54 protein-coding genes, 1 tRNA gene and 1 pseudogene (1 of these 56 cut by a window edge) are annotated in these 56,940 nt (G+C 61.1%); 39 read left to right on the forward strand and 17 right to left on the reverse strand.

The features are described from left to right. The 15 genes from ABIB45_RS06500 to ABIB45_RS06570 form a co-directional block, all read left to right on the forward strand. Positions 1-1,006 carry the 3' portion of an adenosine deaminase gene (locus tag ABIB45_RS06500; protein WP_354215096.1) on the forward strand. The gene continues 152 nt to the left of window position 1, outside the view, so 1,006 of the gene's 1,158 nt are visible here — the last part of the coding sequence; its start codon lies off the left edge, out of view; it ends in the stop codon at positions 1,004-1,006. A 115-nt stretch (positions 1,007-1,121) separates the two neighbouring features. Then, on the forward strand, positions 1,122-1,715 hold the full coding sequence (locus ABIB45_RS06505; protein WP_354215345.1) for a MazG nucleotide pyrophosphohydrolase domain-containing protein: 594 nt from the start codon (positions 1,122-1,124) through the stop codon (positions 1,713-1,715). A gap of 133 nt (positions 1,716-1,848) precedes the next feature. Further along, complete coding sequence (eno, locus tag ABIB45_RS06510) at positions 1,849-3,129, forward strand: phosphopyruvate hydratase (protein WP_354215097.1); 1,281 nt, start codon at positions 1,849-1,851, stop codon at positions 3,127-3,129. Positions 3,130-3,268: 139 nt separating this feature from the next. After that, complete coding sequence (locus tag ABIB45_RS06515; RefSeq protein ID WP_354215098.1) at positions 3,269-3,979, forward strand: FtsB family cell division protein; 711 nt, start codon at positions 3,269-3,271, stop codon at positions 3,977-3,979. A gap of 15 nt (positions 3,980-3,994) precedes the next feature. Next, a complete protein-coding gene (locus ABIB45_RS06520; protein ID WP_502914520.1) occupies positions 3,995-4,678 on the forward strand; it encodes a DUF501 domain-containing protein in 684 nt (227 codons plus the stop codon). Further along, a complete protein-coding gene (locus ABIB45_RS06525; protein WP_354215100.1) occupies positions 4,675-5,622 on the forward strand; it encodes a Ppx/GppA phosphatase family protein in 948 nt (315 codons plus the stop codon). Before ABIB45_RS06520 ends, ABIB45_RS06525 begins: the two co-directional genes overlap by 4 nt. Before the next feature lie 35 nt (positions 5,623-5,657). Continuing rightward, a complete protein-coding gene (locus tag ABIB45_RS06530; RefSeq protein ID WP_354215101.1) occupies positions 5,658-7,034 on the forward strand; it encodes a S8 family serine peptidase in 1,377 nt (458 codons plus the stop codon). Positions 7,035-7,068: 34 nt separating this feature from the next. Beyond that, positions 7,069-8,559, forward strand: a complete 1,491-nt coding sequence (locus tag ABIB45_RS06535; RefSeq protein WP_354215102.1) for an NAD(P)/FAD-dependent oxidoreductase — start codon at positions 7,069-7,071, stop codon at positions 8,557-8,559. A gap of 109 nt (positions 8,560-8,668) precedes the next feature. Beyond that, positions 8,669-9,610 (forward strand): N-acetyltransferase, encoded by a 942-nt coding sequence (locus ABIB45_RS06540; protein ID WP_354215103.1) that lies wholly within the window; start codon positions 8,669-8,671, stop codon positions 9,608-9,610. Positions 9,611-9,931: 321 nt separating this feature from the next. Beyond that, on the forward strand, positions 9,932-10,372 hold the full coding sequence (locus ABIB45_RS06545; protein ID WP_354215104.1) for a hypothetical protein: 441 nt from the start codon (positions 9,932-9,934) through the stop codon (positions 10,370-10,372). A gap of 3 nt (positions 10,373-10,375) precedes the next feature. Continuing rightward, positions 10,376-10,780, forward strand: a complete 405-nt coding sequence (locus ABIB45_RS06550; RefSeq protein ID WP_354215105.1) for a hypothetical protein — start codon at positions 10,376-10,378, stop codon at positions 10,778-10,780. Between the two features lie 251 nt (positions 10,781-11,031). Continuing rightward, a complete protein-coding gene (locus ABIB45_RS06555; RefSeq protein WP_354215106.1) occupies positions 11,032-11,166 on the forward strand; it encodes a hypothetical protein in 135 nt (44 codons plus the stop codon). A gap of 25 nt (positions 11,167-11,191) precedes the next feature. Further along, positions 11,192-11,476 (forward strand): hypothetical protein, encoded by a 285-nt coding sequence (locus tag ABIB45_RS06560; RefSeq protein WP_354215107.1) that lies wholly within the window; start codon positions 11,192-11,194, stop codon positions 11,474-11,476. Between the two features lie 221 nt (positions 11,477-11,697). After that, the gene (locus ABIB45_RS06565; protein ID WP_354215108.1) at positions 11,698-12,762 is read left to right on the forward strand and encodes a hypothetical protein; all 1,065 of its coding nucleotides are present in this window, start codon (positions 11,698-11,700) and stop codon (positions 12,760-12,762) included. A 57-nt stretch (positions 12,763-12,819) separates the two neighbouring features. Then, on the forward strand, positions 12,820-13,440 hold the full coding sequence (locus ABIB45_RS06570; RefSeq protein ID WP_354215109.1) for a hypothetical protein: 621 nt from the start codon (positions 12,820-12,822) through the stop codon (positions 13,438-13,440). Between the two features lie 25 nt (positions 13,441-13,465). Here ABIB45_RS06570 and ABIB45_RS06575 read toward each other — a convergent pair whose 3' ends face one another. Beyond that, complete coding sequence (locus ABIB45_RS06575; RefSeq protein ID WP_354215110.1) at positions 13,466-13,873, reverse strand: hypothetical protein; 408 nt, start codon at positions 13,871-13,873, stop codon at positions 13,466-13,468. A gap of 52 nt (positions 13,874-13,925) precedes the next feature. On the opposite strand from ABIB45_RS06575, the gene ABIB45_RS06580 reads away from it, so the two are divergent. Then, positions 13,926-14,306 carry a hypothetical protein gene (locus tag ABIB45_RS06580; RefSeq protein ID WP_354215111.1) on the forward strand — a complete coding sequence of 127 codons (381 nt, stop codon included), beginning with the start codon at positions 13,926-13,928 and terminating at the stop codon, positions 14,304-14,306. Positions 14,307-14,548: 242 nt separating this feature from the next. Here ABIB45_RS06580 and ABIB45_RS06585 read toward each other — a convergent pair whose 3' ends face one another. After that, the gene (locus tag ABIB45_RS06585; RefSeq protein WP_354215112.1) at positions 14,549-14,956 is read right to left on the reverse strand and encodes a hypothetical protein; all 408 of its coding nucleotides are present in this window, start codon (positions 14,954-14,956) and stop codon (positions 14,549-14,551) included. A gap of 316 nt (positions 14,957-15,272) precedes the next feature. On the opposite strand from ABIB45_RS06585, the gene ABIB45_RS06590 reads away from it, so the two are divergent. The 5 genes from ABIB45_RS06590 (at position 15,273) to ABIB45_RS06610 (ending at position 24,875) form a co-directional block, all read left to right on the forward strand. Continuing rightward, complete coding sequence (locus tag ABIB45_RS06590; protein WP_354215113.1) at positions 15,273-17,228, forward strand: type I restriction-modification system subunit M; 1,956 nt, start codon at positions 15,273-15,275, stop codon at positions 17,226-17,228. Next, positions 17,225-18,568, forward strand: a complete 1,344-nt coding sequence (locus tag ABIB45_RS06595; RefSeq protein ID WP_354215114.1) for a restriction endonuclease subunit S — start codon at positions 17,225-17,227, stop codon at positions 18,566-18,568. Before ABIB45_RS06590 ends, ABIB45_RS06595 begins: the two co-directional genes overlap by 4 nt. 2 nt (positions 18,569-18,570) lie before the next feature. Then, complete coding sequence (locus ABIB45_RS06600) at positions 18,571-21,675, forward strand: type I restriction endonuclease subunit R (RefSeq protein ID WP_354215115.1); 3,105 nt, start codon at positions 18,571-18,573, stop codon at positions 21,673-21,675. A gap of 149 nt (positions 21,676-21,824) precedes the next feature. Next, complete coding sequence (locus tag ABIB45_RS06605; RefSeq protein ID WP_354215116.1) at positions 21,825-22,976, forward strand: hypothetical protein; 1,152 nt, start codon at positions 21,825-21,827, stop codon at positions 22,974-22,976. Positions 22,977-23,546: 570 nt separating this feature from the next. Next, a complete protein-coding gene (locus ABIB45_RS06610) occupies positions 23,547-24,875 on the forward strand; it encodes a DUF2510 domain-containing protein (protein WP_354215117.1) in 1,329 nt (442 codons plus the stop codon). Between the two features lie 947 nt (positions 24,876-25,822). On the opposite strand, the gene ABIB45_RS06615 is transcribed toward ABIB45_RS06610, so the two are convergent. The 11 genes from ABIB45_RS06615 to ABIB45_RS06665 all read right to left on the reverse strand — a co-directional run bounded on the left by ABIB45_RS06615 (position 25,823) and on the right by ABIB45_RS06665 (position 33,742). Further along, on the reverse strand, positions 25,823-26,203 hold the full coding sequence (locus tag ABIB45_RS06615) for a hypothetical protein (protein WP_354215118.1): 381 nt from the start codon (positions 26,201-26,203) through the stop codon (positions 25,823-25,825). Between the two features lie 811 nt (positions 26,204-27,014). After that, on the reverse strand, positions 27,015-27,236 hold the full coding sequence (locus ABIB45_RS06620) for a hypothetical protein (protein WP_354215119.1): 222 nt from the start codon (positions 27,234-27,236) through the stop codon (positions 27,015-27,017). After that, positions 27,236-27,448 (reverse strand): hypothetical protein, encoded by a 213-nt coding sequence (locus tag ABIB45_RS06625; RefSeq protein ID WP_354215120.1) that lies wholly within the window; start codon positions 27,446-27,448, stop codon positions 27,236-27,238. Before ABIB45_RS06625 ends, ABIB45_RS06620 begins: the two co-directional genes overlap by 1 nt. Beyond that, a complete protein-coding gene (locus ABIB45_RS06630) occupies positions 27,445-28,011 on the reverse strand; it encodes a hypothetical protein (protein ID WP_354215121.1) in 567 nt (188 codons plus the stop codon). The genes ABIB45_RS06625 and ABIB45_RS06630 overlap by 4 nt, the downstream gene beginning before the upstream one ends. Beyond that, the gene (locus tag ABIB45_RS06635; protein ID WP_354215122.1) at positions 28,008-28,304 is read right to left on the reverse strand and encodes an ArsR/SmtB family transcription factor; all 297 of its coding nucleotides are present in this window, start codon (positions 28,302-28,304) and stop codon (positions 28,008-28,010) included. Before ABIB45_RS06635 ends, ABIB45_RS06630 begins: the two co-directional genes overlap by 4 nt. Positions 28,305-28,685: 381 nt before the next feature. Further along, on the reverse strand, positions 28,686-29,093 hold the full coding sequence (locus tag ABIB45_RS06640) for a hypothetical protein (RefSeq protein WP_354215123.1): 408 nt from the start codon (positions 29,091-29,093) through the stop codon (positions 28,686-28,688). A gap of 843 nt (positions 29,094-29,936) precedes the next feature. Further along, a complete protein-coding gene (locus ABIB45_RS06645) occupies positions 29,937-30,377 on the reverse strand; it encodes a hypothetical protein (protein ID WP_354215124.1) in 441 nt (146 codons plus the stop codon). Positions 30,378-30,481: 104 nt separating this feature from the next. After that, positions 30,482-31,855 (reverse strand): hypothetical protein, encoded by a 1,374-nt coding sequence (locus tag ABIB45_RS06650; RefSeq protein ID WP_354215125.1) that lies wholly within the window; start codon positions 31,853-31,855, stop codon positions 30,482-30,484. A gap of 292 nt (positions 31,856-32,147) precedes the next feature. Then, positions 32,148-32,669, reverse strand: a complete 522-nt coding sequence (locus tag ABIB45_RS06655) for a hypothetical protein (protein WP_354215126.1) — start codon at positions 32,667-32,669, stop codon at positions 32,148-32,150. A gap of 124 nt (positions 32,670-32,793) precedes the next feature. Further along, positions 32,794-33,216 (reverse strand): hypothetical protein, encoded by a 423-nt coding sequence (locus tag ABIB45_RS06660; protein WP_354215127.1) that lies wholly within the window; start codon positions 33,214-33,216, stop codon positions 32,794-32,796. 310 nt (positions 33,217-33,526) lie between these two features. Continuing rightward, complete coding sequence (locus tag ABIB45_RS06665) at positions 33,527-33,742, reverse strand: hypothetical protein (protein WP_354215128.1); 216 nt, start codon at positions 33,740-33,742, stop codon at positions 33,527-33,529. A gap of 153 nt (positions 33,743-33,895) precedes the next feature. Between ABIB45_RS06665 and ABIB45_RS06670 the strand changes: the two genes are divergently transcribed. The 8 genes from ABIB45_RS06670 to ABIB45_RS06705 all read left to right on the forward strand — a co-directional run bounded on the left by ABIB45_RS06670 (position 33,896) and on the right by ABIB45_RS06705 (position 41,805). Then, positions 33,896-35,041 carry a site-specific integrase gene (locus ABIB45_RS06670; RefSeq protein ID WP_354215129.1) on the forward strand — a complete coding sequence of 382 codons (1,146 nt, stop codon included), beginning with the start codon at positions 33,896-33,898 and terminating at the stop codon, positions 35,039-35,041. Positions 35,042-35,138: 97 nt separating this feature from the next. Continuing rightward, positions 35,139-35,212: transfer RNA gene (locus ABIB45_RS06675), tRNA-Leu, on the forward strand. 338 nt (positions 35,213-35,550) lie between these two features. After that, positions 35,551-36,783: a branched-chain amino acid ABC transporter substrate-binding protein gene (locus ABIB45_RS06680; protein ID WP_354215130.1), complete on the forward strand. Its 1,233-nt coding sequence runs from the start codon at positions 35,551-35,553 to the stop codon at positions 36,781-36,783. An 87-nt stretch (positions 36,784-36,870) separates the two neighbouring features. After that, positions 36,871-37,878, forward strand: a complete 1,008-nt coding sequence (locus ABIB45_RS06685) for a branched-chain amino acid ABC transporter permease (protein ID WP_354215131.1) — start codon at positions 36,871-36,873, stop codon at positions 37,876-37,878. Further along, on the forward strand, positions 37,875-39,131 hold the full coding sequence (locus ABIB45_RS06690) for a branched-chain amino acid ABC transporter permease (RefSeq protein ID WP_354215132.1): 1,257 nt from the start codon (positions 37,875-37,877) through the stop codon (positions 39,129-39,131). The genes ABIB45_RS06685 and ABIB45_RS06690 overlap by 4 nt, the downstream gene beginning before the upstream one ends. Then, the gene (locus tag ABIB45_RS06695) at positions 39,128-40,063 is read left to right on the forward strand and encodes an ABC transporter ATP-binding protein (RefSeq protein WP_502914521.1); all 936 of its coding nucleotides are present in this window, start codon (positions 39,128-39,130) and stop codon (positions 40,061-40,063) included. Before ABIB45_RS06690 ends, ABIB45_RS06695 begins: the two co-directional genes overlap by 4 nt. Further along, positions 40,050-40,763 carry an ABC transporter ATP-binding protein gene (locus ABIB45_RS06700; RefSeq protein WP_502914522.1) on the forward strand — a complete coding sequence of 238 codons (714 nt, stop codon included), beginning with the start codon at positions 40,050-40,052 and terminating at the stop codon, positions 40,761-40,763. Before ABIB45_RS06695 ends, ABIB45_RS06700 begins: the two co-directional genes overlap by 14 nt. Positions 40,764-40,893: 130 nt before the next feature. Then, positions 40,894-41,805 (forward strand): Bax inhibitor-1/YccA family protein, encoded by a 912-nt coding sequence (locus ABIB45_RS06705; protein ID WP_354215133.1) that lies wholly within the window; start codon positions 40,894-40,896, stop codon positions 41,803-41,805. Between the two features lie 182 nt (positions 41,806-41,987). Here the strand turns inward: ABIB45_RS06705 and ABIB45_RS06710 are convergent. Further along, positions 41,988-42,252 (reverse strand): annotated as a pseudogene (locus ABIB45_RS06710) (galactose-1-phosphate uridylyltransferase); the annotation flags it as partial. 90 nt (positions 42,253-42,342) lie between these two features. On the opposite strand from ABIB45_RS06710, the gene ABIB45_RS06715 reads away from it, so the two are divergent. Genes ABIB45_RS06715 through ABIB45_RS06730 form a run of 4 tightly spaced genes read left to right on the forward strand, consistent with a single transcriptional unit; the run spans position 42,343 to position 46,563 of the window. Beyond that, entirely contained in the window at positions 42,343-43,302 is a 960-nt protein-coding gene (locus ABIB45_RS06715) for an aldose 1-epimerase family protein (RefSeq protein ID WP_354215134.1), read from the forward strand. 40 nt (positions 43,303-43,342) lie between these two features. After that, entirely contained in the window at positions 43,343-44,656 is a 1,314-nt protein-coding gene (locus tag ABIB45_RS06720; protein ID WP_354215135.1) for an AI-2E family transporter, read from the forward strand. A gap of 48 nt (positions 44,657-44,704) precedes the next feature. After that, complete coding sequence (gene ilvA, locus ABIB45_RS06725; protein ID WP_354215136.1) at positions 44,705-45,943, forward strand: threonine ammonia-lyase; 1,239 nt, start codon at positions 44,705-44,707, stop codon at positions 45,941-45,943. An 8-nt stretch (positions 45,944-45,951) separates the two neighbouring features. Beyond that, positions 45,952-46,563: a rhomboid family intramembrane serine protease gene (locus tag ABIB45_RS06730; RefSeq protein ID WP_354215137.1), complete on the forward strand. Its 612-nt coding sequence runs from the start codon at positions 45,952-45,954 to the stop codon at positions 46,561-46,563. A 208-nt stretch (positions 46,564-46,771) separates the two neighbouring features. Here the strand turns inward: ABIB45_RS06730 and greA are convergent, their stop codons facing one another. Then, positions 46,772-47,266 carry a transcription elongation factor GreA gene (greA, locus tag ABIB45_RS06735; protein WP_354215138.1) on the reverse strand — a complete coding sequence of 165 codons (495 nt, stop codon included), beginning with the start codon at positions 47,264-47,266 and terminating at the stop codon, positions 46,772-46,774. Between the two features lie 152 nt (positions 47,267-47,418). Then, entirely contained in the window at positions 47,419-47,877 is a 459-nt protein-coding gene (locus ABIB45_RS06740; RefSeq protein WP_354215139.1) for a DUF4307 domain-containing protein, read from the reverse strand. A 198-nt stretch (positions 47,878-48,075) separates the two neighbouring features. On the opposite strand from ABIB45_RS06740, the gene mca reads away from it, so the two are divergent. The 4 genes from mca to ABIB45_RS06760 all read left to right on the forward strand — a co-directional run bounded on the left by mca (position 48,076) and on the right by ABIB45_RS06760 (position 53,465). Then, positions 48,076-48,981, forward strand: coding sequence for a mycothiol conjugate amidase Mca (mca, locus tag ABIB45_RS06745; RefSeq protein ID WP_354215140.1), 906 nt, complete (start codon positions 48,076-48,078; stop codon positions 48,979-48,981). 113 nt (positions 48,982-49,094) lie between these two features. Beyond that, positions 49,095-49,409 (forward strand): hypothetical protein, encoded by a 315-nt coding sequence (locus tag ABIB45_RS06750; protein WP_354215141.1) that lies wholly within the window; start codon positions 49,095-49,097, stop codon positions 49,407-49,409. 560 nt (positions 49,410-49,969) lie between these two features. Beyond that, positions 49,970-50,884 carry a bifunctional lysylphosphatidylglycerol flippase/synthetase MprF gene (locus ABIB45_RS06755; RefSeq protein WP_354215348.1) on the forward strand — a complete coding sequence of 305 codons (915 nt, stop codon included), beginning with the start codon at positions 49,970-49,972 and terminating at the stop codon, positions 50,882-50,884. Between the two features lie 337 nt (positions 50,885-51,221). After that, entirely contained in the window at positions 51,222-53,465 is a 2,244-nt protein-coding gene (locus ABIB45_RS06760; RefSeq protein WP_354215142.1) for a thioredoxin domain-containing protein, read from the forward strand. Here the strand turns inward: ABIB45_RS06760 and trhA are convergent. Beyond that, positions 53,458-54,180 carry a PAQR family membrane homeostasis protein TrhA gene (gene trhA, locus ABIB45_RS06765; protein ID WP_502909124.1) on the reverse strand — a complete coding sequence of 241 codons (723 nt, stop codon included), beginning with the start codon at positions 54,178-54,180 and terminating at the stop codon, positions 53,458-53,460. The two genes, ABIB45_RS06760 and trhA, sit on opposite strands and share 8 nt — an antisense overlap. Positions 54,181-54,333: 153 nt before the next feature. On the opposite strand from trhA, the gene ABIB45_RS06770 reads away from it, so the two are divergent. Next, the gene (locus tag ABIB45_RS06770) at positions 54,334-55,095 is read left to right on the forward strand and encodes an isoprenyl transferase (protein WP_354215350.1); all 762 of its coding nucleotides are present in this window, start codon (positions 54,334-54,336) and stop codon (positions 55,093-55,095) included. Between the two features lie 303 nt (positions 55,096-55,398). Beyond that, positions 55,399-56,823, forward strand: a complete 1,425-nt coding sequence (gene phoH2 / locus ABIB45_RS06775; RefSeq protein ID WP_354215143.1) for an RNA 5'-3' helicase PhoH2 — start codon at positions 55,399-55,401, stop codon at positions 56,821-56,823. The last annotated feature ends 117 nt before the right edge of the window (positions 56,824-56,940 follow it).

A 56,940-nucleotide genomic window follows, 5' to 3' on the forward strand; every position in this document is an offset into this window, starting at 1 on the left:
CGATCCTGTGGCCCTGGGCCAATGGTTCCGCGAATCGGCCGACTCCGGGTCGCTGGTCCGCTACCTGGAGACCTTCGACCACACCGTTGCCGTCATGCAGACCAAGGAAGGCCTGTTCCGGGTCGCCAAGGAATTCGTGGAGGACCTCGCGGACGACGGCGTGGTGTACGGCGAAGTGCGCTGGGCACCGGAGCAGCACCTGCAGAAGGGCCTCTCCCTTGACGAAGCCGTCGAGGCCGTGCAGGAAGGCCTCGACGCCGGCGTCGAGGCCGTGGCCGAAGGCGGCCGCGAAATTCAGGTAGGCCAGCTGATCACCGCCATGCGCCACGCCGACCGCGGCCAGGAGATTGCCGAGTTGGCCGTCCGCCACCGCAACAAGGGCGCTGTGGGCTTTGACATCGCCGGCGCCGAAGACGGCTTCCTGCCGTCCCGCTTCAAGGACGCCTTCACCTATCTGGCCCAGCACAACTTCCCGGCAACCGTGCATGCCGGTGAAGCCGCCGGCCTGGAAAGCATCCAGTCCGCCCTGGTGGATGGCCGGGCGCTGCGCCTGGGCCACGGCGTCCGGATCGCTGAGGACATCCTGGTGGAGTTCGACGATGACGACGACAACAGCGAAGGCACCGAAGACGGGGACGACAGCATCGGCCTGGTCACCCTGGGCGATCTCTCCAGCTGGATCCGCGACCGCGGCATCGCGTTGGAGATCTGCCCCTCGTCCAACCTCCAGACCGGCGCGATCGCCGGGTTCGGCGAGGGCATCCAAAGCCACCCGCTGGACATGCTCTACCAGCTGGGCTTCAACGTCACCATCAACACGGACAACCGGCTGATGAGCGGTGTGACCCTGACGGACGAGTTCGAGCTGCTGGTCGAAACGTTCGACTACGACCTTGATGACCTGCTGGAGCTCACGCTGAATGCAGCGGAGGCATCATTCCTGCCGTTGGAGGAGAAGGAAGCGCTGGTGGAGTACATCAACGACACCTACGCTAACCTTGGCTGACCAAACCCCCAATGAGCGGCTCGATGGGCCTACGGCAGCAGGGGTCCCCGGGCGAGCTGGCGAGCTGGCCGAGCTGCTTGGGATAATTGCCCGGCTGCGGGAACATTGCCCCTGGATGGCTGCCCTGACGCATGCCTCGCTGGTGGAGTATCTCCTGGAGGAAGCCTACGAGGTCGCCGAAACCATCGAGACCGGTGCCGACGACGCCGAACTCCGGGGCGAGCTGGGCGATGTGCTCCTCCAAGTGGTGCTGCACGCCCGGCTCGCCGACGAGCGGGGCTCGTTTACGTTCGACGACGTAGCGCGCGGGCTGAGTGCCAAGATGGTCCGCCGCAACCCGCACGTGTTCAGGCCTGACGGCACTCTGCAGGACAGTTTCCCGGCCACGGTGGAGGAGATTGTCCGGAAATGGGATGCGGTCAAGAGTGCCGAGCGGCCGGAACGGCGGGGTCCGTTTGACGGGATCCCTGATTCCCTGCCCGCACTGGCCAAGGCGCAAAAATTCCTCGACCGTGCCGAACGCGCACGCCGGGTGGTTGAGCCTCTCGAAACCCAGCCCCCGGTGGTTGAGCTTGTCCGAACCCTCACTTCCGAAGCCGAGCTCGGGGACCTGCTGCTCGCCGCCGTTGGCTCGGCACAGTCCCAGGGGTTCGACGCCGAACGGGCCCTGCGCGGAGCTATTCGCCGGCGGTTCGAGGCACCATCATGACGTCCGGGTGACGGATAGGGTTCCGTAACGTCCGCCACTCTCGACTACGCTGGTTCCTGACGATGACGTCCCGAAGTTTCCGCTATTTTTCAGCTGTCAGATCCACCAAAAATCGCCCACAAGGAGCACATCCATGGCGCTTATCGATGCCATTCACGCCCGCGAGATCCTCGATTCCCGCGGCAACCCGACCGTAGAAGTTGAAGTCCTGCTCTCCGACGGCCAGATCGGCCGCGCAGCTGTTCCGTCCGGTGCCTCCACCGGCGAGCACGAAGCCGTTGAGCTCCGTGACGGGGACAAGGGCCGTTACCTCGGCAAGGGTGTCCAGAAGGCAGTGGACGCGGTCATCGACCAGATCGCCCCGGTCCTGATCGGCTTCGACGCCACGGACCAGCGCAGCATCGACCAGGCCATGATTGACCTGGACGGCACCCCCAACAAGGGCAAGCTCGGCGCCAACGCCATCCTGGGTGTTTCCCTCGCCGTGGCCAACGCTGCCGCCGCTTCCGCCGACCTGCCGCTGTACAAGTACCTCGGCGGCCCCAACGCCCACGTCCTTCCCGTGCCGCTGATGAACATCCTCAACGGTGGCTCCCACGCCGACTCCGACGTCGACATCCAGGAGTTCATGATCGTTCCGATCGGGGCGGAGACCTTCTCCGAGGGCCTGCGTTGGGGCGTTGAGGTTTACCACAACCTCAAGTCCGTCCTGCAGGCCAAGGGCCTGTCCACCGGCCTGGGTGACGAGGGCGGCTTCGCGCCGAACCTGCCCTCCAACCGCGCCGCGCTGGACCTGATCCAGGAGGCCATCAAGAACGCCGGCTACACCCCGGGCAAGGACATCGCCCTGGCCTTGGACGTCGCATCCTCCGAGTTCTTCAAGGACGGCGCTTACCAGTTCGAGGGCAAGGCACTGTCTGCCACCGAGATGAGCGCCTACTACGCCGAGCTCGTGGCCGACTACCCGCTGGTCTCCATTGAAGACCCGCTGGACGAGAATGACTGGGACGGTTGGAAGACCCTCACCGACACCATCGGCGACAAGGTCCAGTTGGTTGGCGATGACCTGTTCGTCACCAACCCCTCAATCCTGCAGCGCGGCATTGACACCCAGACCGCGAACTCCCTGCTGGTCAAGGTGAACCAGATCGGCTCGCTGACCGAGACGCTCGACGCCGTTTCCCTGGCCCAGCGCGCCGGTTACACCACCATCACCTCGCACCGCTCCGGCGAAACTGAGGACACCACCATTGCTGACATCTCGGTTGCCACCAACGCCGGACAGATCAAGACCGGTGCCCCGGCCCGCTCCGAGCGCGTTGCCAAGTACAACCAGCTGCTGCGCATCGAAGAGGAACTCGACGACGCCGCACGCTACGCCGGCCGCAGCGCGTTCCCGCGTTTCAAGGGCTAGCAGCCGCATAAACCACTGACCGGTGGCTATGGTTGAAAGACCATAGCCACCGGTTTTTTCGGCCTGCTGCCTGACCGGCAGGGCATCTGTTTAAGCGCAAAGTTGCGGCCCGAGGCAGGCCGCACGTTTCAGGAGTGTCATGGCTACCCGCCGTCCCAAAGTTCCCAAGGCCGCTTCCACGCGCCAGGCCACAACGGACCACCCCAAGGAAGCTGCCGACACCGCCGGCGTCATTCGCGCCGACTTTGGCGGTGCAAAAGAAGGCAGCGCAAGAGACGGCAGCGCGCAACGCAAAGCCACCCCGCATCAGGGCACGTTAGCGAAAAGGGCCCCTGCGAAGGGCGCTGGCGCCACCATGGGCAGCCCAGCGAAAGCTTCGCCTGCCTCGAAAGTGCGGGCGGGCGGTCGGTCAGCTGCGGGCGGAACCCGGAAGGGCGACGACGCGCAGGACGGCGCCCAGCCGGTACCTGCCAAGGCCTTCTCCGGCCGGATGCTGGCACTCGCCGTGGTGATGATTGCCATCACCATCATGCTCGCGCCCACCGTCAAGATTTTCTTTGACAAACGTGCCGAGCTCACGGCCCTGAGCGACGATATCGCCGCACGCCAGGCCGAGGGGGACAGGCTGCGGCAGCAGATCTCGCGATGGCAGGATCCCAACTACGTGAAGCAGCAGGCCCGCGACCGCATTAACATGGTTATGCCGGGCGAAACCGGCTACTGGGTCTTCGGCAGCGACTTGCCGGCCGGAACGAGCAGTAGCCAGAACGCCGCAGCAGCGCACGACCCCGCCGATCTGCCGTGGGTGGATTCCCTGTGGGAGTCCGTCAGGCGCTCGGCCACAGACTGAACCACCAGAGGAAGGATGGCCGCGCCAGTGGAATCACACACGGCAACTGAGCCGGAGAAATCCCGCCAGCCATCAGCACATGATCTTGAAGTACTCAGCAGGCAACTGGGACGGCCGGTGCGCGACGTCGTCGAAATTCCGGCACGTTGTGTGTGCGGCAACCCACTGGTGGCCGCCACGGCGCCACGCCTGGGCAACGGCACACCTTTCCCCACCACGTTTTATCTGACGCACCCTGTCGTCACTTCTGCCATATCGCGGCTCGAAGCTGCCGGGCTGATGAACGAGATGAATGAGCGCCTCACCGCGGATGAGCCCCTGGCGGCTGCCTACCGTGCGGCCCACGAGGACTATCTCGCTGCCCGGGCCGGCATCGGCGAGCGGGCGGCCATCGGCGCCGTTCCGGAGATTGACGGCATCTCGGCAGGCGGTATGCCCACCCGCGTGAAGTGCCTGCATGTGCTGGTGGGGCACTCTTTGGCTGCCGGGCCCGGCGTGAATCCGCTGGGGGATGAGGCCCTCGCCGGCATCAGCGAATGGTGGACGGCGGACCGTTGCTACTGCGCCGGCGCCTGGGACACCGCAGGTGAAGCCCCGTCACGGGACCTGAGCCGCCATGGACCCCAGGGCCTGCCGGAGATTGTGGGCCGGCCAGCTCCGGTCCGCAAGACCGCCGGTGCGCCGGAGGCAGGTCCATGACCCGCGTGGCCGCGATCGATTGCGGCACCAACTCCATCCGTTTGCTGATCGCGGACGTAGACCGCAGTAACGGTACGGCCAAGCTGACGGACGTGGTCCGGGAAATGCGCGTGGTCCGCCTGGGCCAGGGCGTGGATGCCACCGGGGAACTTGCCCCGGACGCGCTGGCCCGCACCTTCGCCGCCACCGCGGATTATGCGGCAATGATCCGAGAACACGGGGCGGTGGCGGTTCGTTTTGTGGCCACTTCAGCCAGCCGGGATGCCCGCAACCGCGACGTTTTTGTCGACGGGGTCCGGGACCTGCTCGGAGTTGAGCCGGAGGTCATCTCAGGCGAGGAAGAGGCCGCCCTGTCTTTCGCCGGGGCCAGCAGCGTCCTGCCCATCCTCGTCGGTGACGAGGTACTGGTGGTTGACCTCGGCGGCGGCAGCACTGAATTCGTGCTCGGCACCGCCAACGGTGTTACGGCCGCCAAATCCGTGGACATCGGCTGCGTCCGGCTGACCGAACGGCACCTTCGGGACGATCCTCCCACGGCGGAACAGATCGCCGCCGCGGAAGCTGACGTTGACGCAGCCATCACCCGGGCGGGACTGGATGTGCCCTTGGAACGCGCCACCGCCGTCGTCGGCGTTGCCGGTTCAATCACCACCATCACAGCCCACGCCTTGCGCCTGCCGGAATACTCCCCTGCGGCGATCCATGGCGTGGAACTTCCCGTCACCACCATCACGGAAGCTGCCGCCGACCTCCTGGCGATGACCAGGGCCAGACGTGCGGAACTGCCCTACATGCACCCGGGCCGGGTGGACGTGATGGGTGCCGGCGGGCTGGTGTGGCGCCGGATCCTGGAGCGTATGCATGAGCTCAGTGCGGGACGCATCGTCACAGCCACTGCCAGCGAACACGATATTCTTGATGGAATTGCCCTGAGCCTCAACTGACGCCAGGCATCAGAGCACCAAGCAGGGGACCCCAGATGACCAGAGCAACAGCCCGGCTCCGCCGGACCGCCTCCGCGCTCCTGGCGATGACCCTCGCAGGCGTCAGCTTGGCCGCCGGACTGGCGGTGGCACCCGCGGCACAGGCCGACGAGGTGCGGGACAAGGAGCATTGGCTGGCCGAGTCCGGGATCACCAAGGCCTGGGAGGTCTCCAAAGGTGCCGGTGTGAAGGTCGCGGTAATCGACAGTGGTGTGGACGCCGGACACCCAGACCTCAAGGGTGCCGTTACCGGCGGCTACGACGCCTCGGGCGCCGGCACCGCCAACGGACAGAAGATCCTCGGGATCAAACCCGAGCACGGCACTTTGGTTGCCACCATGCTGGCAGGCCGAGGCCACCAGCCAGCGTCGCCGTCGCCGTCGCCCAGCCCGTCCCCGGCCACTGCCGGCCCGGACGGCATGGTTGGCGTGGCGCCTGAGGCGGAAATCCTCTCGGTCTCCACTTGGCTGGGTTCTGCGAACCCCGCAGGCAAGAGCGATCAGGACCAGATTCCCGCGGCCGTCCGCTGGGCCGTGGACAATGGCGCCAGCGTGATTAACATTTCGCTGGGCAGCACCACTCCACAGTGGCCCCAAAGCTGGGACGCCGCCTTTCTCTATGCTGAGCAAAAGGACGTGGTGATCGTTGCCGCGGCCGGAAACCGGGTGGGCGGCAACCTTCAGGTGGGGGCGCCCGCCACCATTCCCGGCGTCCTGACCGTTGCCGGGCTGGACCGCAAGGGCGTGGCGAGCGTCGACTCGTCCTCCCAGGGGATCAGTATCGGCGTGGCAGCGCCGGCGGAGAACCTCCTCGGCGGACTGCCAGGAGGCGGCTATGCCGAATGGGCCGGGACCTCAGGGGCGGCCCCCATCGTGGCTGGCGTCGCGGCACTCATCCGCTCCAAGTGGCCGGAGATGAGCGCCAAGCAGGTTATCAACCGGATCGTCAGCACGGCCAAGGACGCCGGACCCGCCGGAAAAGACCCGCTGTATGGCTTTGGTGTGCTCAACGCCGAGGCCGCTTTGAAGGATTCCGTCGCGGAAGCAGCAGTCAACCCCCTGGGCTCGATCTCGGACTGGATCCGGGTACACCGCCGCGGCAACCTGGCCACGCCTGCTCCTGTGCCCACTGCTGACGTGGCCACCGCCATTCCCACGCTGCCGGATCCTACGGTGCCCGCGGCGAAGGCTCCGTCGCAGCGTGACAGTGCCATTGGCGGCGCCGTCGTTATCGGTTCTGCTGGGCTGTTTGTGGTGATCATCGCCGCGGCCGCCTTCCAGTTGCGCAGGGCCGCCCGGAACCCCGGTTTGGCGCACGACGACCCTGATACGGGCGTCTTGGATACCGTAGATTCCGGCGGTAAACGTAGTTAGTGAAGATTTTCACAAACTACGGTACCCTTGTCTCATGGCAACCACCCCAGAGCTCCAGGACCGTCCCCGGGTACTCGTCGTCGGCGGCGGGTACGTCGGCCTGTACGTAGCACTCAAACTGCAGAAGAAGATCGCGAATGCCGGTGGCATCGTCACCCTCGTGGATCCCCTGCCCTACATGACCTACCAGCCGTTCCTGCCCGAAGTTGCCGGTGGCAACATCGAGGCCCGCCACGCAGTGGTCTCGCACCGCCAGCACCTCAAGCAGACCGAACTCATCCAGGGCACCGTCACCGCTATCGACCACGCCAACCGCACCGCCGTTGTGGCACCCGCGGACGGCGGAGCGCACATCGAGATTCCCTACTTTGACATCGTGGTCGCCGCAGGCGCCATTACCCGCACCTTCCCCATCAAGGGGCTCGCGGACAAGGGCATCGGCCTGAAGACCATCGAAGAGGCCGTGGCCCTGCGCAACAAGGTGCTGGAGCGGATTGAAGCTGCGTCCACCATCAGCGACCCCGCTGCCCGTGCCAAGGCCTTGACCTTCGTAGTGGTCGGTGGCGGCTTCGCCGGCATCGAGTGCATCGCCGAAATGGAAGACCTGGCCCGCGCCGCGGTCAGGAACAACCCGCGGATCAAGCAGGAGGAAGTCCGCTTCGTCCTGGTTGAGGCCATGGGCCGCATCATGCCGGAGGTCACCGCACCCCAGGCTGAGTGGGTTGTGGAGCACCTCCGCAGCCGCGGCATCGAGGTCCTGCTGAACACCTCGCTGGACAGCGCCGAAGGTTCACTCAAGCTCATCAACCTTCCGGCCAAGACCCCCGCCCAGGAATTCGAAGCAGACACGCTCGTCTGGACTGCCGGTGTGCAGGCCAACCCGATGATCCGTTCGTCCGACTTCCCGCTGGAGCCGCGCGGCCGCGTCCGCGTCCTGCCGGACCTTCGCATCGCCGGTGACGAAGGCATCATCGACAACGCCTGGGCAGCCGGCGACATCGCCGCAGTACCGGACCTCACGGGCAGCGGTCTGCCGGATGGGACCTGCGTGCCCAACGCGCAGCACGCCCTGCGCCAGGCCAAGCGCCTCGCCAAGAACCTGTGGGCCTCCCGCTGGGACAAGCCGCTGAAGGACTACAAGCACAAGAACCTCGGTGCTGTGGCCGGCTTCGGTGAGTGGAAGGGTGTTGCCAACATCAACCTCATCGGCCGCATCGGCCTCAAGGGCCCGCTGGCCTGGCTGGCACACCGTGGCTACCACGGCATGGCCATGCCCACGGTGGAGCGCAAGATCCGGGTCATCATGGGTTGGATCCTGGCATTCTTTATGGGCCGCGACACCACCCAGCTGATCGACCTCGACAACCCGCGCGGTGCTTTCGTGGCAGCTGCCACCCCTGCACCCAAGCCGGCCTCAGCCCCCGCTCCGGCGGCAACCGACGCGCCGGCCGCCGCGGCCCAGCTAGGCTCCGCTGCTGCCACCAGCATGAACCCCAAGCAGTCAGTGACTGCAGACGCCAAGTAGCGCTGGCTCCTGACCCGGCATTTGCAGTAACGCCCGACGGCGGCTGTCCCCTTCAGGGGGAGGGCCGCCGTTTGCGTCTCCCGGCGGTTGTGCCTTCTAGACTGGCACCATGACTGGACAACTGAACCTCCAGGCCCTGTTGGCAACCCTGAATCCGGTGCTCCGGGACGGCGAATACGTCTACGTCCTGTGGCCGCACGGCAGGCCGCTGGCGCCTGGGATCGAAGCTGCCGTGCGCGAGGCGGAGGGCCTTACTGTGGTCCTGCCGCGGGAAACGGCGGACAGCCTGGACCTGCCCTACGATTTTGTGGCGGCCTGGATCACCCTGCAGGTGCACTCCGAACCGGAGGCGGTTGGCCTGACCGCCGCCGTCGGCAAGGTCCTGTCCGATGCCAGGATCAGCTGCAACGTGCTGGCGGGCTTCCACCACGACCATCTGCTGGTCCCCGCGGCAGACGCGCCGCGCGCCCTCGAAATCCTCGCTGAGCTGTCCGCCGCGAGCCGGAACCAGCCGCGGCCAGAGCTCGTACTCCGGAACGAGACAGCCGCAGACAGGGACAAGATTCTCGCGCTGACAGCCGAAGCGTTCGCCGTCAGCCCCGTCTCCGGCGAGCCGGTGGACGGGGAGCCCCTTGAAGTTGAGGTCCTCCGCCAACTCTTTGAGTGCGAGGAATACCTGCCCGGGTTCAGCGTCGTGGCAGTGCTCGGAGACGAAGTGGTAGGTCATGTGATCAGCACCCGGGGCTGGGTGGGTGACTACGGGTTGCTGGGGCTTGGGCCCATTGGTGTCACGCCCAGGCTGCAAAGGCACGGGATCGGAACGGCATTGATGAATGACACGATCGCCAGGGCCAACGTGGCGGGGGAGGGTGGCATTGCCCTGCTGGGCAGTCCGGAGTATTACCCCCGGTTCGGCTTCGTTCCGGCGGCGTCGTTCGGAGTCCTGCCGCCCGACGAAGCTTGGGGAGACCACTTTCAACTGCTGCCGCTGGCGGTCTGGCCTGGCGGGGTCCATGGCACGTTCCGGTATGCCGGACCGCTGGCAGGCTGATGACGGTATACCATTGACCGGGCGCCCCAGTAGCCCAATTGGCAGAGGCAGCGGACTTAAAATCCGCTGGGATTCAACTTGCGTTCACCCCGGAATATCGCGCATAATCGTTAGTTTTCGGCGGTCCAAGCCCCTCGAAAAACGCTTATTTTGTACCTTATCGACTTATCCACAGGCAAAGTGGAGGCTCCGAGAACCAGAAAAGCACCCATCCTGAAGTTGCGAACAGGATGGGTGCTTTTTTGTGCTGCCATCGGGTCGGATAGCTTTGACATCATAATTAATGACGCGTTTTACCCTGACACGGGCACCGGAAACTTCATGGACGCCGCCAACGCCAAGTGGGAACAGTTGCTTGCCGTCGTCGAAGTCGGAGGTGGGACGGCTTTCACCGTGAACGTTGCCACTTCGACTTCACCAGCGAACGTCTACAAAGGGCAACTGGAACGAGTCGCACCGAACCAACAAGGCACCCTCGAAGCAGAGGGCAGCGAGTCACCACCCGAGGAACATTCCGGCGGCTGGCTTTGGGTTAACGATGACGAGGACTACCACTGGGCTGAGATTCTTAGACTCACAAAGGAAGGTCTACTGCCACCGTTCTTCTTCGAGCACCTATCCGACGCGAGCATCGCCAATGACGTGTCCACGGATATCACCAACATCACTGAGCTGCGGGCAATCGCCAACCGCAAGCAGCTTGAGCGTGATGCCGTCGAAGCGCACGGCGTGTCGCCTGCCATCGTAGACGGCTTTCTCTAACCCATGAACGGATACGACGCCGCGACCTTCGAGACCCGAGCCGTTGCCGGTGACTGGCACGCGGCTGTGTCGGTGCTCAGTCGCGCATCCGTCGACCCTGATGTTCTGGCAGCGCTAATGACCGATGACGCCCACATCGAGGTCCGGCTGGCTCTGGCTATGCGCAGCGACGTGACCGCTGAACAGTTGGCATGGTGCGCTCAGTGTGAGTCCGCATTCATGCTGAATCGTCTCGTTGCGCATCCCACGACTCCATTAACCACGGTGAAAGACATCAGGGACCGCTCCGCCGACCGGGAAGGCGAGGTCTGGACGATGGCTCCACGAGTACGCCTCAAGGACGGCAGAGCGCCGCGTGAGGGAGCAGGGCGGGCTTCACAGCGGGCATTGACGAAGCAGTTAGATTGACCCTATGAGCAACACGGGGGAAATCTATTCGGCACACCAGTCATTTGGGGGCGCATCGTGGCTATCGCCGTCATTTTCGTTGTCTGGAACAGATCATCAGTTGCAACGCCGCCGAGGACGCCGAAGTGCAAGCAGCAAAGTCAGCCTCTTTAGCTACGAGTTCATCCGCGATCAGTTATTGCAAAACCAGCGTCCGCAAACAGCACTCAATTCACACGCAGTTCCGCATCACCGGCTCCGACAGTACCAAAATGGCTAAGCGCGGCTACCGCGTCGTACTCAAGTACGAGCACTTCAACGGTGCAACTAAGCAGATGACTACCGGAAGCGAGACCTGCAATCTGGAGTGGCGGGGATCGGACTGGGGTTCCGGTATCCGCTTCTGATTCTCAACAGCGACAAGGGGGTTGCATGACACGGATCAACTCCAAAGGGTTTCCAGTGGACGACATGGGGCATCGCACCGACCGTCCGTACGCGCATAAGTCCGGGCAGAAGCTCTGGTACCCCGATGAGCTGAAATACGCTCAAGGCGAGCGGGTGAGGGCTATTAAGGACTACGGCTTGATCAAGGCGGGGGACACCGGGACCATCACTGGGGTGCCGGTACTGACTTCACCTGCCTACACCGTGATGCCGGACGGCATAAAGCAAACGCAGCTAGTGCCCCAAGACCTTCTGGAGCCTGAGCGTTAAACGACGAAAAGACCCCACCCCGGCACGAAGCCGGGCTGGGGTCTTTTCTTTACGAAACATCCGCTTTTCTGAATCGGATAGACCCAAGACTACGCGTTGTCCGGGGACTTCGGCTTGTTCGGCACCGCCGCCACCGCGCCGCCAGTTCCGAGCACAGCGAGCACGAGTTCACGGTCGTGTTCCGATAAGGTTTCTGGAGCACCAGCGGACGAGGGGACAGTATGCAGGACCATGACCGAGTAGCAAGACTAGTTAGCACTGCCCTCGACAACTTCGATGCTCCCGGACAATCGGTCGCCTCCCTCGTGCGACAGGCAGCCCGCATTGCTTCCCTTCGGCAAGACTTCGCCGCGCAGTACCGCTTTCAGATCGAATTGCTGGATGTCGCGTCCGGTGCCGCAAAGACCGACGCAACCGTTGACGGCATCAACAACAACCTCATCACGCTCCTCGGTGTTGGGGACGCAAGGAAACAGGTCTTGAAGGCGTACTACGGTTATGAGCGTGGACGCCGAACGGCTGGCACCGAGAATGTCAACGTCATCAGCATCGCCCAGATTGAAGCCAACCTCGCCCAGCTCCACAGCGTTTACGCCGAGTATTCTGTGACCGACAAAGGAAGCAATTACTATGCTGACGAGGCAGCAATCGCCGCTGACAAGCAGCAAGCAAAGTTGCTCCCCTTGATCCAAGGTCATGCGCAAATCATTGAACACGTTCGGCAGGACGTACACAGCTACCTGTTGCTCACTGAAACCGACCTGCACACCGGCAAGCCGACCAGCAGCGTTTTCGAACGCGGACTGGAGTACGTCCGGACTTCGTTGGCTGAACGTGCCCCATCAGCTCTCGAAAAGTTCTCGGCGGCGGAAGCAAGTCTTGCGGGAGGCAGCCCCGAGGACTTGACCCACGCCCTAACCAGCACGCGCCGGATGATCAAGGACCTTGCCGACGCGCTCTACCCGGCAACTGGAGAAACGATCGTTGGCGACGACAAAGTCGAGCGCGTTATGGACGACGAGGCATACCGCAATCGGTTAATACAGTTCGCCAAAGAGAAGCTCGGCAAGCGCCTACAGGGCAAGGTCATGGGCGACACCCTTGCGAGCTATGGGAAGCGCATCACCAATCTCGACTCCATGGCGAACAAGGGCGTGCACAGTGACGTCACCGCCGCTGAGGCTGAGCAGTGTGTAATTTGGAGCTTCATGCTTGCCGCTGACCTTCTGCGGATTGCGGATGGAACTTCGGCAGACTTGGCACCAGTAGGCGCGCCGGGTGAGTGACTACGACGCCGAGACCATCGAATTCGCGGCAATCGCCAGTGACTGCGAGCATGCACGATGATTTCTGACTCGGTCCCGTGGCGCGAGGAACTTTGGCGCTTAGCCGACCGGCTGGAAAAGAAGTCCAAGCAACAGCGGTGGACAGAGCGAAGCAGCTTCCTCGTCGAGAGAGACATGATGACTTCCGCCTACGCCATCCGGAGGTTGAACGAAGCCCATAAGATTTCCGACGACTTGGCGAAGACCCGCGTGCCGGTGATCCGACACAAGCTCATCGGCTCCGTGCCGGATATCTGGAACCGACATGAAATATGGGAACACTATGACTTGGAGCATGGTGTACGGGATCACATCACCATCCCGCACCTGTGCAACCAGCTCATCCACTCGTTCGTCTGGTTTCTCAGCGCAACCGAAGATGCTGACCTATTTGACGGCGCGTTCGTCGCCTCAGAAAACGAACGCCACAAGCATCTCTACTTCCTTCCCGTCGAAAGTCTCATTGATCTTTGCCGGAAGGTTGCTGCCGAGGACATCGGCTCCATCCAGTACCAGCGAGGAACCGATGGGGTTATGCGCATCGTCAGCGTCAAAGTCATGGAAGACGACGGGGAGAAATCCGATTCCGGCATGTTGATGCTCAGCGCCGAGGCACGCGCAAGCTACCGGGAGCCATGATCTGCCTTCGAAGTGGGGGCGAACGCTACTCCTGCGGGGGGAGTTCCGGCAGCAACATCGCATAAGCGTCTCGATGAGCTTGCGTCCACCGGGTCAGTGCGATGACCTGCTTGGGTTGGAAGGATGCTTCCAACGGCGACGGACCGTGGACGACAAACGGCTCCACCCCGAACTGGCGCGCGGTTGCGTCGATCCGAATCCCCGACTCAGACCTAAGCCAGTCGTGATTCATTCCGTCCACTGATGTTGCGTTGACGATATGCCACTTGCCCATCCCCCTCTCTTGGAGCAGGTTGCCGAGGACGAACGAAGCGACCGTGCAGCAGTTTGTGGGAAAGAAATTCATGACCGCCATTGGCGGCTTCCACTCGACCCGGTGAACGGCGGAGATGAAGTCCGCCAACAGTTGCTCTAAGTGCTCAATCTCTTTCACTGCGATCCTCAGGCTTCCGTGTCGGGTGTCCAGTAAAGCCTAGGCTGGCTTCATGAACGGATACGACGCCGAAGAGTGCGAAGCGAGGGCACTTGCCGGTGACTGGCGAGCAGCAATCAGCGTGCTGTCCCGTGCGGCACTGAAACCCGAGGTCCTTGCTGCTTTGATGAATAATGACGCCCATATCGAAGTCCGGCTCGCTCTGGCAATGCGCAGCGACGTGAGCGCTGAACAGTTGGCATGGTGCGCTCAGACTGACAGCACGCACATGCTGAACCGGCTCGTTGCTCATCCCCGTACGCCGCTCTCTACGATCAAGGGCATCAGGGATCGCTCTGGGGGCATGGAAGGTGAAGTCTGGACTCTGCTGGACTCGTACGCCGAGAGGACGGCGGAGCGCCGCGTGAGGGAGCAGGGCGGGCTTCACGTCTAACGCTGGGCGGATAGCGGCGGTCGGTCGGTCAGACAGCAGATAGGTCACCACAAGAGTGGCTCGATGCCATCATGAGTAAATGAACCGGAAGCGCGAGATTCTTCGAACAGCATTGCCGCCCGGTTTCCAACCGACCCGATGGCGCGAGTGACTCTGGCGAGGAAAGGTTATCCACTACGCCGCAAGCCCCATTAGGGGGAACATTTCCTCTTGTCATCGTCGTGAAACTGTGGCGATGCCGGTCAGAGCGCACCATCGGCAAGAGCTGGCGCTCCAGTTCTGGCGGCCTCTTGAACGATCGACTTTCGCTCGGCTATTCGCGCTAATACCTCAAGCGCGTCGGCGTAGTGCATTCGCATCCCGGCATCCCTCTTTAGCGAGGTGTTCAATATGCCAAGTGCACACAACTTGTCCATTGGCATGGTCTTATCAACGAAGCCTCTCATCATGGCGCTTTCAATCTCTTCTACGCTGCCGAAGTCGCCCTCCAGAAGCCATTCTGAGGTGTCCTTGTGATGAATATTGGAGATGAATGCCGTGCCCGTTGGGCTATCAATTATCAAAACCGCACCACGTGTAAGTCTTTTCGCCGCCTTCATCCGGAGGGACGCAATCTTTCGTATTTTCGCGTGTTCGTCTACTACAGTCATGGACTCAGCCTAGAGGCACTCGCGAATGATGCTGCTCACCGAAAGGGGTCACCCTGCGTGTTGGTCTACAAGCGCTCCCAGCGGGAGTGGAGTCTGTTACGGGCAGCTCGATACATGGGGAAGGCTCGACAACTTCGAGCGCAGGATCACTGACGGAATCCTTTTTTGGGGCGTTGGGTTGTACGGCGGGTGATTCCCCCAAACGATTAGGCAAGAGAGCTAGGGGGTGGTTTTCACCGCAAAGGCGGGGATGCTTGTCTGACTCGGGCTAGCATGAGTTCAGATTTCCGCCCAGAACCAACCGTTGAGGACCACCTTGTCTAACCAGAACTATGCCAACTTCATCTGGAGCATTGCCGACTTGCTGCGGGGGTCGTACCGCCCGCACCAGTACGGTTCGATCGTGCTTCCGTTCACCATTCTGCGTCGTCTGGACGCTGTACTGGCGGAGACCAAGGCTGACGTTCTCGCGGAGTATGAGAAGACCAAGGACGGCGGCATCCCGTTGACGGTCCTTCTTCCCCGGAAGTCCAAGCACGCCTTCTACAACACGTCCCAGTACGACTTCCAGAAGCTGACTGGTGACGCAGAAAACGTTCGTGACAACCTGCTGGATTATGTGCGCGGCTTCTCTGACAATGTGCGTGACATCTTTGAGAAGTACAAGCTCGAAGAGCGCATCGAGGAACTGGACGAGCACGACGTGCTGTTCTTGATTGCGCAGCAGTTCGCTGCCATTGACCTGCACCCGAGTAACGTGTCAAACGTTGAGATGGGTCTCATTTTCGAGGAGTTGATCCGTAAATTTGCGGAGTCATCCAACGAGACGGCTGGTGAACACTTCACTCCGCGTGAGGTCATTCGCCTTATGGTGGACATCCTCTTCGCACCGGACGACAACGATCTGGACAAGGCAAACATTGTCCGGTCCATCTATGACCCGACTGCCGGTACCGGTGGCATGCTGTCGGTCGCGGACGAGCACATCCGGAAGATGAACCCGGATGCGACCCTCACCCTTGCAGGTCAGGAACTCAACCCCGAGTCCTATGCCATCTGCAAGGCAGACATGGTGATCAAGGGTCAAGAAGTTGGTTCCATCATCCTCGGCAACACGCTGACAGACGACGGACACATCGGCAAGACATTCAACTACTGCCTCTCCAACCCGCCGTTCGGTGTCGACTGGAAGAAATCCCAGTCGATTATTGAGAAGGAACACAAAGAGCAGGGCTATGAGGGACGTTTCGGACCCGGACTGCCGCGCGTCTCCGATGGTTCACTCTTGTTCCTGCTACATCTCATCAAGAAGATGCGTCCGGTGCGTGACGGCGGCGGTCGTGCTGCCATTGTTTTGAACGGCTCGCCGCTTTTCACTGGCGGTGCCGGGTCCGGTGAGTCCGAGATTCGTAAGTACGTTCTGGAGAACGATCTGCTGGAGGCGCTCATCGCGCTGCCCACGGAAATGTTCTACAACACCGCCATCTCCACCTACATCTGGGTATTGACCAACAGGAAGACCGAGGAGCGTAAAGGAAAAGTGCAGCTCATCGACGGCTCCCAATTCTTCCAAAAGATGCGTAAGAGCCTCGGGTCGAAGCGCAAGGAACTTGGTCAGGCTGACATCGAGCGCATTGTGAAGCTCTATGGTGCATACGGCGACGCGGATTCCGAGTACAGCAAGGTCTTGAACATCGCTGACTTCGGCTACCGGACAATCACTGTTGAGCGTCCGCTCCGGCTCAACTTTGCCGTGACCGAGGATCGAGTAGCTGCCGCGCTGGAGTCAAAGGGACTTGCCAAGCTGACTGAGCGTGACGCTGTCGCTATCCGGGACGCCCTATCCGAACTGAACCCAGAGCACCTTTGGACGAACCGCGACGCGTTCACTTCCGATGTCCGGACTGCATTCAAAAACGCTGGAGCTAGCCTCACCCCGCTCCAGTTCAAGGCACTCGTCATCGGTCTTTCCGCTCGCGACGAATCGGGGGACATCAGCGCCAACGCCAAGGGAGTTCCGGAAGCCGATCCGAGCCTTCGCGACACGGAGAACGTACCCCTGACAGAAGACGTTCAAGAATACTTCGAGCGGGAAGTGCTGCCATTTGCTCCCGATGCTTGGATCAGTGGATCGGAGAAGGTCGGGTACGACCTGCCGTTCACCCGACTCTTCTTCAAGTATCAGGAACCACGTTCACTCGACGTCATTGACGACGACCTCGACGCCGTTCTGGGACGCATCCGGACACGTTTGGAAGCGGTAAAAGCATGAGCGGATTGAAGCCCTACGACCACTACGTCGAATCAGGGGCTGAATGGCTCGGACTGCTCCCTGAAGCGTGGAATTCGATTCCGCTGAAACATGTTTGTACAACCACAGCGGGAGGCACACCCGATTCAAACAACTCCGAGTTCTGGACGGAAGAGGGGGGCACACCGTGGATCGCTATCAGCGACATGAGCGGTAGGGACTCAGTATCCGGGACATTGAAGCAAGTGACGCTGGAAGGCTTCGAGAGCAAACGACTGCGCGTAATGCCGCCGGGTACGGTGCTTTTCGCTATGTACGCGAGCGTTGGCGAAGTGGCGATTCTCAGGGTCAGTGCTACCTCGAATCAGGCTATTCTGGGGTTGACCGCTAATGCGGCAAAGTTCGAATCTGAATTCTTGTTTTACTGCCTCAAGGGAATCAACCGATGGCTCCCTGCTCTATACAGAAGTAGCACGCAAAACAACCTCAATGCGGAACAGGTGGGCAACTTCCGTCTGCCGCTCCCACCGCTTTCAGAACAGCGCGCCATAGCTATCTACCTTAATCGCGAGACTGCCGAGGTGGATGCGTTCATCTCGGATCAGGAAGAACTCATCGGTCTTCTGAACGAGCGTCGTGCTGCGACGATCACGCAGGCAGTAACCAAGGGGCTAAACCCGGATGCCCAAATGAAGGACAGCGGCGTGGAATGGCTGGGAAAGGTTCCCACCGCGTGGGCGGTGAAGCCGTTAAAACATCTCACTGAGTTCACGGCGGGAGGCACGCCCGACACGAACAATCCTGAATTGTGGTCAGATGTGGACGGTACACCTTGGGTATCGATCAGTGATATGAGCAACCGCGATACCGTTTCAACGTCCATGAAACTAGTGACAGAGGACGGACTACGGGATAAGAACTTGCGCGTCATGGGCGCTGGCACTGTCCTATTCGCCATGTATGCAAGCGTTGGAGAGGTAGCGATTCTTGAAATAGCCGCTGCTTCAAATCAGGCAATTCTGGGACTTACCCCGAAACCAAATCAGGCTGAGACAAAGTTTCTGTTCTACGCCCTGAAGGCTATCAACAAGTGGCTCCCGTCTCTTTATCGAAGCAGTACGCAGAATAACCTCAATGCGGAGCAGGTGGGCAATTTTCGCATACCGACTCCTTCGCTTGATGAGCAGCAGGAAATCGCAGGATACCTCGACTTTGAGACTGCCGAGATCGACGCTGCCATAGCGGACGCCAAGGAAGCCATTGAGCTGTCCAAGGAGCGCCGTGCCGCTCTCATTTCGGCTGCGGTGACTGGCAAGATCGACGTTCGGAACCACATTACTGCTGAGCTGGGGGCTGCATAGTTATGGCGTTGTACAACGAGGTTGAGTTCGAGGAGGGCATCGCTGAGTACCTGCACGCTCACGGGTGGCTGTACTCCGAGAACGGGACCGGTTACGACAAGGACCTCGCGCTGTTCCCCGAGGATGTGCGCGGATGGCTAGCGGACACCCAGCCGGACGAGCTTGAGAAGATCGTCAAGCCCACAGACTCCCCAGAGGTGCAGAACAAATCCTTCAAACGCGTGCTTACGCGACTGGTCAAGGTGCTGGATACCTCGTTGGAAACTGGCGGGGGCACGCTCGCTGTGCTTCGTAATGGTTTCAAAGTGACCCCGGCGTCATTCCGCATGTCCCAGTTGAAGCCCAACGACAACAAGAACCCCAAGACCACCGCTGACTACGAGAAGACGCGGCTGCGCGTGATGCGGCAGGTCTACTACTCCACCAGTAACCAGAACAGCGTCGATCTGGTCTTCTTCGTGAACGGTCTCCCCGTTGGGACCATGGAGCTGAAGACGGACTTCACCCAGACGGTGCAGGACGCCATGGAGCAGTACAAGAAGAACCGGCTTCCCGTGGATGCGGTAACTCGGAAGCGGGAGCCGCTGTTCTCGTTCGGGCACCGGGCGCTCGTGCACTTTGCCATGTCCAACGCCGAGTGCTTCATGACCACTCATTTGCAGGGTGCCAAGACCCGGTTCCTCCCGTTCAACATGGGCAATGACGGGCACAGGGGCAACCCGGTAAACCTGAGCGGTTCCGAGACTTCCTATATGTGGGAGCGGGTGCTTCAGCGTGACTCGTGGCTTACCATCATCAGCAAGTTCATGCATTTGCACGTGGAGAAGAAGGTCGACCCGATCACGGGCGAGAAGACCAAGGATGAGTCGTTGCTTTTTCCTCGCTTCCACCAATGGGAAGCGGTCAACCTGCTGGCAGACACCGCTGCCGCCGAAGGTCCGGGGCACCGGTACCTGATCCAGCACTCGGCTGGTTCGGGCAAGACGAACTCAATCGCGTGGACCGCACACCGGCTGAACTCCCTGCATGGTGTGGACGGCAACAAGATGTTCGATGCCGTGATCGTTATCAGCGACCGCAAGGTGCTCGACGGGCAATTGCAGGATGCCGTCAAGCAGCTTAACAAGGTGGATGGGGTCTTCGAAGCCATCACCTCAACTGGCGGCGCGAAGTCCAAGGCGCTATCCAAGGCACTTCTTGGCGGGACCCAGATCATCGGTGTCACGCTTCAGACGTTCCCTTTCGCATTGGACGAAATCGCCAAGAACAAGGGACTGAAGGGAAAATCGTTTGCCATCATCGCGGATGAGGCGCACAGCTCCCAGTCCGGCGACGCAGCCAAGAACCTCAAGAAGGTCCTGACCTCCGGCAACGACACCCCCGCCAAAGACGAGTTTGAGCCGGACACCGACCTTTCCACCGAAGACGTTCTGGCTGAAGAGATGAATAAGCGCGCGGAGAGCAAAAACCTGTCGTTCTTCGCCTTCACCGCAACGCCCAAAGCCAAGACGCTGGAGCTGTTCGGCAGGAAGAACGAGGCTGGGTTGCCCGCGCCGTTCCACCTGTACTCCATGCAGCAGGCGATCGAGGAAGGCTTCATCCTCGACGTACTCAAGAACTACACGCCCTACAAAATGGCATTCAAGCTCGCCCACAACGGGGTCGACTATGACTCCGATCAGACTACGATCGAGAAGTCTGAGGCGGTTAAGGAACTCATGCGCTGGGTGAAGCTGCACCCGCACAACATCAGCCAGAAGGTCGCTGTCATCGTGGAGCACTTCCGCTCCAACGTGCGCCACCACCTCGCCGGTCGTGCCAAGGCAATGGTCGTCACTGGCTCGCGCAAGGAAGCCGTCCGCTACAAGGTGGCTCTCGACAGGTACATTGCCGACAAGGGCTATAGGGACTTGGCGACACTCGTGGCGTTCTCGGGCGACATCATCGATAGCGAATCCGGAATCGGCAAGCTGAATGAGGATACGATGAACCCCGGTCTTCACGGGCGCGAGATTCCCAAGGCGTTCAAAACCGATGAGTACCAGATCATGCTCGTTGCCAACAAGTTCCAAACGGGCTTCGACCAGCCGCTGCTGGTCGCGATGTACGTGGACAAGAAGCTTTCAGGCATCACCGCCGTGCAGACGCTGTCGCGGCTGAACCGCGTCACTCCGGGTAAAGACCAGACGTTCATCATCGACTTTGTGAATGACCCAGCCGAAATCCTGTCCGCCTTCCAGCAGTATCACAAGGAAGCCGAACTCTCCGGGGTGACCGATCCCGACATCGTGCATGACCTTCAGACCAAGCTGGACAACTCCGGTATCTATGAGGTGAGCGAGGTCGAGCTGACGGCTGCTGCTTGGGTAGGTAAGTCCAGCCATGAGGCGCTGAAGGGTTTCGTTGCGCCCGCGCAGTCACGGTTTCGAGTCCGCTACCAGAAGGCTCGTGACGACAAGGACAAGACGGCACAGGATGCGCTGGACCTGTTCCGCAAGGACCTCGGCAGCTTCATCCGCGCTTACGATTTCCTGTCCCAGATCATCGACTATCAGGACACCGCGCTGGAGAAGCGGTCCATCTTCTACAAGCTGCTCGCGCGCGTCATCAGTTCGGAGAATCAGGACAGGGAAACTGTCGACCTGTCCGAGGTCGTGATGACCCACTACAAGCTCAAGAAGCAGGAACAGGCTGACCTAAAGCTGTCCAGCGAGGAATCCTTCCTGCTGGACCCGATGACGGCTGCTGGCAGCGGCGCAGCCCACGAAGCCGCAAAAGCCAAGTGGGCTGAAATCATCGAACAGATGAACACGTTCTTCGAGGGTTCTGGACTCTCCGATGCGGACCAGCTTTCCGTTGCTGAGAGCGTGATGAACAAGGCGATAGAGAATGCGACGTTGCGCGGGCAGGCGGCAGCCAACGGCAAGGCGGACTTTTACTCTTCGCCCAAGATTCTCACCACTGTTGAGGACTCCGTTATCGAGGCAGGGGAGCAGCACGCAAAGGGCATCGGCTGGGTCCTGTCATCCGACAAGGTAGGCGAAATGGTCGAACTGCTAAAGAAGATGGGGCTGTTCGAAAAGCTCCGAGACGAAGAGGCTGCGTAAGACTGGGGACTTATGCTGCCACGGTCGGTGCCGTCGCCGATCTAAAAGGCTAGTCTGCCGGAGATTCGCGCTCAGAACGCGCCCGTTAGCCGACGGGAAATGGACCATGAAGTAGAAACGGTCCTAAGGGACAACGAGGGGGGAACACAATGTCGTTGAGTCAAAGTGATTTTGATGCTCATGGAGTGTGGCACGCCGAGGAGACGACAACCAAACTCCTCGCTTCTACTGCCGACAGTCTCGTGGAGGACGCGGTAGCTGATGTGGAAACCATCGATCACATCCGCGCTGCCCTTGCCGATGTTCGCAGCATCGGCAGCATCGAGCCGTGGCGCATTCCCGACAATGCTGCCCCCTTGGATGCGTTGCTAAATGTGCTGGCATCCGTCCAATCCGAATTGTCGGCACTGAAGGAAGCTCCAACGGTGTCTCGCCAGATTCAACTGGAATCCGTGCTGGATCAGCTCGTTGCTGCACTCAAACCTTTTCCCCTTTTCCTCGTACAAACTGAGGTTGCTGTGGAGGCGAAGGAAGCGTTAAAGGCACAGCGCGAGTTTCTTAGGGGGACCGTTGAGTGGCTGCATCGTGGTGTCGGGGAATCCACTGACTCCGTGGAGAAGCTGCGAGAGATCATAGGCGCTGAGGAATCGAAGATTTCGGAGCAAGTGAAGCGGCTTGATGATGCACTGAACACGCAGAGCAACACATTCACAACTCGGGTGGCTGAGTGGAAACAGGAATCAGACAACGCTGCTGCCGCAATAGTCGCCACGGGTGACCAGCATCTTGCCGCGCTCATCGAGTTGGAGGAGAAGGCGCGAGACCTTTTGGATGCCACTTCCCGGCACACGATCTCCCATGGATACGGAACCTACGCCAAGAATCAGGAACGGGCAGCGTTCTGGTGGAGCGTGGGTGCAGTGGCAGCCGCCATTGGTGGGTTTGTATATCTTGCCTTCGTGCTGGCTGGCATGCATAGTGCATCAGTTCCAGAGACCATTGTGAAGGCTACTGTCTCATCGCTCGTTGTACTCGGCGCCGGGTTCATGTCGCACGAGTCTTCTGGCCACCGAAAAGAAGCACGTGATGCCAAACGAACGCAGCTCGACCTCAATGCGCTGGACCCGTTCCTGACTAAATTGGACGAAAGCGAAGCAAACGACCTCCGGCGTGAGTTTGCGCAGAAGATTTTTGGACGCCCACTAGCGAACGACAAGAGTCAGAAGCCGTACGAGTGGATTCTCGACAAGTTACCGGGGAACAAGAGGGCAACTAATGATGACGCACCGATCAGTGCATAGCTAGCTATCGCCAGCGTTCTGGCGGCGAGCCACAGCACTGACGTAGAAGTCAGTGGGTCCGCGTCGCACTGGTCTTCACGGGTACCTCTGCCGCTTCCTGAGCGATCACTAAGCTCGCCTCATGATGTCTTGTGTGACGGTCAGTTTGTTACGCTCGCATCAACGTCAGGTTTGTGCAACTCGTCGCCTGCTACACCGTGCCACCCGCCAGCGTCTCGCCGGGTATCGCCCACGATCCCGTGTCGTTGACGACGACCAAACGTGTGCGGGAATCTGACGTCGTCGCGATAGTAATCCGTCAGGGGTTCGTGCGATCGGTTTCGCCGCTGGTGGTTTCGGGTGTCGCCCTTGTTGTCGCTGGCTTTTTGCCCTAGTTGTCAGAACTCTGTCTAGGTAGCGTCATGCCCGGTCCTGGAACGGCATGCCTTTGAACCAAGGAACGAAAGCCCCACTTGATCTTCGGCAGGCACTTCTGTCTTCTTAGCCGTGTTGGCAGAGTACGCGGAACTAAGCCACGCGCCGGGATAGGCTGCCGATAGCAACTTTGATGCGCACTAGCTTGGGGGAGAAATGTCGCAGGTCACGAAATCAGGCGGATGGAAAAACGACCCGGTGGACGCCCGGTTCGCCCGTTATTGGGACGGCGATTGGACCGACGACAGAGTGACCTATCTTGAGTTGTCCGCTGCGACCGACCACCTTGGGCGCATTCCGGGACCAGAGTACTTCAAGCGAAACGAGTTGGTTTCACCCACGCCTACCGAAGAGGGGTGGTACCCGGATGCTTCGGATAGCACCAAGCGGCGCTACTGGGACGGCGCATGGGGGAAGGAATCCTACCCGCTGGCGTTCCTGTTGATGGTCGGCGGCGTCGACCAGTCCGAAGGGGCTGGCATTGTTCCCGCTGCACGTTTCGTTCCGCATAGAGAAAACCCTGACGAAATTGTCTGGTTTGACGGCACTCGGACAACCGGGTTCTACGGGACACCGGCGAACATTCTAGCAAACCTAGATTGGGCGTTTCGGAAGCGAGGGCTGGCAGTCCCGGAACGCGACCGGGTGGAAAGGCTCACCGATCCATCCTCGGTGGAGCTGGATGTGATCAACGAATACGTGGTTGCGGCTGATCAAGAGTCTGAAAGGCAGCGGCTGGAAGCTGCGGCGCGCGCCCGTGCAGCACGTCCAGTCATCCGCGAGCCCGAGGATTCTGCCCGCCCTGTGTCGAACCACGGGTTACCGGATGAACCCACGTCCAAGGGCTGGATTCAAGACCCGAACAATCCGGAATGCGTCATCTACTGGAACACCGCCATGTGGTCCAAACGCATGCGCAGCAGGGACATGGTTATCCATTTGCTCAATGAGTTGGATGAGGACCTTCCTGAAGCGTGGGACCTGAAGGCAGCCAGCAACACGCGCGTATTAGAGCTGTTCAGCAATACTTCGGCAAGAAGTTGGGGCGAGGCGGGGTGGTACATCGATCCGCAGCACAGTCTTGGGGATCGCAGGGTTCGTTACTGGGACGGTCGATGGACCGAACATGTCGCCGCAGACGCCGAGGGCTGGTATGACGACCCGATTGACCACGGAAACATCCGCTACTGGCACGGGGACGGCTGGACGGAACACGTTAAGAACAAGTCGTTCGAGCAGCTACAGCTCGATGCGAAGGAAGCGGCACGCTACGCAAGAAACCAAGCGGGCAAGAAGCTCGGCAGGGAGTTGCTCGGTATCGCACTCGGTGGAGCCACGCCCAGCGAGCGTAGTGCTAACAAGAATGCAGCGGCTGCCCAACGCCAGCGCGAATCCGATAAGTGGTATGCGGATCGAAGTCGAGATCGCGCCGACGCCGCCAGAAAAGAGCAGGAAAAGTTTTACCGGAAGCGCAACGGGTGGTGATAGAGCAAAATCTGCTGGTGACGCCACTGGCATCGAGCGGATTGATGACGCAGCCATAGCGATTACTTCGCCTCGGTCAGTGAGCTGTGCAGCAAATGCCCGACCTGCTGGTCTGTGGGCTGCGCGCTGCAGAAGGGCGGTCAACCGGTCATAGAATCAGTATTTTCCGCGTTTGAATATCATACCCCTCGGGGGTATCTAGGTTTTGCTTCTGATGCCATGTAGATTGGTCAGATTGTCAACTTGATTGTCTTGGGGGATAGCACAATGGGTACTGCACGAATTTTTGCTACAACAGCGTTGCTCATCGGTGCAGCATTGATGGCATCCCCTGCCCATGCGGCACCAGACGGCTGCTATGACGGTCTCGACGGGAAGCCAATTTGTACGCCGCATGTGGGACCGCCTCCGCCCCCGGACCATCTGCGCCCTGCTCCGCTTCCCCCGCCCGGACTCGACAACTCGCCGAATGAGTTCGTTCCTGCTCCAGCAGCTCCTGCCCCCGCCTATCAGGCTCCGGCACCTGCTCCGGCACCCGTCTACATCGCACCGGCGGCACCAGCACCGGTCTATGTCGCTCCTGCCCCGGCATACGTCCAGCCAGCAGCTCCGGTTTATGAGGTACCAGCCGCGCAAGCCCCTGCTGTAGTTGAAGCGACTGCTGCCCCGGTGAGCGTTCAGGGTGAGCCGGAGGCGACTGTTGCTCCTACAGTGGCTGCGATGCCGTCAGTAGCTCCCGTGGCAACGCCTAGTAGTGAAGCGGTGGTGGCTCGAGATGATCAGGCTGCCATCGAGGCGGCACCGGTAGCATCCAGTGCTCCCGATTCCACCCCCGTCGTCGTGGCTGCCGCATCAGTCATCGTGCTTGGCGGGGTCGCATGGTTGGTTCTCCGTTCGGGTCCCGGCGTCGCTGGCATCAGGGGGCTCGCGCGCGGACTGCTTCGCCGCTAGCCCTGACAGCAAAACACCCCGGCACTCATCATGGATGCCGGGGTGTTCTGCTGTTTGTTGTTAGAGCCAGCCGTCCGCGACGGATGTGGGCACTGTCTCCGGCAGCTCAATGATCGGAAGCCGAATAAACACGTCCCGATCATCGAGCAGGTCCATTTCCGAAGAGCGTCCCGATTGGAAGCCGAATCCCCGAATCCCACACGTACTCCAGCTCCCGCCTTGGACCAATCATCGACAGTCGACGACGGCGTCATGCTTTCGAGCTTGAGTACCGGGCTGACCTTCCCTTTTTCAATGATGCAGAAGTAGCGCCCGACATGATCCTTAGATAGCTGTCCCACCGTGAGCTTGTACTCGCGGAGAAGTTCGTTGGTCATCAGAGTGCGCCTTCTGCCAGTGACGACGCGATTCCGTCTTCCAACGCGACCATGACTCTGGCTGGCATACCCTTTGTGAGGTCGTAGTCTGCGTCCGCGATGTCCTCCCAGTCCATATCATCGTCAGGCTCCCACAACGGGACGTAGCTGCCGTCTCTACTTCCGGCGGGGACGAGTAGCCTTCGAGATCACTTACGTTCTGTACGACGCCATAGGCATTCACCACTAGGGACCCGTTGCTCGCCGCGAATTAGCTGCCAGCACGATAGGCGAAGATGTCGAGGGGGCTATTCAGCACTCGACCACGGCGTGGCTTCCTGTAGATCACCTTGGCTCGGACAACTCGTGCGTCTTCGAGATCATCAGCACTTCGCTCGGTATCTCCGGTCGAATAGGTCAGCGTCTCGGCATCCATGACCAACCCGGCGACGGTCGAATCATCAAGGTTCTGCTGAACTCATCGCGCAAGTGACCCTGCACCCACTCGTCAACCTCTAGGCGCGATTCCGGAGGTGAGAACCGGACCGATGTCTCGAACTCTCGATCGCCCTCGCGTAGATCGCTCATCAGAGTGCTCCATCTACTAGTGCTGGTGAGCCGCCGGACTTTAGGTTCTTCCGCTCGATGCGACGACGGTTCGACGCGAGTATTGCGTCCCGCCAGACATCGAACTCGTACGGTCCTTCAACTATCAGGGACGCATCGTGATTGTCGTACGCCCAGTAGTAGGACCCAAGCGACGAAGGAAGCTCGAAGATCGTGAAGTGCTTATGCACGTGGTGTACGACCGCGCGGACATGCATGATCCTGCTCATCGGTTCCACCGCCAGCCCTGTGCCTCGAACTGTGCGGACAACTCCGAGACCGACTCACCGAACACGCGGAGTGCAGGACGCTCACGGGGCGATGAGTACCGGGTGATCGGGTGCTCATGGTCCGGGTGGTTGACCAACACGTAGTAGGTCTCGTCCTCCAGCTCGACCGTGACGACCAAGCCACCGCCGACGTACTCGCGTGCGATCTGCTTGTTCATCAGAGGTTCCCATCCACTCGTGCACATGAACCTTGAGCGCCGTCCTTGAGTCCTTCGCGGTACGCCTTCGCGCCGACAGCAGTCATCTTCTCGTTGGCGATTTTCCGCATCCGTTCGAACTCCGCGTGCGTCATAATGATGTCACCTGTGCTCGGATCAATGACAACTGGGATCGCATTGTTCAAAAAGACCAATGGTGTATGAGTGCTCATCTTGATGCACCGTCCTGACTCGTCACCGGTGGTAGCCAGAGGATAGTCACGGGCAAATAATCGTCTAGGGCGTTTCCGTGAAAGCTCCCCGTCTCGAACCACTTGCCGTTGCACTTCTTGAGTGCCGATGCCGTCCGCGACCATTTCGATAGGACGATGGCATGCTCGGGAAGCTCGACCGCCTCGCCCCGAAATTCGATGACATCGCCAACTGCTAGCACCTTCTGCTTGACCGGCGGCAACCACGACACGGTCACTGGCAGCAGGTCTTTTATCGGAACGTTGTTGACCGAACCTGTCCATTTACCCGTCCTGTTGTGGACCTGCAACACGAAAGGCGCACTCGGTTCCTCCGGGTTCGGAGCAGAGCAAGTCGCGGTCTTAGGCAGCCCACGTACGTCCTCCACCGTCGTCAGGATGTCACCCAACTCATAGACGCGGGGCGGTGTCAGCTCATCAACGCAAACAACTTCGAAGATGTCTGCAAGGTTGCCGCTGTCCTTCAGTCCATGGACATACCCGGCGTAGACATCCGGCAGCATTTCAAGAATCGGCTTGCTCATGCTGCACCGCCGTCAACGATGTCGCGAATGAAATCAGCGCAAGCAACAAAGGCGCTCTTGTCCACGCGATAGGTGTGCACGTTTCCGGAAGAGGTGAACGAAACCAATCCCAACATGCGCATCAGTGAAAGGTGCTGGCTGATAGTTGTTTGTGGGAAGTCCGGAAGCGCTTCGCACAATTCAGTCACCGTCATAGGACTGGCGGACAGTTGGCGCACGATAAGAATCCGCGTCGGGTTGGACAAGGCTTTCAGGCAATCGTTGGTCAATACTGGCGGGGTAGGCAACAACATGGCACGCTCCAATGGAAGTAGTGGAATGTTCCAATGGATGTGCCAGCCGTCCGGTGGCTTTGATGGTGCGCGAACAATACTGCCGTTCTGTACTCGCGTCCGGACCCGACCGAGTTTCGATTCCCATTCCTAACTACATTCTAGTATGCAAATGCACGAATGTTTATTGTTGAATTTAGGTTTGTGCCAAGAGCTAAAGCCAGCCTTCTGCCACCGCCGCGATGACATCACCATTCACAACTGACTCCCGTTCGAACTCCCGGCGATTCAATTGCGTGCACCCCGCGCACTGATAACCGCTGCTCTCACTGCAATTCCGCAAGTGATCATTCAATAACTCATCTGACCATCGCCGTGCGATCTCTGCTGTCGGCGTGACTCTCAAAGCGCGCCTTCTGCAAGAGCCTGTGCGCCGCCAGCAGCCACTGACTTAGCCTCCAGTCGGTTGCGAAGGAAAAGCTCACGAGCCTTGCCATAGGAATCCCGACGGTAGGAAACCTCGGTGGTGACCGCGCCGTGAATTGCCATCGCTTCACGAACTGCGCGCATAGCCCGTGACGGGGAAACAAAGGCGTGCTCAAATGGCTTTGTCGTGTTCGCCCCGCCGTTAGGACTCAGAAGGGCAACGAACGGTTGATCATCCGTGACACCGAAACGAACCTCCGGCAATTGTGCATATGGCACGACGATCGCAACGTTGTCGAGTTTGTCCAGCACCGCGCGGATTTGCTTGGGCGAAGCTCCTTCGAGACCGCCGCCGGACATCAACAGCTCAATGAGTGTATTCACTGGACCTCACGGTCGTAGACATAGACCCACTGCGTTCCGTTGGCAATGGATCGGTCGAGGTCGAGAGCGTATAAGCCTCGGGACGGGGGCATACAGTCGCAAACCTCATCATCGTCGTGCCCTTCGGCATCCTCATAGTCGGCACCACAGCAAAGTTTTCCATGATGCACTGCTGCTATGAACTGTGTAGGTGGCGCAGTCGCGTAGATGTCATCGAAGGTAAAGCCGTCTGCCGGACCAAGCAGGCAAACCTGTTCTGCTGTGACTGCGGGAAGTGTCATGAGCCGGAGGCTACTACCGACCACCGACATTCATCGCCGCCACCGCTCTGCCGCGCGCAGCGCCGCCCTGACGACCGGGGACAAGTTAGAGGGGGATGGACCGCTTGTGTTCGCGTCCACTTCCACTCAACCCCATGACACCGCAGGCGGGAAGCGACGTTTCCGCCTTGACGGACCTGATGTCCACCAGACGGATATCAGGTCCGGCGGACAGATCGACCCAAAAGGGAAAGAAGGGACAATGGAGAGGCAACGGGGATGACGACGCTAACGGGCATATACCCGGTACTCGAAGTTTCATATACATCCAAACCGGCACCCTGATACCCCCCAGGGGTATGTTCCAAACGTTAGCGCCCAAGACGATCCTCTCCGCCACTGCTCACTGACCCAGAACCAAGGGTAGGGACGTGCTCCCAGCAGTTTCCCACCAGCAACACGTCCTACAATTTGTTGACCTCACAGAGGCTTAGAGCGTTCCAGCCCTCCGAGCCTCCAGCCACTCACGTGGGATCGATGTCATCGAACCTGACGCCATCAGCCCATTCATCACGTTGATCTCTCATGCGTAGTTCTCGACATGATCCTCCAGCGTGATCTCGTCGGACATCATGGCGTTCACACTCTCATCAATGCGAACGAACGCGGCAAGATAGGCGAGGTCAGCAGCGGTTCTGCTCGCGAGTCCGGCAACATAACGGGGACGGCGAGCATGCGGGTCAGAAGCGATCCGGGGAATCTCCACCGGCGTCACCGGAGCCAACAACTCATCGAACTGTGCCAGTGGTGACAGCGCTTCGAAGGCAGCAACTTCACCGGGTGCCACTGATGTCAGGTGACAAACTAATGGCTCGAAGCGCGACGTGATCTGGACTGCGCGGCGTTCAATGCGAGCGTCACGTACTGGATTCTCGGAGGCAACTACATCCGTTGCTCGCTTCTCGATTTCGGCGACCTCATCAGCGGTGAACATTGTCTTGAGTTCCGAATTGAACTGTTCCATGGGGCTTTCCTAATGATTGTCATTGCAGTGGATGCGGAAGCTGAGTGGGCTTCTGCGGGGCTAAAAATGTGGGAGCGGAGCCGCCGTACGGGTTTCTAAGAGCCTCAAAAGCGCTTCAAGGCATTGGCACCCCAGAACTTCAAATGAATCTCCCCACGAGCCAGCCAGCTAAGCGGAACGTAGTTCTGAATCTGCTTGTCCCGCACGTTCTTGCCAGCCTTAGCGAAATAGCAGGTCATTTGGTTCACAGCGTCGTAGTACGAGTCCGGGTATTCCCCACGCTCACCCCTCTTCGGAGAATGAGTCATGCTGCGCTTCTTCGGGTTTGGAGTATTGGTGATGTCTCTGATCGTTGCCTCCAGCCACTCAGCAGGGGTCAGCCCATTGAAGTCCTTAGCAAACTGTGACTTCCTGCTGTGAGCACTACGGGTCTGCGGCTCATTCAAGTTGAAGTGCATGTGAGCGAAACCGTTAGTCGCATGCTTCCTGACCATCTTCGACTTTGCTGCCGGAACGAACTCGGTCTTCCAGATGCAAGACATCTTTACACTGAATGCAGACTCGAACCGTTCGAACAGTGACTTCCTGATGTTGTACAGGTCCCTGCCAGTCAGTAGGTCCATTCCTTCCTCGACCAGCATCACAGTCCACATAACCCGGTTCCCATCAGCAAGGATTGGTTCCATATTCAAAGTGCCAGTCTTTGGAGAACCATCTTTGTTGCGAGCCTGATACTTGTTGCGCATCGCCCGGATTGCATCAGTATCGAAATGGGTAGTCACCTTGTCACCCTGTTCCCGGTACGAAGCAAGGATCGTATCGAGGGCATCCAGCTTGCGGGACGGGGTCTTCTCATCCTGCTCTCCGGCTGCTGCAACATCATTCTGCAACAGACCGAAGGAATCAGTCCGAGGAACAGAAGGCAACCATTCCGCTGGCATCGGAAGGACAACATCCTGAACCAGAGACAAAGAGGAAACACAGTGAGTCGTGCTGCTGCTCTGAGTGTTGTTCTTGAGAGTGAATGAAGCCTGCTTGCTGCGCTGTGAAGCCCCCTTAATAGTCGTTGCGGAATCGGAGACAACGGCGGTCCCGGCAATTTCCCCGGAATCTAGGGGATTATCGAAAGAAAGCGCTGACAGCCTTGTTGACTTTTCTGCTCCGCTGAGAAGAGGTCCATTAGCTTCGCTGATAAGACGCTTGTAAATGGTGCTCGTACCACGCTTCATGAACGGGATCAGCGGTACTTCATTGTTAGCAATAGCATCGGAGAAGCCAGCGATATCGAGAGATGAGAAGCTGCCATGAGCTTCAACAATGGCGGGGATGTACAAGTGCAATGCAGCGTCAATGATGACAACGCGCTCAGCGGTACCGTCGGTAACGGCAAGCTTTTCAATCAGACTCTCAATAGCTGCATCGAAGGTATCGAAGGCGGGTGTTTCGGAAACTGGATATTCGAGGCTTGAAGCGCTCATAACGGGGCACCCCTTCCGGGGAAACTTTCGGGGAACGTGGTGGGGGTTTCCAGCGGGGGAACGGAGTGAACTCGGAACGTTCCCCCGCTGACGGGTCGTGCTGGTGGTGCTGTCTGTTAGGCGGCGAACCGTGGGCGGCGTGAACGTTCACTGCCGCAAGCGATGCAGTCGCGGCGAGGCGTCCCTGTCTGACCGATGAGGATACGCGTGTTCACCGCGTCATATTGATGACCGGCAGGGCAGCGGGTCTTGGCTGCATTCACCGCGCCCAGCCCACCCGATCGGAGGATGTTCACGCGCTGACCGCCTCAAAGTGCTCTGGGTTGACGCAAAGAACGTGCGTGCACTCGCTGCGATCCGTGCATGTCTCGGGGCTATGGCAGATGTGATCGCATTGGAATCCCTTGGGAATCTTGAATCCGACAGCAATCTCCAAAACTCGCTTGTGTGCAGAGGTCTTGATCCACCCGCGCTGAGGTGCCGCACCCACCGATCCACAACCGTTGTCGTACTGATCCCCGGACCAGTGGATGCACCCGTCATACTCAGCGGCTAATAGGTCGGCAACGTGGTTCAGCGTGGGGCGTAGGATTGCCTTCTTCGTTTCCATCAAATTCAGCGCCGTCGTGCGGAGGTTTGCGATAGCGACTGCGCGGTCCAGAGGCGGGAAAGGGAGGAACTCATCCTCGGGAAAGCTGGCTGCAAATGTGCGAAACTCGGCGCGGTACAGGTTCAGCAGCGGAGTTGCGGACGGCTTCTGAATTGGAGTCAGTCCGTTTGACGGAGTGGGGAGAGCGGGGATAGATTCATCCATGATGTAACTCGCATTCAAATTGATAGCATGGGTGTGGTGCATCGAAATTTGGCATGACGCTTGCGTGCGTCAGCCGCTGAGGCTGATTCGTTCACCCGTTCGGAGCGGGTGCCGGTCAGCCTTTCTAGCTCGTTTTGATGTGGGTTGTCTGGTGCCGAATCTTGGCTTTGCGGCGGTTTGCCAGAAGCAGCTCCTCGTCATCTGTCGCGGTGATGTACACGTGGTCCGTGCCTCCCGCTCCGTAGCTCGTGCGCTTCGCCGGTGCGGTCCCAAACGCCTCCAGCGCCCACTTGCCGCCCTCCCGGACGATTCGCGCCCATGCGGCGCTTCGTCGCCACTTGCTGCTGTTGGGGAGCCGGTGAGGGTCGATCCCAACGACAATCCTTCGGGGGTCGTCCCCGGCAACTCCGAGCTTCCTTGCGATGGCATTAGCGCGCTGAGCAGATGCCTTCAGAGTCTTCAGTTCAATCGCTAGCGTGCCCGATGCCTGTGCCGAATCCAAGAACGCTTCGATGGTCTTCGTGGCTGTCAATGGGATTGTTTTCATTTCATCTACCGCTTTCTGCTGTGGTTTTTAGTGCTCTGTATGCGATGAGTTCTGCCCTATTCGCTGCGTATCGCGCTCTTGCCTTGGCTCGCAATGCTTCTGCGTTGGCTCGGTAGTACCGCTTTAGATAGACCTTGTGGCACTCACCGCAGTCCTCCTCGCTTGCTGGTCTGACGTGTCCGTGGATGCAAACTTTCATGGCACCTCATTTCATGGGAGTAGTAGTTAATCTTGGCTTGAATATTGCATTCAGTTTTCAAACATCGAGCCTTTCCAAGACGTTCTCGGTGGCTATACATACAACGCTAAGCTATGAATCTTCATAGCGGACGAGCTGTTTTCCGGAAGCGAACACCAGCGGTGGAAAGCCGGTGCCGGAAACGCTCAAGGCATCATTCTGAATTGTGTCAATAGTGTTGACACAAACTTCCGCGCCAACCTTAGGAAGCGGGGGCAATATCGAAACAGGAATGATCCGGTCGCCTTTCCCCGCCAGCATCAGGGTGCCGGATTTGATGTGACTCATCTCGCATTGAGTAGAAAAGAACCATTCGCCGTTTGGCTGAAACAGCCAGCTCCGACGTGCTATCAGTGACGGGGACAGCGGATTCACCGCCCCGGAATGTCAGTGCCCGTACATACTCTTCCCCTATCTGGATAACCAACAGGGGGAGCAGCAGTGGCACCGAGAGCAGCTAAAGGCAACGGAAGCATCAGTCAGGCGGCGAATGGTTCATGGCGTGGATATGTCACCGTCGATGGGAAGCGCCGGACATTTACTGCATCAACAAAGCAGGAAGCAGATCAGAAGCGCCGGGACTTAATGAAGCAGCGTGACAGCGGTCGACTCTCGACCGGGAAGATTCCCACTTTGAACGTATGGCTGGAGCGATGGTTAGAGATCAGGAATCACAAGCCGAGCACAGCCGCAGGATACCGGCAGTCAATTCGCCTCTACATACAGCCCGCCATCGGGCATTTGCGGCTGGATAAACTAAATCCCGAGCACGTAGAGGACCTGCTCGCGGGGATGGCTAAGAAGGGAATCAGCGGCTCCGGGCGGCATCAGACCTACAGCATCATTCGGGCGAGCCTCGCTGAAGCAGCACGGCGCGGACACGTTCAGCGGAACGTCGCCGCGATCATCTCCGCGCCAAAGGTACCCAAGGTGAAGGCAAAGTCTCTGAGCGACGGCGATGTCGACGCGATCCTCGCAGCAGCCACAGGAACCCCGCTCGAAGCGCGCTGGCACCTGTCCCTTCTATTGGGGCTGCGACCGGGCGAAGTCACCGGACTGGAATGGAAGGATGTTGACCTTAAGAAGGGACAGCTCCATGTGCGACAGCAGTTGCAGCAGAACCGCGATCTTGGACTGATCATCGTTGAGACTCCGAAGTCGACGGCGGGGGACAGGGTCATCCCATTGCCCGCGTACCTGATCGACATGTTGCGCAAGCACCGGAAGAACGAGGCGAAGAAACTGCTCGAACTTGGGGACCGCCGGATCGTTTGGTCCTATCAGGGGCACACGCCGTCGTTCGTATTCACTATGAAGCACGGTCAGCCGCTACGACCGAGAGACGATGACGACGTGTGGCGCGACCTTCTCGCCAAGGCAAAGGTTCCGTTCACTCGTCGGTATACGGCACGCCACACGGCAGCCAGCTCGATGATCGCTTCTGCCATCGATGTTGCTACTGTTTCCGAGACGCTCGGTCATCATTCACCGGGCTTCACCATGTCGACATACGTCCACTCCATCGACGAACGCAAGGTTGGACTGGCTGACATGATTGACCGTCGGATCACTAGCACAGGGGTCTGACAGTAAGCCCAATACGCTTATCCCTATAAAACGCTTATCCTGTAGAACGTCACCCGGAGCGGCTCGAAGCAACTCGACCCCGCCCCGCAGGCGATGCGCCCCAGTAGCCCAATTGGCAGAGGCAGCGGACTTAAAATCCGCGTGTTGTGGGTTCGAGTCCCACCTGGGGTACACATTTTCCCTTCCGCGCACCTTCCAGTCCCCGCTTCCCGGGCCTCCCGCGCCCCATCCATACAGCAACGGACCACCGGGTCCGTTGATTTCGCATATGCAACTACTGTTATGAGGATGTGACCTAAGTCACTTATATCCGCAGCGGATATGCACTAGCTTGAACCTAAATCAGATCCCCTGATCTGACCCTGAATCCGGACCGGGCCACGCCAAGGCCCATGGATGTGTTCTGCGACACAAGTTAGGTAGTAGTCTCAGGAAACTAATTCGGAAGTACGCGCAACTGCCTCGGTGATCCGCAGCAGTCGAGATAATCCGGCTCGGAAGGTAAATAAATGTACCGAAAAAAAGTCATCACCTCGTGGGCGGCGGCGGCCACCCTTACCCTCGCACTCTCAGCCTGCGCCAATCAGGCGGGGCCCACCACGACTGACACATCTGGAGCCGCAGGCAAGGTGAATATAAAGTCGATCTCCAAGGTGGACGTGCCCAGCGGTGCTGTTCTCCCGAAGGGCGACGGCAAGGCCACCTGCGCCGCAACCACAACGTTGGCCTACGCGGGCGCGCAGACGGGGGCAAACGCACAACTGGGCATCAACATCTTCAATGGCATCCAGCTGGCCATCAACCAGCACAATGCCGCGAATCCCGGCTGCCAGGTCCAGTTCAAGAAGTTTGACACTGAAGGCGACCCCAACAAAGCCACGGGCCCTGTCACCCAGATGGTCAGTGAAGCAGAAATCGTGGGTGTCATCGGTCTGCCCTTCTCCGGGGAGTCGAAGGCCACCGGCAATATTTTCGAGCAAAAGGGCCTTGTCCACATCACGCCTTCGGCTACCAACCCCGGCCTGACGGGGAATGGCTGGACCACCTTCTTCCGGGGTCTGGGTAACGATGCCGTGCAGGGCCCGGCCGCGGCCAAGTTCCTGACCGGCAAGCTGGGCGCGAAGAAGGTTTACCTCGTCCAGGACGATTCCGACTACGGCATCGGCCTCGGCACGTCGACTTCCGCCGGGCTGGGCAGCGCACTGGTCGGGACCGAGAAGGTAACCACTGGTCAGAAAGACTTCTCGGCTGTCATCTCGAAGATCATGAACGCCAAGGCCGATGCGGTGTTCTACTCGGGCTACTACGCCGAGGGCGCACCCTTCGATCAGCAACTTTCGGGCAAGGGCTTTACCGGCACCTTCGTCGCACCTGATGGTGTCAAGGATGATCAGTTCATCAAGCAGGCCGGTGACGCGTCCAGCAATTCCTACTTCACCTGCCCGTGCATCCCCGGCGAGCTCATTCCTGATTTCGCGTCGGCGTACAAGGAATTGTCCAAGGGGACGGAACCCGGAACGTATTCCATCGAAGGTTATGACGCTGCCACAGTGCTCCTGTCCGGCATTGATGCGGGCAAGCAATCACGCGCTGATCTGCTGGCTTGGGTCAAGGCCTACGACAAAGACGGCCTGAGCAAGCACTACAAGTGGGATGCGAAGGGTGAACTCCAGGCACCGACTGTCTACGGCTACAAAGTGGAGAACGGCAAGATCGTTCCGATCGGACCAATCGGCGAGTAATCGTCACTGGAAGAAAATGGGGGCTGTGGGGTCAGCGTTTGCCGACCTCACAGCCCTTTCCTGACCTATTGCTTGACAGGAAGTCCCATGCTGCCACTGCTCGTCCAATTACCGCCGATGGAAAACGACTGGATTTCCTTCGACGTTCCTTCGCTTATGCAAAACTTCTGGAGCGCGACGTTTGATGGCCTGACCTTCGGTGCTATCTATGCATTGGTCGCACTTGGTTACACCCTTGTGTATGGTGTCCTGAACCTCATCAACTTTGCCCACTCGGAAGTGTTCATCGTCGGCTGCTACGCAGTCTTTTTCACCCTGGGTGGGTTGGGATTCGGCCCTTCAGCCCCGCGGCTGGACATCTGGGCCATCATCCTGAACCTGCTGCTGGCGCTGGTAGTGGCGATGGTCGCGTCGGCGCTGACCGCCTTCGTCCTTGAGCGCGTCGCCTATAAACCACTCCGGAAGCGGAATGCTCCCCGCCTCGTGTTCCTGATCACGGCAATCGGAGCGTCATTCACCATCCAGTACCTAATTTACCTGTGGCGCGGCCCGAGCCCGGAGCTGGCGTTGACCATGTTCCGGCCCACACCGATATTTGACGTCTTCGGGACGATCGTGGATTCCCAGCAGCTGGTCATCATCATCGCTGCCGTCATCATGATGGTGGGCACAGAGCGTTTCATCCGGAAGTCCCGGACCGGGCGCGGTATCCGCGCGGTGGCCCAGGACCCGGACACGGCCACGCTGATGGGTGTCAACAAAGAGCGCATCATCATCACCACGTTTGTCATCGGCGGTCTGCTGGCCGGTGCGGCAGCACTATTCTACGTCATGAAGATTCCGTCAGGCGTCCAGTACAGCGGCGGTTTCGTGCTGGGCATCAAGGCGTTTGCGGCCGCGGTGCTGGGCGGTATTGGCAACGTCAGGGGCGCACTCCTGGGCGGTCTGCTTCTGGGCCTCATCGGCAATTATGGTCAGATCCTGCTCGGAAACTCGCAATGGACCGACGTCGTTGCATTCGTTGTTCTGGTGCTGGTCCTCCTGCTGCGTCCGCAGGGAATTCTCGGCAGTGCCCTGGGAAGGAGCAAAGCATGAGCATGACAGATGGACCCACACCGCTTCCAGAAGCGGCAGCAGCCCAGGCAGCTGCTGACCGCGAGGCCGTCGCGGCCGGACCCGGAAGCAGTGTAACGCCCGAAACACGGGGCCGACGCGGCATCTTTGGTTCCTGGGGTGAACGCTGGAACGCACTCCCGCGCCAGCAGCAATGGGCATTTCTGATAGTCGTCGTGATCCTCGCCTACATGCTGCCCCTGATCAATCCACCGATCATCACCACGGAGCCCGGCAACAATTTCGCCCTCGCTTGCTTTGACATGGCCAGGTTCGCACTGATTGCCGTGGGACTCAACGTAGTTGTTGGATATGCGGGCCTGCTGGACCTCGGCTACGTAGCCTTCTTCGCCGTTGGCTCCTACTGTGCCGCGATGCTCACCAGTCCGGACTCGCCATTCCTGCACATTCCGTACCTGTGGACCATCCCGATTGCCATGGCGGTCACCATGTTCTTCGGAGTAGTGCTCGGCGTCCCAACCCTGCGCCTCCGGGGGGACTACCTGGCCATCGTCACCCTTGGGTTCGGCGAAATTGTTCGCATCCTTGCCACGATCATCCCGGCCATGAAAGGCCAAGTGGGCTTTCAGAATGTGGGCCACCCGCCCGGGACAGAAGCCGACGGAACCCCGATCTTCTCGAATTCCAACGGCGTGCCGTGGTACTGGCTTACGCTGACCATCATCATCATCATCACGCTCCTTGTGGGTAACCTTGAACGCAGCCGCGTGGGCCGCGCCTGGATCGCCATTCGGGAGGACGAGGACGCCGCGGAAATCATGGGCGTGCCAACCTTCAAGTACAAGGTGTGGGCGTTTGCCATCGGGGCGGCCATCGGTGGCCTCTCAGGCGCCCTGTTTGCGGGGCAGGTGGGCTTCGTGAACAACCAGAAGTTCGACGTCACCACGTCCATCCTGTTTCTGGCCGCCGTTGTCCTCGGCGGCGCCGGCAACAAGGTTGGAGCCATTATCGGCGGGGCCCTTGTGAGCTATATTCCGCTGCGCTTCACCGCCATCGCTGAGTACAAGTACCTCATCTTCGGCATTGCCCTCGTGCTCATCATGATCTTCCGGTCCCAGGGCCTCTTCCCGGCCCGCCAGCGGCTGCTTGCCTACGGGCGGCTGGCCTATCAAAGGGTTGCCAAACAGGACAGCGCCGGTCTGTCGTCGTCCGGAGAGCCGCCGGCCCGTGGCCCGGGGCAGAACCAGGACCGTGAGAAAGGAATCCAGGCATGAGCGAGGACAGCAGGTTGCCTGCCGGGGCACAAGGCGCCGCGGAGACTCAAGCAACCCCCCAGGCCGGTCCCGACGTCGCTGCTCTGACGGAGGCCGGAGTGGAGCAGGATTTAGCCGAAATGGTTGCACCGGACCGCGATATTGCGGCCAAAGTAGGTGAGAACCTGGTTGAGGTTAAAGACCTCACCATCAAATTCGGCGGCCTCGTGGCGCTGGACAACATAAGTTTCAACATCAAGCGCGGCGAAATCCTTGGACTGATCGGACCTAACGGAGCCGGGAAGACCACCTGCTTCAATGCCATGACGGGGGTCTACAGGCCGACCAGCGGCCAAGTGGTACTCGAAGGCCAGGTCCTCAACGGGTTGAAACAGCACAAGATCACCAGGCTGGGGCTGTCCCGCACGTTTCAGAACATTCGCCTGTTCGGCGAGATGACGGCCCTCGAAAATGTTGTGGTGGGCCTGGACGCCCGGCACCGGACGAGCGTCGGGGGAGCGCTGCTGAGGCTGCCCACGCATGTCCGTGAGGAGAAATCGGCGATTGAGCGGGGCATGGCACTGTTGGATTTTGTGGGTATCGCAGACCACGCGCATTTCCTCGCCCGCCACCTTCCCTACGGCTACCAACGCCGCTTGGAGATTGCCCGCGCGCTCGCGACGGATCCGAAGGTCCTGTGCCTGGACGAGCCGGCGGCTGGGTTTAATCCGGCTGAAAAGGAGGAGTTGATGGCGCTCATCCGCACCATCCGCGATGAAGGGTATACCGTCCTGCTCATTGAGCACGATATGAAACTGGTCATGGGGGTGACGGACCGGATCGTTGTCCTGGAGTTCGGCAAGAAGATTGCCGACGGCCTGCCACGAGCCATCCGAGAAGACCCGCGGGTTGTTTCGGCCTACCTGGGGGAGCCCGAAGATGACGTTGCTTGAGGTCGAAGGGATCTCCGTTCACTACGGACGCATCCGGGCCATCCGGAACATGTCGTTCACCGTCAACGAGGGGGAAGTTGTTTCGCTGATCGGGGCAAACGGGGCAGGCAAAACAACCACCATGAGGACAATCTCCGGGATCCTCAACCCCACCGCAGGAAAAATCACTTTTGCCGGTGAGGACATCACGCGGATGAAGGCCCACATCCGTGTTGTCCGCGGCATCTCACAGGCTCCCGAGGGGCGCGGGATCTTCCCCGGCATGACCGTCATGGAAAACCTGGATATGGGCACGTTTGGCAGGAAGGCCAGGGCAGGCGTCCCGCAGGACCTGGAACGGGTGTTTGACCTGTTTCCGCGGCTGAAGGAACGGATCAAGCAATACGGCGGCACCATGTCGGGCGGGGAACAGCAAATGCTGGCAATTGGCCGGGCCCTGATGTCCGATCCCAAACTGTTGTTGCTTGACGAGCCGTCCATGGGACTGGCACCGCAGTTCATCCGCCAGATCTTCAAGATCATCAAGGAGATCAACAAACAGGGGACCACCGTGCTGATGGTCGAGCAGAACGCCAACCAGGCACTGGCGGGCGCCCACCGTGCCTTTGTCCTTGAAACGGGGGAGATCACCCACAGCGGCACCGGGCGGGAATTGCTGGCGAATCCGGCCATCAAGGAGGCCTATCTGGGAGTGGGTTGAGGAAACCTGCTGCATCACGGTTGGGTTTCGGCGCAGTGCCAGAGGGAACTTATTGGACCCTGCGCGCGTAGATATTGGTAGCGTGGTTTGTAGTTCACGACTCAACCCTTTTACTTGGAGGACACCAGCAATGGCACTTGGCGGAAACCCGATCTTCAACGGAAAGAACTTCCGTGGAGCAACGCAGGCACCGCGTGTCCCGCAGGCGCCCTATGGACAGGCCCAGTATGGCCAGCAGCCGTTCGGACAGCCGTCCTACGGCCGCGCTCCCGGCCAGGTTATGGACGGCCAGGCCGGTTGGGGCCAGCAGCAGAACATGACGGATGCACAGCTGCAACAGATGTATAACCAGCCGGCCGCGGGCCCGGCGGACACCGGCCGGATGACGTACGACGACGTCATCGTCAAGACCGCCGCCTGCCTCGGAGTCCTGCTGGCCGGCGCGGCCGTGACGCTGTTCGTCAGCATGGGGCTCGCCAGCATCCTTATGATCGTCGGTGCCTTGGGCGGCTTCGTCCTGGCCATGGTGAACACGTTCAAGAAGCAGCCCTCACCGGCCCTGGTCCTTGCCTACGCTGGACTTGAAGGCCTGTTCCTGGGTGGACTCACCCGCGTGCTCGACCTGATGTATCCGGGAGTCGGCCTGCAAGCCGTTATCGGCACCCTGTCCGTGTTCACCGTGACGCTGCTGCTGTTCAAGAGCGGCAAGGTGCGCGCCACGCCTAAGGCCATGAAGTTCTTTATGATCGCCTTGGTGGGTTATGCCCTCTTCTCCGTGGTCAACCTCATCATGATGCTCACCGGGCTGACTACCGAACCCTTTGGCCTGCGTAGCGGCATCATTGGCGTGGTGATCGGTATCCTGGCCATCGGCTTGGCTGCATTCTCCCTGGTGATGGACTTCACCAGTATAGAAGCGGGCGTCCAGAGCGGCGCACCCCGGCGCTTTTCCTGGACCGCGGCCTTCGGCCTGACGGTCACGCTGGTCTGGCTCTACGTGGAGATCATCCGCCTGCTGGCGATTCTGCGCGGCGACGACTAACGCCCGCGGCGACGTCCGCCGTCGTACTTTTCAACGCAGCTGAAGGGTCTCCCGCCTGTGCATCGCGCACAGGCGGGAGCCCCTTCTGGCGCTGCAGCTCCGAGACGCGCATGGCTCCGGTAGCCGGGGTCACCGTGAAAATCTCAGGAGCCGTGTAACAGGCCTCAGAAAAGGCGCGTACGCAGGGTGACGCCGATGTCTGCTCCCCGGTTCTCGAACGGAAACACCGGGCGGATCCCGGCAAATTTGCTGAGGGCCTCAGCGCGGTGTCCCCAGGGTTCCACCACCGTGCGACGGGAATCGGTTTTGGAACACCACAACGTCGTCGTCAGGAGCCGGGATCACCGACGGATTGTCCGCGGTCGTGGGGCAGATGGGGCACTGCTCTGTGAGCGGCAGATGCATGCGGGTCTGCCGGTGCGCCGCAACTGCCACCCATTCGGCGGAATCGATCATCTCAAAAAAGAATGGATTCAAACAAAATATAACAAAAGGCGGTGATGGCAGGACCGTCCAGCCACCTGTACGGTGGTGCCCATGACTTCGAGCACAACCCCGGACGCCAATGTTCCGTCCGGTTTCCAGACGTACGCCACCGGCAGGCAGTATGAGATCCGCAGGGGTGATGCCCTGGCAGTGGTGACTGAGCTCGCGGCGGGCCTGCGGCTCTACAGCAAGGCCGGCGTGCAGCTGACCGAGACCTATGGTGATGCCGAGATTTCCCCCGGGGCCGCCGGAATCACCCTCGCCCCCTGGGCAAACAGGGTGGAGGACGGGGTCTGGTACTTGGACGGGAAGAAGCAGCAGCTCGACATTACGGAGGTTTCCCGGAACAACGCCAGCCATGGCTTGCTCCGCAACTCCGCCTACAACCTCGTGGACGAGTCGCAGTATTCGGTGACCCTTGAAGCGGCAGTATTTCCCCAGCATGGCTACCCTTTCCTGGTGCGGCACCGGGTGCAGTACCTTCTGGCTGAAGATCAGGGCCTGGAAGTCCGCCAGACGTTGATCAACGGTTCCAAAGCGCCGGCTCCGTTCGTTCTTGGGGCCCACCCGTACCTGCGGCTCGGTGAAGTGGACATGGACGATCTCACCCTGACTGTCGCCGCCGACACCCGGCTCGTGGCGGACGAGCGGCTGATTCCGCGCAGCTCGGAGCCTGTCGCCGGCGACAGCGATTTCCGCTCCGGCCAGCGTGTGGGGGACCTTGATATCGACGTCGCCCTGACAGACCTCGCGTTCGACGGCGGTTCGGCCCGCCACACGCTGAGCGCGTCCGACGGCCGCTGCGTAACGCTGTGGCAGGACGAGGCCTGCCGCTACGTCCACGTCTTCGTCACAACCCAGCTGCCGGGCAGGCCCAAGGCGGTGGCCATCGAACCCATGACCGGTCCGGCCAACGCCTTCAATTCAGGTGACGGACTGCGTTGGCTGCCGGCGGGCGACTCGTTCACTATGACCTGGGGGATCAACTCTGTCCTGGGCCACGCCGGGTAGCCGTTTCGCATAAGGGCCGTGGCTGCGGAAGTATGAGGTTATGACGCCAGCCGACGACGCGACCCCCTCCGCTTCAACTTCCGACCGGCAGACACCGGACACAGCCTGGCCTGTTGAAAATCCCCGTCCGCCCCGCGTGCGTGCAGACCGGGAGCTTGACCTGGACATCCCGTACGGTGTCCGCATCGCGGCGTCGTGGGCCTGGCGGATCGGCCTGATCCTGCTGGTTGCCGGAGCCCTGGTCTGGTTGCTCAGCCGGATCAGCTTCCTGATTATCCCCGTTATGGTGGCCGCGCTCCTGGCCGGGTTGCTGAGCCCGGCAGTGCGCTGGCTGCGGAGCAGGCGCCTGCCAAACGGCGCCGCGGTGGCCATCACCATAGTGGGCTTCATCGGGCTCATAGCCGGCGCCCTCGCCCTCGTCGGCCGCCAGTTGGCCTCAGGCTTCGGCGAACTCTGGTCGCAGGCGCTGACGGGCGTCAAGCAGGTCCAGGACTGGCTGGCTGACGGGCCCCTGCACCTGACGGCGGACCAGATCGATCAGTACCTTAAGGAAGCCTCCACTGCCCTGCAGGACAACAGCAGCAGCATTCTCAGCGGCGCCTTGTCCTTCGGCAGCACCGCAGGCCACTTTGCCGCCGGCCTGGTCCTGGCCCTCTTCATCCTGATCTTTTTCCTTCTTGAAGGTGACCGGATCTGGGCCTTCCTGGTCCGGTTGCTTCCACGGAACGCCCGCGCGGCAACCTTCGGTGCCGGCCGCCGGGGATGGGCGTCCATGGTCAGCTATGCGCGGATCCAGATGTTTGTGGCGTTTGTTGACGCGGTGGGGATCGGCGTGGGCGCCGCCATCATCGGTGTGCCACTGGCCCTTCCGCTGAGTGTGCTCGTCTTTATTGGCTCCTTCATCCCGGTGGTCGGTGCCCTGGTGACCGGAGCCATCGCCGTCCTCCTGGCGCTTGTGGCCAACGGTCCTATCAACGCCCTCATCATGCTGGCCATCGTCCTGCTGGTCCAGCAACTGGAAAGCCACATCCTCCAACCCCTGGTGATGGGCAAAGCGGTGGCCCTGCATCCGGTGGCGGTCATCCTCAGCGTGGCGGCGGGATCTTACCTTGCGGGCATCCCCGGGGCGCTGTTCTCGGTGCCCATTCTTGCCGTAGCAAACTCTGCGATTCGCTACATTGCCGCGAGAACGTGGGAACATGAACAAGTGCTGGTTACCCCCGGAGGGCCAGTGACGCTTGGCCCGGAATCTGGTGACACCATCAGGGTAGCCCGGTTGCCGGGTGCCAGGTCAGCCCGCGGCAAGGACGCCGCAGCCAGCACATATGCATCCAATCCGGACCACCAGGCCTGACCATCGGCCCGGGCGCCGGAGCCGAATCCACCCCAAGGAGAACTGTCCGTGAACACCCTCGAAACCCTTCCCGTCACGCTGGACGATGTCCTGGAGGCGCAGAAGCTGCTCGAGGGGATTATTACGCGGACACCGGTGGAATCGTCGCGGGCCCTCGGCACAATGGTGGGCGGTGAGGTCTTTTTCAAGTGCGAGAACCTGCAGCGGGCCGGCTCTTTCAAGGTCCGCGGTGCGTACGTGCGGATGGCAAGGCTCTCACCCGAGGAGAAAAAACGTGGTGTGGTTGCCGCGTCGGCCGGAAACCATGCCCAGGGCGTGGCGGTAGCTGCGAAAAGCCTGGGCATCAAAGCCCGCATCTACATGCCCCTGGGCGTCGCGCTCCCCAAACTTGCCGCCACCCGCAGCCACGGCGCTGAGGTGGTCCTGCACGGGCACAATGTGGATGAGGCACTGGCCGAGGCGCAGCGCTACGCCGACGAGTCCGGCATGGTGTTTGTGCACCCCTTCGACAACGTGGATGTGGTGTCCGGCCAGGGAACAGTCGGACTGGAAGTCCTTGAGCAGATCCCAAACGTGGACACCATTCTCATGGGCGTGGGCGGCGGCGGGTTGCTGGCCGGTGTTGCCGTAGCCGTCAAGGCGCGGGCCAGGGAGCTGGGACGTGAGATCCGGATCATCGGTGTCCAGGCCGAGAACGCAGCGGCCTATCCGCCGTCGCTGGCCGCTGACGCCCTGGTTCCGCTGAAGAAAGTCTCCACCATGGCCGATGGCATCGCTGTGGGCCGTCCCGGCCAGCTGCCGTTCAGTATCATCCGTGAACTCGTGGATGACGTGGTCACCGTCAGCGAGGATTCCTTGGCGCGCGCGCTGATCTTCCTGCTCGAACGGGCCAAACTGGTAGTCGAACCTGCGGGGGCCGTGGGGGTTGCCGCGCTGATGGACGGGAAGATCGAAAACCCCGGCACAACGGCCGTCATCCTGTCGGGCGGCAACATCGATCCGATGCTCATGCTTAAGGTCATCCAGCGCGGCCTGTCCGCCGCTGGCCGCTATATGACCGTGCGGATGATGCTTGATGACCGGCCTGGTTCGCTGGCCACCATCGCCCGGATCATTGCCGAGAACGACGCCAACGTGACGGGGCTGGACCATACGCGCGTGGGCGGCTCCATCAGTATGGGCGACGTCTCCATCACCGTGAACCTCGAAACCAAGGGCCACGAACATTGCGAACAGGTCCTCGGCGCCCTCCGCGCCGAGGGTTTCCAGCCGATAGTTGTGCATTAGGAGCGGCCATGTTGGATGCCTTGGGGGACGGCCAGCCAAGGAGCCGGCAAACCACAGCCTCGCGTGCCAAGGGCGGGCTGCTGGTCTCCGGCGGCTTTGTTGCCCTGCTCTTTGTGATCGAAGTGATCAACATGCTGACCCTGCATGCCCTGAACAGGACGTTTGGGCTGCGGCCAAGGTCTGCGGAAGGGCTCCTGGACATCTTCACGTTCCCGCTGCTTCACGCCAACCTGAACCATCTGCTGTCCAACGCCCTGCCGCTGGTCATCTTCGGCTTCCTGGTGTTCCTTTCCGGTCTGCGGGTGTTCCTGACGGCCCTGGCGTTCAGCTGGCTGGGCTCAGGGCTGACAGTGTGGCTGATCGGCGACGGCGGGATCACCGTGGGGGCCTCCGGATTGGTTTTCGGATTGTTCGCCTTCCTCCTGGTCCGTGGGTTCTTCAACCACAGCTGGCGGCAGATTCTCCTGGCTGTCGTTCTCTTCATGGTCTACGGCAGCATCCTGCTGGGGGTGCTGCCCATCATGGGCGGCTTCGTCTCCTGGCAGGCGCACCTCGGCGGAGCCGCGGGCGGAGTAGGCGCAGCCCTGTTGCTGCGCCCCAAGAACGCCAGCGGCCGCTAACCATCCCAGCGCAGACCTCCGCCGCCGTCGGCCCCTAAGTTTTTGTCCAGATAATGCCCCGTTCGGGCCGCCAAAGTCCCAATAAGTGGACAAAAACTCTCGGGGGTGGCCCGGGGGCCGCGTTCTCAGGTGCCGGCGCCCCAACGCAAAACGCCGGCCCCCTGACGGGGGCCGGCGTTGGTGAGGTTAAGGCGAGCGAACCTGCGCGTCAGCCTGTGTAGGGCTTGGCGGAGAGAATCTCCACCGTGATGTCCTTGCCGTTCGGAGCGGTGTAGCTGAGCGTCTCGCCCTCCTTGTGGCCGACGATTGCGGCGCCGAGGGGTGACTTCTCGCTGAATACGTCCAGATCCGAGTCGCCGGCGATTTCGCGGGACCCCAGCAGGAAAGTCACTTCGTCGCCCGCGATCTTGGCAACTACAAGCATGCCGGCCTCGACGATGCCGTCATCAGCCGGGGCTTCCCCGACATGGGCATCGCGCAGAAGCGCCGTCAGTTGGCGGATCCGGGCTTCAATCTTTCCCTGCTCTTCTTTGGCCGCATGATAGCCGCCGTTTTCCTTGAGGTCGCCCTCCTGCCGGGCAGATTCAATCTTCTGGACGATCTCCGCGCGGCCAGCGCCGGAAAGGTGGTCCAGCTCTGCCTTCAGGCGGTCAAAAGCTTCCTGGGTGAGCCAGGCTGCAGGCGCGCTGTTGGTGGTAGACACGGACTTCTCCTAATGGTCATACATGCAAAAGACCCCGCCACGTGGCCACTTGTGGAACTCAGTAACCAGCTCAGCGGGGTAAAGGGTATTGATTCATTGTAGTCAAAACTGTGGAGATAACCCAACGCGGAAGCGGCGCAGATCACATGCTGTTACTTATTGCTGCCCGGAACCCAGCAACTATCCACCACTCCGGAAACGGAAAGCGACTCCGTCCGCACTGTTAAGCGCTGCGACACCGTCCGGCCACCGTCGGCACTGTTGCCCGGCACCACGGGCGGGACGTCCACCACTTTCCAGCCCACCACGGCGAACTTGGAGTCCAGCGCTTTCACCGCACATTTGACGGCCAAGCCCGGCTCCCGGGTGACCTGGAAATCAATCTCTGCCTGGGTGGCATCGATGGTGCTGTAGCCGATGTCCTTGAACGTTACATGAGAGCCAACGGAGGACGTGGAGACCCAGGCCATAAAACCTACCCCGGCAGCCAGGGCTGCCACCGCGATGCCGCGCTTGGCCCCGCGAGGGAGGGGCCGCTTTTGACTGCCATAACGATTGGCTAGGCTAGTGCCTGCAGGAGGGAACACGGTGGGCTGATCCTGGGTAGTCACCAGTCCAGTTTAGTTCGGATCCGGACCGTGCCTGTCCGAACGGATCATGCGGCCGGTCCGGGCATCCCCGTACTGCCCGGTTTCGTCCAATATCCGATCCATCCAGCAGCCAGTTAAGTCCAGCAGCCGTTAAGTCCGTCAGCAAGCCCACCCTGAGGCCGCCGCGGCAGCCTCACAAGAATAAGGAGCCGTCCGCCGATGACAGCGTCCACTCACTCCCCGGCTCCGCTCCGGCTGCTCGCCGTCCATGCGCACCCGGATGACGAGTCCAGCAAGGGCGCGGCCACCATGGCCATGTATGCCGCCACCGGCGTCGAAGTCATGGTGGCCACGTGCACCGACGGATCCCGCGGCGATATCCAGAATCCCGCAGTGGAGGGGGAAGCCCATCCCAAGCGGGACATGGCCGGGGCGCGGCGGCTGGAGATGGAGCAGGCGGCCAAGGTGCTGGGCATCAGGCAGCGCTGGCTGGGGTTTACGGATTCGGGACTGCCGGAGGGGGACCCGCTGCCGCCCATGCCGGCCGGCTCCTTCGCTGTGCAGCCGCTGGAGCGCGCCGCTGCTCCCTTGGTGCGTCTGGTCCGCAATTTCAGGCCGCAAGTAATCATCAGCTACGACGAAAACGGGGGATACCCGCACCCTGACCACATCATGGCCCACCGGGTCGCAGTGGAAGCCTTTGCGGCGGCGGGCGATCCGGCCCGCTATCCAGGCACGGGACCGGCTTGGGAACCCAGCAAGCTCTACTACGACAGGGCCTTCAGCCCGGAGCGGTTCCGTGCACTGCACTTCGCCCTGGAGGACGCCGGGCTGCGGTCTCCCTACGCCGAGCGGCTTGCTGCGTGGCTGGAAACGGACGCCGAGGGCCACACCCCGCCGCCGGGCGTGCATGCCACCACCACGCAGATCGATTGCGGTGACTTTTTCGAGGCCCGCGACGACGCCCTCCGTTCGCACCGCACCCAGGTGGACCCTCTGGGGTTCTTCTTCGCTGTGTCCGCCGAGATGCAGCGCCGGGTGTGGCCGTGGGAAGACTATTCGCTGATCGAGTCGAGGGTTCCCGCGTCCTCCCCTGAGGAGGACCTTTTCGCCGGGCTAAGATAGATGCGGCAGATTATTCTATGCCGCGTAGAAAAGCCGGGGATGATCCGGGTTCCCGCGGACCCGGATGCGGATACTGTCTCCGGCTGCCATCAGTTTCCATAGAAAGTTAAACTGTGCATCACTTGCTCCTCGCACTGTCCACCACGCCCTCGCCCCTGCCCACGCCCGGCCTGCGCGAGGGTATCTCCGAGGACCAGATCACCCCGGGCCTGTGGGGCTTCATCATGACTGCCTTTTTTGTGCTGGCCACCACGCTGCTGATCGTGGACATGGTCCGGCGCATCCGCCGGGTCCGTTACCGGGGCCAGGTGGAGGAGGAACGTCAGGCAGCGGCCGAGGCAGCGGACATTGAAGCTGAAGCCGTCCGGCATCCTGCGAAGAACCGCCGCCAACTCCGGGCCCAGGACGGCTCCGACACCAAGGACTAGAGCGAGCCGAACTCCAGCGGCCCCATAGGGCCCGCCACTGCAAGGACATGTATTGAAGAGTCCGCCGGAGTTCGGCGACCGCCTTCCCGGCGCCGGTGACGGGGCGAATTTTCGGTGGCTTGTCTGCGCGGTCCGGGGGACCGTCGTGTCCCTGGCCGAGCGGATCGGCACCTGTCGGCAGCCGAGCCCACCTCTTTGAACGACAACGCCTCAGATTCAGCCACCAGACGTGGCGATGCCCGCTCTTGGCAGCCCAAAAGACTTAGCCAAGGGCATAAGCAAGTGTTGCTTCCGCGAGGAAACGAGTATCGCTTACTCGTGTTCAAAAGCCTCGCCTAGCCGTTTACTAGGGAGTGCCTATGAGGTGGAAACCTTTCCAAGCAATGGTTCTCTCCCCGCCCTCGCCGGCACCTGGCCGCCGTCATAGAGGAATACACATGGAAGTCTGTTGAGTCCTTGACGGTCCGCGTCCGCGAGGATCACGAAGCAGGGATACGCGGATAGTCAACGCCTTGGTCCGGGACGTGGTCCTGACCGGGCTGGAACTCCGGGGTCCGGCCATGAAAGGAGTGCCCCCTGGTGCAGACACTGTTGTTGGTCATGACCGCGGCCCGTGCTTCTACTCTGTGGACCGGACACTGCGCGACCAGGCGGTATCGGTCGGATGGGGCTCGGTGCAGATTGCACAGGAGACAATTCTTTCCCTGGACTCAGTGTCATTCGAGGGGAAGAAGTTCCAGGACGTCCGTACCGCGATGAACAATGCGGCAAAAGCGGGTATGCGCGCCGAATGGATAACTTACAGCACGGCTCCACTGCCCCTGCAAGCACAGATCCAGGAGATTTCCGAAGAATGGGTTGCAGATAAGAAGATACCGGAAATGGGCTTTACTCTGGGGAGCCTGGATGAACTGAAGGACCTGGAAGTGCGGTGCCTTCTCGCCATCGACGATCGTCACATTGTGCATGCTCTCGCCTCATGGCTGCCTGTCTACCGGAACGGAAGCGTCATTGGCTGGACGCTGGATTTTATGCGTCGCCGCAGCAGCGGCTTCCGCCCCGCCACCGAATCTCTCATAGCTTCCGCCGTACTCAGCCTCAAAAAGGATGGCTATGAGTTCATCAGCCTCTCTGGGGCGCCTCTGGCGTGGGCGAGCGCCGAGGCCCCCCGGCCAACGACGGCGGCCCCCCCTGGTGCTGGAGGCCTCGAACGGATGCTTAACTGGTTGGGCGCAACACTTGAACCGATCTACGGGTTCAGGTCCCTTCTGGCTTTCAAATCGAAATTCCAGCCCCGCTATGAGCCGCTCTATATGCTCTACCCCGACGCGGCCGCCCTGCCCACCATCGGCAATGCCGTCACACGCGCCTATCTGCCGGCCGTCAGTTTCGGAGTAAGCCTGGCACTGGCGCGCCGCATACTGCTGGGCGGCGGCAAGGCTGCGGCCTCTGCGCGCGAAAGCACCCGGCCCTAAAGCTTTGGATTGCTCCGACATCAAGGCCCGCGTCCGGAAGCTGCACAACACCGCGAGACCACAAAACGCCGCCACCGAAACGCAGTAGATCACGTTGTTACCCGTGGTGCGTGCATGCGTAAGTGCGGTGGGGTAGAGCCGGTGTGCTGTGATAACCAACGCAAGCCATGCGGCGCCTGGGGTCCACGCGGGCTCAGACAACTTCCGTAGACTGTAATTGCAGGCCCGGTTTCCCGCGGTGGGGAGCCCTGCCCAAGTCGGCCAGCGGAGCGAACGAAATGCACGCATCGGGAGCGCCGGTTCCGTCGGTTGTCCCTATGTGAAGGGATGTACACCAATGAACGAACGCCGTGGCTCTGTTCCATCCGGCCTCCAGGGCGCAACCAACATCCTCGGCGCTGAACCCTCCGCCTACCTCCGCCAACACGCGGACAACCCAGTGCACTGGCAGCCGTTCGGCGCGGAGGCCTTTGCCGCCGCAGCCGCCAGCGATGTCCCGGTGTTCCTCTCCATCGGGTATGCGGCCTGCCACTGGTGCCACGTGATGGCGCACGAGTCGTTCGAGAACCAGGAAACCGCCGACTACTTGAACGCGCACTTTGTGGCCATCAAGGTGGACCGGGAAGAGCGTCCCGACGTTGATGCCGTTTACATGGCCGCCACCCAGGCCATCAGTGGCGAGGGTGGGTGGCCGATGTCCGTCTTCCTCACTCCGCAAGGACTCGCCTTCCATGCCGGAACCTACTTCCCGCCGCGGCCAATGCCAGGCCGGCCTTCCTTCCGGCAAGTGCTCGAAGCAGTCCAGGAAGCGTGGCAGGAACGGCGCAACGCGGTGGAACAGCACGCCGAATCGTTAGCGCAAAGCCTGGGCGATGCGCAGCTCTCGGCCGCTGTCACGGTGTCCGGACCACCACCCATGCTGGACGCTGAACTGCTTCCTGCAGCCGTGGCAGCCCTGGCCCGCTCCGAGGACGCGGCCGACGGCGGCTTTGGCGCCGCCCCGAAATTCCCGCCGTCGGCCGTGCTGGAGTTCCTCATCAGGCACGCGGCGGTTCCCTCGGACACCGCTGACGCCGCCCGGGACATGGCGGGCCGGACGCTGGCGGCCATGGCGCGATCGGCGGTGTTTGACCAGTTGGACGGCGGCTTCGCCCGGTACTCAGTGACCCGTGACTGGTCAGTCCCGCACTTTGAAAAGATGCTGTACGACAACGCCCAGCTTCTTCGCGACTATGTGCACTGGGTACGCCTGGGCGGCAACGAGGTATTCCCCGCGCCGGAAGCGGCGGAGGTGGCCGCGCTGACCGCTGAATGGCTGCTGGAATCCCTCGGCCTCGGCCCCAAGGACAGCGAGGACAGCAAAGCCGGCGCTAAGGGTGACGGAGTCGGCGCTGGCGTGCGGCAGCCGGAGGCTCTCGCGTCGTCCCGCGATGCCGATTCGGTGATGGACGGTGAACACCATGAAGGCGCCAGCTACCTGTGGACCAACGAGGGCCTGCGGAAGGCGCTGGGCGCCGCCGACGGGGCAGCCGTTGCCCGGCTGATGAATGTGGGCCAGGAAGGTACCGTCTCGGCGTACGGTTCGCCATTGCACCCGGCCCGGCGTCTGGACCCTGCCGAAGAGGATTTGTGGCGCCGGGCCCGCCCCACACTGCTGGCCGCCAGGAACCTGCGGCCGCAGCCTGCCCGTGACGACAAGGTGGTGGCCGGCTGGAACGGGCTCGCCGTTGCTGCCCTCGCAGAAGCCGGAGCAGTGCTGGGCCGGGAAGACTTGGTGGCCGCGGCCGAGTCAATCGCCGGTTACCTTGAACGTGTCCACTGGCAGCCGGCCACTTCAGGGCTGGTCAGGGTTTCGCACGCTGGGACCGCCCGGGGGATTGAGGGGCTGCTCGAGGATTACACGTTTTGCGCCGACGGGATGTTTGCCCTCTATGCCGTCACTGGCCGGGCTCGCTGGTACCGCTTCGCCGAACAGTTGGTGCAGGCGGCCACCGGCCGTTTTGTGGTGGCCGGACGCCTGGTGGACAACGCCGGGGGAGACGGCCAGGTCCGGGCGGCGCAGGGCGGCCAGGCCGGACTCGACCCTTTCGACAACGCCACCCCCAGCGGCGCCGCGGCGTTTGCCGGGGTTCTGCTCAGCTACGGAGCCCTCTCTGGGTCCGCGGTGCACCGCGAACTCGCCGGCCAGGTACTCGCGCTCCTGCCTCCGTTGGCGGGCCGGGCGCCGCGGGCGGCTGGCTGGCTTCTGGCGACCGCGCAGGCGGCCCTCGCGGGCCCGGTGGAGGCCGCCGTCGTCGGACCGCACAGTCCTGAAAGGACGGCACTGCACCGCGAACTGCTGAAATCTGCCAGCCCTGGCCTGGTGATAGCGGTGGTGGACGACGGCGGCGCGGAAGTTCCGCCGTCGGACGCTCCTTCGGGTGGGGAGCCTGTACCCCTGCTGGCAGGCAGGCCGGCTGGTCCGGGAGGATCGCCGTTGGCCTATTTGTGCCGGAACATGGTGTGTGAACATCCTGTGGACACGCCGGCAGACCTGCGGGCGCGGCTCCTGCTGATGGCGGGGCAGGGTCCAGTCAGCTGAGGACGGCGATGAGGATCGCCGCGAAGTGCGCGCCGAAGGCGAGGACGGTCAGGGCGTGGAAGAGCTCGTGGAAGCCGAAGTGCTTGTAACTGAAGTTGGGCTTCTTGAGCGCGTAGAAAACGGCGCCGGTGATGTACAGCACTCCGCCGACGCAGATGAGGATGGCCGCCGGTACGCTGGCGGCGAAGAATTCCGGCAGGTAGAAAAGCGATCCGCAACCCAAAGCGATGTAGATGGGTACGTACAGCCAGCGCGGGGCGTCCGTCCACAACAGCCGGAAGAGGACGCCCAGAATCGCGCCGGACCAGATGACCCAGAGCAGCAGGACGGCCTTGGGCTGCTCCAGCAGGGACCACGCCAGGGGTGTGTAGCTGCCGGCGATCACCAGCATGATGTTGGTGTGGTCAAGGCGCTTGAGGACAATTTTGGCGGCGGGGGACCAGTTGCCACGGTGATAGATGGCGCTGATGCCGAAGAGGAGGACGCCGGTGGCGGCGTAGATGGCCGAGGCGATTTTTCGGTCGGTGGTGGGGGCCACGGCCACCAGGATGATGCCGGCTGCGAGGGCCAGTGGTGCGGCGACAGTGTGGATCCAGCCACGCCATTTGGGCTTGATCGTGAGGAGTTCGGCCAGCCGGACCGCGGCGGCATCAACACGGCTCTGGCCGCCGTCCGAGCCTGGTGCCCGGCGGCCGTCGGGGGTCTGGCTTTTCATGCCTCCAGAATATCCTTCGCAGATTAAGTTACTCACAGGTAACAATATGTGACGGTCTCCGAAGCCCGTCGCGGCGCATCGGTCCCGCCCGCGGACGGTAGCCTAGGATGTGCAATGCCGTCGATCAGCAACGGAAGTCAGGTGAGTCATCTCGTGGAATTGGGCGGGTTCCTTTATGGCTTCTACGAGAGGCGGCTGCTCCGGGAGATGGCGGGGGGCCGCATTCCCAAACACATCGGCGTCATGGTGGACGGCAACCGCCGCTGGGCAAAACAGTTCAATGCGCCCACCAGCCAGGGCCACCAGGCAGGCGCAGACAAAATCCATGAATTCCTCGGCTGGTGCCAGGAACTTGGGGTCAAAGTGGTCACGCTGTACATGCTGTCAACGGACAACATGAGCCGCTCGTCCGAAGAGCTGGATCTCCTGATGGGGATCATCGCCAACACCCTGGACCGCCTCGATGAGGATGCCAATATCTCGGTGAACGCCATGGGCGCCCCGGAGCTCCTGCCCGACTACCTGGCGGACCGGCTCAACAAGCTGACGGCCAGGACGCCCGTGCACGAGAAAATCCACGTCAACGTTGCGGTGGGGTACGGCGGACGCCGGGAGATTGTCGACGCCGTGCGTGAACTCCTGCACGACGCCGTCGCCAAGGGCACTGACATCTCAGCGCTCGCGGACGACCTCTCCGTGGACGATATCTCCCGCTTCCTGTACACCCGCGGCCAGCCCGACCCGGACCTGGTGATCAGGACGTCCGGTGAGCAGCGGCTGTCCGGGTTCCTGATGTGGCAGAGCGCCTACAGCGAATTTTACTTCTGTGAGGCCCTGTGGCCGGCTTTCCGCAAGGTGGACTTCCTGCGGGCCCTGCGCGACTACGCCGGCCGGCAGCGACGCTTCGGCACCTGAGCCGGGCGGTTCGGCACCGGAGCAGGGCGCCGGGGTGCGGTGCGCATCCGGCCGGTGCGCCGGCGTCGGGCCGTTAATCTTGAATTCACAAGCCGGCAACAAGAATCGCCGCGCGATGGTTCCGGAAACTACTTGGCATGGATTTACGTTGTAACCATCAGCAGGCAAAACCGCCGGCTGTTCGGGGAGGCCAGTACATGGAGCGGATTTTCGCACCGGTTGTATGGGAGGCCGAGTCCGGCCTTCAGGCCGAACCGCCTCACCAATAACAATTCCGGGCATGTTCCCGGGGCTGGAGTCGATGTGGCTATTTCTGAACAACTGCCCGAGGTCGTTTCCGAGGGACAGAAAGCTACCTCTCGCACCACGCGAGCCACCACAAAAACCGGTGCGGCCAAGAAAGCTGCGGCCGGTTTTGCTGTCTCCGAAAGGGATGCCACCATCAGCAGCTTCGTTATTGACACCTCCGTCCTGCTTTCGGACCCGCGGGCGCTGCTCCGGTTCGCCGAACACGAGGTTATTGTTCCCATAGTTGTGATCACGGAACTTGAGGCTAAGCGGCACGACCCCGAGCTGGGCTACTTCGCCCGCAAGGCGCTCCGGCTGCTCGATGACCTCAGGGTGAAGCACGGCGGCCTGGGCCAGCCCATCCCCATCGGCGACGACGGCGGCACACTGATGGTGGAACTGAACCACATCTCCGCTGAGGTGCTTCCGCTCGGGTTCCGCAGTGGCGACAATGACAGCCGCATCCTTGCCGTGGCTAAGAACCTGGCTAACGAGGGCCGGAACGTCACCGTGGTTTCGAAGGACCTGCCCATGCGGGTAAAGGCCTCCGCCATGGGCCTCACTGCCGACGAGTACCGCAACGAACTGGTGCGCGATTCCGGCTGGACAGGCATCGCCGAGGTGGAAGCCAGCGAGGACGAAATCAACACCCTCTACGGCCACGAGCCGGTCTTCATCCCGGCTGCCGCAGAAATGCCGGTCAATACCGGTCTGGTTCTGCTTTCCAACCGGGGTTCAGCCCTGGGCCGGGTGGGCGCTGACAAGCAGGTCAGGCTGGTCAAGGGCGACCGTGACGTGTTCGGCCTGCACGGACGCTCGGCCGAACAGCGGCTCGCCATCGACATGCTGATGGATCCCGCCGTCGGCATTGTGTCCATCGGCGGGCGGGCAGGCACCGGCAAGTCCGCGCTGGCCCTCTGCGCGGGCCTGGAAGCGGTGCTGGAACGCCGCGAACACCGCAAGGTGATCGTCTTCCGCCCGCTGTACGCCGTCGGCGGCCAGGAGCTCGGCTACCTGCCGGGCTCGGAATCGGAAAAGATGAATCCCTGGGCGCAGGCGGTCTTCGACACCCTGGGCGCCCTGGTCAGCCAGGACGTCGTGGAAGAGGTCATGGATCGGGGCATGCTGGAAGTCATGCCGCTGACCCACATCCGCGGCCGCTCCCTGCACGATGCTTTCGTCATTGTTGATGAGGCCCAGTCACTGGAGAAGAACGTCCTGCTCACCGTGATGAGCCGCATCGGCCAGAACTCCAAAATCGTCCTCACCCATGACGTCGCCCAGCGCGACAACCTGCGTGTGGGCCGGCACGACGGCATCGCCGCCGTCGTCGAAACCCTGAAAGGACACCCGCTTTTCGGCCACATCACCCTGACCCGCTCCGAACGCTCACCCATCGCAGCCCTGGTCACGGAGCTGCTGGAAGGGGCCGAGATCTAGGCCTGGGAGTGTACGGGACCGTGGCCTGGTTCGTCGGGCCACGGTCCTTCCCCGTCGCTTAGACACGTCGTATGGGGACCCCTCCGGTCGCTGGGCGACCTACGGCGACCGATGCGC

Source organism: Arthrobacter sp. UYCo732 (genome assembly GCF_040547265.1).
Lineage (GTDB): Bacteria > Actinomycetota > Actinomycetes > Actinomycetales > Micrococcaceae > Arthrobacter.

Coding starts and splice junctions, on each gene's coding strand:
- ABIB45_RS06505 (WP_354215345.1), top strand. CDS start 1,122: ATGGCTGCCCTGACGCATGCCTCGCTGGTGGAGTATCTCCTGGAGGAA.
- eno (WP_354215097.1), top strand. CDS start 1,849: ATGGCGCTTATCGATGCCATTCACGCCCGCGAGATCCTCGATTCCCGC.
- ABIB45_RS06515 (WP_354215098.1), top strand. CDS start 3,269: ATGGCTACCCGCCGTCCCAAAGTTCCCAAGGCCGCTTCCACGCGCCAG.
- ABIB45_RS06520 (WP_502914520.1), top strand. CDS start 3,995: ATGGCCGCGCCAGTGGAATCACACACGGCAACTGAGCCGGAGAAATCC.
- ABIB45_RS06525 (WP_354215100.1), top strand. CDS start 4,675: ATGACCCGCGTGGCCGCGATCGATTGCGGCACCAACTCCATCCGTTTG.
- ABIB45_RS06530 (WP_354215101.1), top strand. CDS start 5,658: ATGACCAGAGCAACAGCCCGGCTCCGCCGGACCGCCTCCGCGCTCCTG.
- ABIB45_RS06535 (WP_354215102.1), top strand. CDS start 7,069: ATGGCAACCACCCCAGAGCTCCAGGACCGTCCCCGGGTACTCGTCGTC.
- ABIB45_RS06540 (WP_354215103.1), top strand. CDS start 8,669: ATGACTGGACAACTGAACCTCCAGGCCCTGTTGGCAACCCTGAATCCG.
- ABIB45_RS06545 (WP_354215104.1), top strand. CDS start 9,932: ATGGACGCCGCCAACGCCAAGTGGGAACAGTTGCTTGCCGTCGTCGAA.
- ABIB45_RS06550 (WP_354215105.1), top strand. CDS start 10,376: ATGAACGGATACGACGCCGCGACCTTCGAGACCCGAGCCGTTGCCGGT.
- ABIB45_RS06555 (WP_354215106.1), top strand. CDS start 11,032: ATGGCTAAGCGCGGCTACCGCGTCGTACTCAAGTACGAGCACTTCAAC.
- ABIB45_RS06560 (WP_354215107.1), top strand. CDS start 11,192: ATGACACGGATCAACTCCAAAGGGTTTCCAGTGGACGACATGGGGCAT.
- ABIB45_RS06565 (WP_354215108.1), top strand. CDS start 11,698: ATGCAGGACCATGACCGAGTAGCAAGACTAGTTAGCACTGCCCTCGAC.
- ABIB45_RS06570 (WP_354215109.1), top strand. CDS start 12,820: ATGATTTCTGACTCGGTCCCGTGGCGCGAGGAACTTTGGCGCTTAGCC.
- ABIB45_RS06580 (WP_354215111.1), top strand. CDS start 13,926: ATGAACGGATACGACGCCGAAGAGTGCGAAGCGAGGGCACTTGCCGGT.
- ABIB45_RS06585 (WP_354215112.1), bottom strand. CDS start 14,956: ATGACTGTAGTAGACGAACACGCGAAAATACGAAAGATTGCGTCCCTC.
- ABIB45_RS06595 (WP_354215114.1), top strand. CDS start 17,225: ATGAGCGGATTGAAGCCCTACGACCACTACGTCGAATCAGGGGCTGAA.
- ABIB45_RS06600 (WP_354215115.1), top strand. CDS start 18,571: ATGGCGTTGTACAACGAGGTTGAGTTCGAGGAGGGCATCGCTGAGTAC.
- ABIB45_RS06605 (WP_354215116.1), top strand. CDS start 21,825: ATGTCGTTGAGTCAAAGTGATTTTGATGCTCATGGAGTGTGGCACGCC.
- ABIB45_RS06610 (WP_354215117.1), top strand. CDS start 23,547: ATGTCGCAGGTCACGAAATCAGGCGGATGGAAAAACGACCCGGTGGAC.
- ABIB45_RS06615 (WP_354215118.1), bottom strand. CDS start 26,203: ATGACCAACGAACTTCTCCGCGAGTACAAGCTCACGGTGGGACAGCTA.
- ABIB45_RS06620 (WP_354215119.1), bottom strand. CDS start 27,236: ATGAACAAGCAGATCGCACGCGAGTACGTCGGCGGTGGCTTGGTCGTC.
- ABIB45_RS06625 (WP_354215120.1), bottom strand. CDS start 27,448: ATGAGCACTCATACACCATTGGTCTTTTTGAACAATGCGATCCCAGTT.
- ABIB45_RS06630 (WP_354215121.1), bottom strand. CDS start 28,011: ATGAGCAAGCCGATTCTTGAAATGCTGCCGGATGTCTACGCCGGGTAT.
- ABIB45_RS06635 (WP_354215122.1), bottom strand. CDS start 28,304: ATGTTGTTGCCTACCCCGCCAGTATTGACCAACGATTGCCTGAAAGCC.
- ABIB45_RS06645 (WP_354215124.1), bottom strand. CDS start 30,377: ATGGAACAGTTCAATTCGGAACTCAAGACAATGTTCACCGCTGATGAG.
- ABIB45_RS06650 (WP_354215125.1), bottom strand. CDS start 31,855: ATGAGCGCTTCAAGCCTCGAATATCCAGTTTCCGAAACACCCGCCTTC.
- ABIB45_RS06655 (WP_354215126.1), bottom strand. CDS start 32,669: ATGGATGAATCTATCCCCGCTCTCCCCACTCCGTCAAACGGACTGACT.
- ABIB45_RS06660 (WP_354215127.1), bottom strand. CDS start 33,216: ATGAAAACAATCCCATTGACAGCCACGAAGACCATCGAAGCGTTCTTG.
- ABIB45_RS06665 (WP_354215128.1), bottom strand. CDS start 33,742: ATGAGTCACATCAAATCCGGCACCCTGATGCTGGCGGGGAAAGGCGAC.
- ABIB45_RS06680 (WP_354215130.1), top strand. CDS start 35,551: ATGTACCGAAAAAAAGTCATCACCTCGTGGGCGGCGGCGGCCACCCTT.
- ABIB45_RS06685 (WP_354215131.1), top strand. CDS start 36,871: ATGCTGCCACTGCTCGTCCAATTACCGCCGATGGAAAACGACTGGATT.
- ABIB45_RS06690 (WP_354215132.1), top strand. CDS start 37,875: ATGAGCATGACAGATGGACCCACACCGCTTCCAGAAGCGGCAGCAGCC.
- ABIB45_RS06695 (WP_502914521.1), top strand. CDS start 39,128: ATGAGCGAGGACAGCAGGTTGCCTGCCGGGGCACAAGGCGCCGCGGAG.
- ABIB45_RS06700 (WP_502914522.1), top strand. CDS start 40,050: ATGACGTTGCTTGAGGTCGAAGGGATCTCCGTTCACTACGGACGCATC.
- ABIB45_RS06705 (WP_354215133.1), top strand. CDS start 40,894: ATGGCACTTGGCGGAAACCCGATCTTCAACGGAAAGAACTTCCGTGGA.
- ABIB45_RS06715 (WP_354215134.1), top strand. CDS start 42,343: ATGACTTCGAGCACAACCCCGGACGCCAATGTTCCGTCCGGTTTCCAG.
- ABIB45_RS06720 (WP_354215135.1), top strand. CDS start 43,343: ATGACGCCAGCCGACGACGCGACCCCCTCCGCTTCAACTTCCGACCGG.
- ABIB45_RS06730 (WP_354215137.1), top strand. CDS start 45,952: ATGTTGGATGCCTTGGGGGACGGCCAGCCAAGGAGCCGGCAAACCACA.
- mca (WP_354215140.1), top strand. CDS start 48,076: ATGACAGCGTCCACTCACTCCCCGGCTCCGCTCCGGCTGCTCGCCGTC.
- ABIB45_RS06755 (WP_354215348.1), top strand. CDS start 49,970: ATGAAAGGAGTGCCCCCTGGTGCAGACACTGTTGTTGGTCATGACCGC.
- ABIB45_RS06760 (WP_354215142.1), top strand. CDS start 51,222: ATGAACGAACGCCGTGGCTCTGTTCCATCCGGCCTCCAGGGCGCAACC.
- trhA (WP_502909124.1), bottom strand. CDS start 54,180: ATGAAAAGCCAGACCCCCGACGGCCGCCGGGCACCAGGCTCGGACGGC.